Below are 57114 nucleotides of genomic sequence, written 5' to 3'. Positions count from 1 at the left end.
GGAGCCGCTCAACCAGATGCAGGTGGAGCTGCTGCGCCGCCTGCGCGCCGGGGACGACTCGGAATTGGTCAAGCGTGGCATTCTGCTGACCATGAACGGTCTGGCCACCGCCCTGCGCAACTCGGGCTGAGCGGCTCGTGTCGATGCGCAGGACAGAGGTGCACCGAAAGACACCGGTTCGGACGGCTCGGGGCGAGGTGTCGATCGATGGAGCGGCTGTCGCGGCCCATGGGATCGCGCGATTGCCCCTCGCGCGAGGGCGTACCGACGTCCCGGGTGCACCGGCGCGAATTCAGTGGGCACCGCTTCGACGCTCGAGCTGTTGCAGAGGCTCGAGCTGTTGCAGAGGAACGCCGCCGGGCGTGGGCCGAGAAGGTCCGTGCCTCTCGACCGAGCAGCGTGGCGCCATTCGGGGGATCACCCGGCCGGTCCCGAGAGCCGATGCGTTGGTGACGGCGCGATCCCACGACGCGGCGGCATGCCGTTCCGCGTGGGGAGTTGAAGAAGAGATGCTCCGGCCGGGAAGGAGCGCTGTGTCGATCGACGAAGCGGCAGTGGCGGCACTCAGGGATCGCGTGATAGGCCCCGAACACAAGGGCATGCCGCCGACTTCCTGGGGCCGCACCGTGCGAGAATTCCTTGCCACCGTGCCGACTCTCGATCAGCTGGAGACACCGGTGCTGACCGTCGACCGCGCGGCAGTCGCGACGAACATCGTGGTGATGGCCGACTGGGTGCGCGCGGCGGGAGTGCGGCTGGCTCCACATGGCAAGACCACGATGGCCCCGCAGCTGTGGGCCGATCAGCTGGCCGCGGGCTCATGGGGGATCACCTTGGCCACCATCTGGCAGACGCAGGTGGCGCGAGCGTTCGGCGTCGCGCGCGTGCTGCTGGCCAACGCACTGGTCGATCCGGTCGGTTTGCACTGGCTGGCAAGGGAATTGGCGACCGACCCGAGTTTCGAATTCGTCTGCTGGGCCGACAGCGTCGAGACGGTCGCGCTGATGGACGAGCACCTGCGCACCGCGCCGGGATCGGAGTGCGTCCGGGTACTCGTCGAACTCGGCGGCCCGCGCGGCCGGACCGGAGCACGCACGGTCGAGCAGGCGCATGCCGTCGCGCGGGCGATCGACCGGGCGTCACGGCTCACCCTGGCCGGGGTCGGCGGTTACGAGGGCGCGTTCGCACACGACCGCACCCCGGACGGCATCCGCGCGGTGCGCGACTATCTCGCGGAACTCGCCCGCCTGCATCACGAACTCGCTAGTGCCGGGCTGTATCGGACTCCGGCGATCGTCACCGCGGGCGGCAGTGCCTATCCGGAGCTGGCGGTCGAATACCTCGCCCCGCTCGCCGACGAGCAGGGCACGCGTGGTGTCGCGACCACGGTCGTCGTGCGCTCCGGGGCGTACGTCATCCATGACGACGGCTTCTACGCGGCCATGTCGCCGTTGGCGGCGCCGCACAGCGAGCGGCCGCTGCGCCCTGCGATGCACGGCTGGGCACGCACGCTCTCGCGCCCGGAGCCCGGGCTTGCCCTGCTGGACGCGGGAAAGCGCGATATGCCGTTCGACGAGGGATTCCCGATCCCGCAGCGCATTGCCGGACCGAATAGCGCTCCACTGGACCCCAACGCCACGGTGTCGGCGCTCAACGACCAGCACACCTTCTTGCGCCTACCGGGCGGCGCCGCAACGGAGTTGCCGATCGGCGCGGTCGTGCGTCTAGGCCTCTCCCATCCGTGCACTGCCTTCGACAAGTGGCGGCTCATCCCGGTGATCGATGACGCCGACGCCCCGGCCCCGCGTGTGGTCGACCTCCTGCACACCTTCTTCTGACGGCGCGACCGCCGCCGCGGACCTGTCGCCGCAGCTCCGGAATGAGCTGTGCGCAGCGGCGAGGCGGCAACTCTCATGACCGCAAAACTCTCAGCCGCGGACATGGTGTGTGATCGTGGGCTGCGGGATCGGGCATCTCGATGGCGGCGTCGAGCAGGACTGGCCAGAAGACGACCTGCCGCTCGTGATTCGCAGGCCAAATGCGCTGTTCTTCGTAACGGTCTCCAACTGAGCCAGCCGAATCGTCCCGTCGAGCACGGCAGCGGGCATCGGGCTGTCGCCGCCCTGGCCAGGGCCGATGAGGACCGACATGGCGCGGCCGTGACCATCGCATGCCAGATGCGCCGTGGTGGTCAACCCGCCGCGGGAACGACCCACTGCGTGGTCGGGCGGCTGATCGAGGAGGCGAGTCGACGTTCACCGCATGTGTGGTGTTCGTCGATCGTACTTACGGGAATCGCTTCGCGATCGCCGTCGCGATCGCGTCCGGTGCGTGTTCCTGAATGAAGTGCCGCGCGTGTGGCAGCTCGACGATGTCGAGATCGGTGAAGGCGGCACGCATTCGCGGGATACAGGCGTTCGGACGGAACACCATGTCCCGCATTCCCCACACCAGCAGGGTTGGCTTATCGCCGAGCAGGGCGGGCACGTCTCGGGCGAGTCGGTCCAGCAGCGGGCGCGCGGCGCGAATTTCTTTGGGCATCATGGCGAGTCCGCGCCGGGCTTCCGCGGTGGGCTGTACCGCGCGGTAGTGGTCGGCCTCGGTAGCGGTTAGCTTGCGTCCCAGTTCTGCGAGCAGGACGCGCTCGACGAGGAAGTTCTGTTCGAGTATCCGCCGCTGCATCGGACGGCTGCTCATGATCACGCTGAAAGCCCGATTCGCCATCGCTTCGATCGGCCAGAACACGGTGTTGCCCAGCACGATCCCCCGCGCCCGATCAGGGCGCGCGGTGACCGCGCCCAGACCGATGGGGCCACCCCAATCGTGTCCCATCAGAACGAAGCCGTCGAGCTGCAGGTGATCGATCAGCTCGCCGAGGACCGCGGTGTGCTCGGCGATGGTGTAGCCGAAACCCGCAGGACGTTCGGACAATCCGAAACCCAGGTAGTCGACGGCGATACACCGGTACCGGTCGCGCAGGTCCTTCACGATGTCACGGTAGAGAAAACTCCACGCCGGAGCGCCGTGACAGAACAGGATCGTTGGTCCGGTCCCCTCGTCGATGTAGTGAACCCGGCCGACGGACGAGTCGAACCAGCGTGACTCGAATGGGTACAGACTTCCGTCGGGAACGAAGTCGATCAGCATTGGGCCCCCTCCCTCCGATGCCAGACTATATGTGGTGCCCCCGAGCGCGCGGTAGCATCCACCGAAATGGCCGTCTCCGGATCGGAGCCCCGCCGTGCTGCCGCATGGTCGAGGTACTCAATGGGAGACACGCCCTAGGCGGCAGTGTTGCCGGGTTGCGGGGGTTGCCCCAGTCGTCGGCGGCGGTGTTCGTGTTGTCGCCGGTCGTTTTCGTGGATGCGGGCGAGGGTGTCGGCGAGTAGTTCACCGCTGTGGTGGCGGTGGTTGACGCGCGGGATCTGGTCGGGGTCGATGTGGCGTGGCGCGATCCACCCTGTTCGTCCTGGAAACTGTGAATCCTCGCCGAGAGCAACGGTTTTCCATCCGCCGGGGCCGTCGTGGACGAGTGAGTGGCAGTGATCGCAGGCTAGGGTTTCGTTGCCGATGTCCGTGGCGCCGCCCTTGCCGTAGTCGGTGATGTGGTGGACGGCGGAGAGGGTGGCGGGCGCGTCGCAGCCGGGGCGGGAACAGCCGCGCAGGGCGGCGATCAACGCCAGCCGCTGCGCCGGGGTGGCCAGCCGCTTGGCCCGGCCCATATGCAAAGGCAGCCCGCGGTGGTCGAACACCGCCAAGAACAGGTGCGCTTGTTCGGCCAGCTTCAGTGCTTCGCCGATGGGGACGCTGCCGCCGGAGGCGGTGGTGGCCACCCCTGCCCGCTTTTCGACATCGGCGAGGCTCATGGTCAGGATCGCCGACACCGGCAAACCCCGGTGATTGCCCAACCGATCCAAGGCGAGCCCGGGTTGCAGCACCGCCACCAGAGCGTCGTGGTTGCGCTGGGCGGTCGAGCGGTGGTCACGTTCGGCGGCTTCGGCCAAGGCGTGACGGTCGATCGCCCCGTCGAGGCCAGTGGGGCTGTCCGGATCCTCCGGATTGTTGATGCCGGGGCGGGCGAACTTGGCCAGGATCGGATCCAGCAGTGCCCGCAACAGCGGGGTGATCTCCCCGTGGATCGGGGTCATGCCATCCGCGCGCTGACGCCCAAGGGTGATGCCACGCATCCTTTTCCGATCCACGTCGTCGGTCAGTCTCCCGTCGGGGTCGAGGTGGGCGAGGATGCGGTCGCCGACCTTGCTGATGTCGTCCGGAGAACCGGAGCGGGCGAATTCGGCCAGGATCTGTTCGGCCGCTTGCCGTTCGGCGTCTTCGATCCCGCGCGGTACCCGCTTCATCACCGCCGCGATCCCTCGCGCATGATCGGCGGAAATCTCGCCCGCAGCCTGGGCGGCGGCGGTATGCGGCAGGATTGGTGCGGTGTCGGCGCCGTCCATGGTGTGCCAGACCCCGAGATCCCGCACCGCCGCGACCCGGCTGCCGGCGTCGGCGGCCGACAATCGCAGGGTTTCCATCAGGAACCGCTTGCTGGTGCGTGCCCCGGCACGGGCCGGGATCGACCGCTCGTCCACCTCCACCAGCAGCCGATGCGACACCGCCGCCAACCGGCGGGCGCAGGTCTCGAGACCGCGCAGCAGATCGACAACCTCGTCATCGGACAACGGCGTCAGCGGCAGCTCGAGCAGACCCGCGACCGCGTCCGCCAGCGGCACCACCGCTGGCGACAACGATTTCTCCCCACCCGAACCCATGTTCGAAGCCTAGCCGCTCCGAGTGACCACGGGCAACCGAAAACCTTGTTTGATCTGCTCTTTTCCTCTTGCTTCACAAGAGAATTCGCCTCAGCGGCGCGCCTGGCCAGGATGCGATTCAGGGCTACCGTTCGCAGCTGGTGGACCATCTGACCGATGTCCGGCGCGGGCACTCCGCGCTTGGATCAGCAGGCCGACTCATGCGACCCGCGCCATTCGTCAACCGCGAGGCAGCCAACGACTGGATACCGAAGGGTTCTCGGAGTTCGACGGCGAACCTGGCCAACGCGGGCCGCTGGCGTTGATGTTCGCGCTGCCCGTCAGTCGGTTCGGTGGATGGCGAACGAAGAAGGTCCTGCACTGGGAGCGATTGCCAGTGCAGGGCCGTCCGAGAAACAGAAGTGGTCAGGCAGTGGGGCGGTTGAACTCGCCAACCATCACGCCTGCGGTGAAGACATCCCACTCGCCAGGGGCGAAGGCTAATGCGGGGCCAGCCGGGTTCTTGGAGTCACGGACTCCAACGTGCCCTCCTTCAAGGAAAGCGACCTCGACGCAATCTTGCCCTCCGGAACTGTGGCTCGACTTGAACCACCGTGCCCCCGTTGGATCAGCGTTCATGATCGAAACTCGCCAGCGTCGGCACCGGCAACGAAGGTATCCCACTCGCTCGGGGTGAACACCAGTACGGGGCCGGTGGGGTTCTTACTGTCACGGACGCCGACCGCACCGCCTTCGAGGAAAGCGACTTCTACGCAGTCAGCTCCCCCTCCGCTGTGGCTCGACTTGAACCACCGCGCCCCGGTTAGATCAGCGATCACGATCAAACTCCCTTGCTATCTCTCGTAACAGGTCCCGGCTGGAACGGGGGTCCAGGCTTGCTTGCTGAAGTGTTCCGAAAGCCTGGCGAAATCTCACCACGTCCGTCCGTCCTTCAAGGTAGGCGCTCCCGGTGAAGCTCTCGCAGTAGACCAGTGGCGGTTCTCCCAGTTTGCCCCGCCCGTCGCGAGCGAAGTCGAGGATGGTGAACGGCGGCAGGGCTATACCCAGCGGAAGCCCGACATGGAAGGGCAATATTCGGACCTCCACGTTGGCGAGAGTGCCAGCGTCCGCTACATGCCGCAACTGCGCGGCCATCACACGCGGGTTGCCGACAACGGTTCGTAGCACGGACTCGTGAAGTACGAACGACGCCGTCGTCGGCTGGCGCGACCGAGTCAGGATGTGTTGTCGCTGGCGTCGAAGTTGCACACGGCGCTCCAGTTCTTCCTCGGTATCTTCGGGGAAGTAGCGTCGGTCGATCGCCAGTGCGTAATCGGCGGATTGCAGTAGTCCGGGTATCAGCAATGGCTGGAATATCGCCAATTCCTTTGCAGCGGCTTCCAAACCGACGTACAGATTGAACCAAGCCGGGATCAGATCGCCATAGGCATGCCACCACGACTTCGCTGGCGTCTGCTCGGCGAGGCCCCTGGCGACGGCCGTTTGGTCTTCATCGAGCCCGTATATCTCGCACAGCGCCAGAACGTCACGGACTCTGACCTTTTCGGTCAGCCCACGTTCCAGGCGGCTGACGGTGGACTTGTGCCACTCCATAAGCTTGGCGACGGTCTCGGTGGTGAGGCCTGCCGCCTCGCGCGCTTCTCTCAAGAACCGGCCGAGTTGCCTGCGTGGCAGGGTGCTGCCCGAGTCCTCCGGTTCGCCATCATCGGTCACATGCTCCCCCTATCGTTGCTTTCCGCGTTTGCTACTTGGTGCAGAACGCGCCGATCATAGGCCGCATTGCCCAACTCCATCAGGCGATTCCGGCGAGTTTTCCCAGGTCGTCGTATTCCCGCGATCCGGCATCGGCACTTGCCGCATCTTCTCCGCATGGCTAAGAACATTCGACTCAGCAGGGCTCAGGCCGCGGTGCTGTCGGCACTGGCGCCTGGCGGAATCCTTTCTGTCGCTTCACTCATGAAGACGACCGGGCTGACCGGTTGGCAGGTTCGCCAGGCGGTGATGCGTCTTCGGTTGCGAGGTCTGATCGTCGCGGGCGGCTGGATCGGTCCCAGCGGCTACCAGATCACCATGCGAGGCCGGGACACACTCTCGGCCCATGGCCGGTACTCGTAGAGAGTCGGCGAAACATGTTGCACATCACTTCGACCCAGAACGGCGAGGCCAGGTGGCGGCGGCTGACCGGCGGACGCATCGAGATGGAGTCGTTCACCGATTACCGCCGTCCGGGCCCGGCCTACCGGATGCGCCTGGATGGAACGACGGTGGATATTCCCAACGGTGCGCCCGGAGTCGTGTACTTCGGTGAAGACGGCGCACGCCCTGACCTCGCTCTTGTGCGTGAGTGGTTCCCCAAGCATTGGCGGCTGTGGGACGCGGTGAAGGCCGCGTACTGGGATGTTGTTCTGCCCGTTGCCCACCCGCGCCACGAACCGCGGACCCGGACCGCCCACGACTATGTGCCGGGCAACCGCACTTCCCCGACGCCTACCGACACATGAGGCATCTGGCCCTGGCCCCTCGCAACAAGTCCGGTCGACACCGCTCTCGTGCTGCGGACGGATTCTCCAGGTGCGCAACGCAAGTGTCGGTTAGGTTGGATAGGTGACCAAGGTCGTCTGGGAGGCATATCCGCAACGGGCCGGACTCGCTGAGCACGTACCCGGTTACCTACTATCGGATGATCCGTTTCAGATTGCCGAGCGGCTCTCCGACGTAGGTTTCGAGACGGTCCATCTCACGGGCGCGCGCTGGACTCGGTCCGACGAGAACTACACCTACACGGCGACCGTCACCGAATCCGACGGATCCCACGCCGACGCCGCCGCCGAAATCAATCTGTACCTGAAAGCGACCGAGCTCCAGCATGACGTCCGGCGCATCCTGTACGCCTTCGTGATCCGCCAGGAGTGCGGCGACGGGCCGGTCAGCCGTGACGAGGCTTTACGTGTCGCCGGTAGTCATGCTGCCCTGGACGCGTTGATCTACCTGCGCCCGCGGGCCGATGACGTTGGTGTGGACGAGATTCTGCACCGCGGGATCGACGCGCTGGCCCTGCTGCACGCCGAACGAGAGCTGGGACTGCTGAACGACGACTAGCTGTACTGACCACGGACGTTGGTGACGGCGTGGCGGGCTGACATGGCGAAAGCCACCCGCGTTCGCAACCTCTCAGGTCAGTACAACTCGCAGGTCAGTACAACTAGCCCGGTGGTCAGCCGGTCGCGCCGCCGATCAGCGCACGCACCAACCGGTCCAGCGCGGGGCGTGGATCGAAGTCCGGCGCCGGGTTCACCAGCTGGTGCAGGATGATTCCGTCGAACTGGGCGACGAGGATCCGCGTGGCCGCCTCGTCGCCGCCGACTCCGGCCAGCAGGGTGGTGGCCCAGTCGGTCAGCCGACGGTGTCCGCGCCGCACGCTCTCGCGCAGCGCGGGCACGGTCTGGGCTTCCAGGAACAGGGCGTAGCGGGCCAGCGTTCGTACCCGGTCGGTGCGCGCCGCATGCACGACGAATGCGGCCATGCCGTCGACGAGTTCATCGATCGTGCGCGGTATGGGCTGGCGGTTGAGCGCTTCCCAGTCCGCGTAGTCGCGTGCTTCGAGCCGCTCGGCGATGCCGATCAGCAGCGCCTCGCGGGTGCGGAAGTAGTTGGAGGCCGACCCGGCGGGCATACCGGCGACCTCGTCGACCGCGCGGTGGGTGAGCGCGCGGGTGCCGCGGGACCCCAGCAGCTCGATCGCCGCGTCCAAGACGAGTTCGCGCTTGGTGGACACACTGTAAGACTACATCGGTAGTGATGCCTGTTACAGCCGTCGTGGCTGGCACTACATTAGTAGTAGCGTCGAGGTGGCAGCCCGCGGCGGCGCGGGCAGGAGAAAGGGGAAGCCATGTCGCAGGCGGTCGTCGTGGGTGGTGGCATCGGCGGTCTGGCGTCCGCTGTGGCCTTCCTCCGGCAGGGGTGGGAGGTCGAAGTGCTCGAACGGGCCACCGAGATCACCGCCGTCGGCGCTGGATTGTCCTTGTGGCCCAACGCTCTTCGCGCCCTGGACGCGCTCGGTCTCGGTGATCGGGTCCGCGCACGTGCCGTCGAGGGCGGGACGGCGGGCATCCGGGACCGCACGGGCCGCTGGTTGACGCGGATGGACGCCGAGGCGATCCGGGCGCGCTACGGCAGCCCGATCATGATGCACCGCGCCGATCTGGTGCACATCCTGCGCTCGGCGATCCCCGCGGACGTGCTGCACACCGGCGTCACGGTGACCGAAGCCGGGGCCGATGGCACGGTGGTGCACTCGGCCGGAACGTCCAGCGGCGATGTCATCGTCGGCGCCGACGGCATCCGCAGCGTTGTGCGTCGCGCGGTCTGCGGGGAGGTGCGGCCGCGCTACGGCGGCTACACCGCGTGGCGGGTGGTCGTCACGCCGCACGAGCCGATCATCGGCATGGGCGAAACCTGGGGCCGCGGCGAGCGTTTCGGCTACGGCGCGCTCGCGGACGGGCGGGTCTACTGCTTCGCGACGGCGAACATGCCCGCGGGTACCCCGGGCGGTGGGCTGGCCGAGTTGCGTGACCGATTCGGCGGCTGGCATGAGCCGATCCCCGCGCTGCTCGCCGCGGCCAGGGAGTCCGACCTGCTGAAGCACGACCTTTACGATCTGCCCGCGCTGAAATCCTCTGTGGCCGGGCGTATCGCGCTGGTCGGCGACGCGGCGCACGCGATGATGCCCACCCTCGGCCAGGGCGCCTGCCAGGCGCTGGAGGACGCGGTGGTGCTGGCCAGAGCGGCCGCCGACGGAGACCTGACCCGCTATGACCGGGAGCGCAGGCCGCGCACGCGGATGATCGCGAGCCGTTCCCGGCAGCTCGGCGCGGCGGCGCAACTCTCGTTCGCGCCCGTCGTCGCGATCCGCGATGCTCTGGTGCGCGTACTTCCCTCCTCGGTGCAGCTCAGATCCCTTGCCCCAGTGTTGGATTGGAGCTGCTAGCGGTGCTGACTCGAGAGGTTGGGCTCCAGTGACCGGGCTCCGCCAGCCGACCTACGGCACCGAAAAGCCGCGCAGGGCATGGTCGCAGCGGGCGGCTTGGGCGCGGAGGGCGTCGACGAGTTCCCGCGGCCCGGTGAGCAAGGTGAAGTCGAGATCGACCGAGGTGATCATCCACACCAGTTGCTCCGGTGACTCGGCGCCGACATGCAGGCGGCAGCTGTGGTCGTCGACGGCTTCCACGGCGCCCATCCCGGGCCACACGCGATCGGCGGCGTCCTCGGCGGATCGGTGCAGGAGCACGGTGGCCTGATACGGCCACGAATGGAGGGACAGTCGCACCGAAAGATACGCCGCGACATCGCCTTCCGGCGGCTCCCGCGGTGTGAAGCGGGGGCCGGGCGGAATCCGTGGGGTGATCCGGTCGACCCGGAAGGTGCGCCAGTCGGCGCGGTCCACGTCCCAGGCGACCAGGTACCAGTGCCTGCTGAAGTGCACGAGCGTGTGCGGCTCGACGGTGCGCAGGCTGGGCGTGCCGTCGTGCGCGCGGTAGTCGAATCGCAGGCGTTCGTGTCGCTGACAGGTCTCGGCTATGGCCATGAGGGTGTCGGGGTGGACCTGGGTGGTGGGCGCGGCGACGCGCAGCGTGGCGCCGCGCAGCGTGCGGACGCGATGCCGCAACCGGGGCGGCAGCACCTGCTCCAGCTTGGTCAAGGCGCGCAGCGCCGCTTCCTCCAGACCGGCCACGGTGCCGGAAGCGCTGCGCAGGCCGACCGCCACCGCGACCGCTTCGTCGTCGTCGAGCAGCAAGGGAGGTAGCGCGGCCCCCGCGCCGAGCCGGTAACCGGCGGCGCCCTGGGTCGCGTGGACCGGGTAGCCGAGTTCGCGCAGCCGGTCGATGTCGCGGCGCACGGTTCGTCCGGTGACGCCGAGCCGTTCGGCCAGTGCGGCGCCGGTCCAGTCGCGGTGGGTCTGCAGCAGGGCCAGCAGTTTGAGCAGGCGGGCCGAGGTTTCCAGCATGGTTCTCAGAATGCCGGAAACTTAGGAACGAATTCGTCCTAAGCGGCTCCTACCGTGGCCAGCATGACTACCGAACAGGACATCCGCCCCTTCCGTATCGAAATCCCCCAGGAACAGATCGATGATCTGCACCGCCGCCTCGCGAACACGCTGTGGCCGCAGGACCTGCCCGGCGTCGGATGGGGCAAGGGCATGCGCGTGTCCTACCTGAGGCCGCTGGCCGAGTACTGGCGCACGGAATTCGACTGGCGCGCCGTGGAAGCGAAGCTGAACGAGCTGCCGCAGTTCGTCACCGAGATCGACGGGCGGCAGGTGCATTTCCTGCATGTGCGCTCGCCGGAGCCGGATGCCCTGCCGCTGGTGCTCAACCACGGCTGGCCCGCGTCGTTCGTCGAGTTCCTGCCGGTGATCGGGCCGCTGAGTGATCCGCGTGCGCATGGCGGCGACCCCGCCGACGCGTTCCACCTGGTGATTCCCTCGCTGCCGGGGTTCGCGTTCTCCGAGGTCGCCCCGGACGACGGCGCGGGTTCGACCGACCGTTTCGCGGAGGTGGTCGCCGCACTCATGGCGCGGCTCGGCTACGACCGCTACGGCGTGCAGGGCGGCGACGCCGGGTACTTCGTCGCAGCCCAGCTGGGGCACATCGCGCGTGCACATCTCGCGGGCATCCACGTGAACGGTCCGATCACCATCCCCGCGTGGGACAGCGACGAATCCTGGGGCGGCGCGGACGAATCGGTGTCCGCGGGGGAGTGGTCCCAGGGCGGTGCGGACGAATCCGCGTCCGCGGGGAAGTGGCCTCAGGGCGGTGCGGAGTCCGAGTACAGCCAGGAAGACCAGGCGAAACTGGCCGTGCTGACCGGTCCGGAGGGCTATTCCCGCTACGACTACGCGACGCTGCAAGCCAACCGCCCGCAGACGCTGGCGATCGGCGTGCACGACTCGCCCGCGGGGCTGTTGTCCTGGATCACCGACCTGTTCCGGCAGTACACCAATCCGGGGATCGAACTGCCCGAGGACGCGGTCGGCCGTGACGCGCTGCTGACCAACATCAGCCTGTACTGGTTCACCGGCACCTTCGCCTCGTCGCTTCGGCTCTACAGTGAATCCGCGGCCTGGGGTGCGCCGGTGAAGCAGTCCGACGTGCCGACCGCGGCGGCGCTCTTCCCCGGCGACATGTCCATCCGCAAGCTCGCCGAGGACGCGCACAACATCGTGCGGTGGACCGAGTTCGACCGCGGCGGGCATTTCGCCGCGATGGAGGCGCCGGATCTGCTGACCGCGGACGTGCGGGAATTCTTCCGGTCGCTGCGCTGACCATCAGCCGTCGCCCCCCGATGGACGAGGTGCTGATCGGCCGCGAGCTGGACCAACACGGTCCGGCTCAGCGGCCGGTCGCCTTCTCGCCCGGCCGGGCGAACGGTACGACACTCGGGGCGTCCCTTCGACCGCCGTGCGGGCTGCCGAAGGTGACGATGTTGCTGATCGTTTACTGGGCGGAGTAGCGCGCGTGCATGGCGGCGGCTGTCGCCGCGAGTTGTGCGCGCAGCTGCGGCGGTTCCAGCACTTCGACGAACTCGCCGAGCGGAAGAAGGCCCGTCGCGAGCACCTCGTAGGACTCGGAGGGCACCACCACTTCCACCCACCCTTCGGGGTCGGGCGGACCGGCGGAGGCCAGTGCCTCCGCGACCGCCGCCGGATCGTTCATCAGCCGCAGCATTCGTAGGTGGCTTGCCGCGATCCGGCAGCGCGCCCGCACGCGCAGTATCGAGCGCGCGAAATCGTCGGCGGCGTCGGCCCAGTGTGCCCGCAAGTCGAATTCCGCGGGACGAGTGAAGGTTTCGGCGGTGGGTTCGGCGGCGAGGATGCGGCTCACCCGATAGGAACGCAGCGCCGACCCGTCGCGGGCCACCAGGTACCAGATGCCCGCTTTGAGCACCAGGCCCAGCGGGTCGAGCCGGCGTTCGACCACATTGTCCTTGCGTCCGTACCGCACGCGCAGCGTCCGGTCGTGCCACAGCGCGTCGGCGACGGTCGCGAGCGTCGGCGTCTCGTCCGGCCGGTGGAACCAGCCCGGCACGTCCACGTACACGCGCTCGGCGATGCGCGTCGCGCGTCCACGCAGTTCGGGCGGCAGCGCGGCGAGCACCTTCAGCTGCGCGGTGGCCAGCACCGTGCCGAGCCCGAGATCGGCGGCGGCGCCGGGCAATCCGGTCAGCAGTACCGCGTCGGCCTCCTCGGTGGTGAGTCCGGTCAGCCGGGTCCGGTAGCCGTCGACCAGCCGCACGCCGCCCGCCCGGCCCGGCTCGCTGTACACCGGGACGCCTGCCGCCGAGAGCGCGTCGATATCGCGGTACACCGTGCGCACCGACACCTCCAGCTCCCTGGCCAGTTCCGGCGCCGTCAACCGGCCGCGCGTCTGCAGCAGCAACAGCAGCTGCACCAGTCGACTCGCCCGCATGCCCGCGAGACTAGCCGGAAAACCTTGACAGAAGATGGCAAGTATTCGCCGTACCGTCGTCCCCATGACCACTTGGAGCCGATTCACCGAAGAAGCGCCGCATGTCGCCGAGATCTTCCTGCGCAGGCACCGTGCCGCGGGCAACCTCTGCATGCTCGGCACCCTCCGTTCCGACGGATACCCGCGGATCAGCCCGGTCGAGCCGCGCATCTTCGAGGACTTCCTCGTCATCGCGGGCATGCCGGGGACGACCAAGTTCCGCGACCTGGCCCGGGATCCGCGCTTCTGCCTGCACACCGCCACCGTCGACACCAACGTCTCCGACGGCGACGCCAAACTCTTCGGCACCGTCGTCGACCTGCCCGACCGGGATGTGCACGCCCGCTTCGCCCAGCAGCTGTTCGATGAAACCGGTTTCGACATCCGCGGCCAGGAATTCGACCATTTCTACGTCGCCGATCTCACCGGCGCCTCGACCGTGGAGGTCGTCGGCGATCGCCTCGACATCACCATCTGGAAGCCCGGTGCGGGCGAGCGCGTGGTCCAGAAGCACTGAGCAGCGTTTTCTGGCACGACAGCCCGCGGTAGGCCGGTGTCGGCCGCGCGACCGTCATCACATCGGCTGTCCCCGCCGAACGCCGGGCACCGGGGCCGCAGTTGCCATGAACCCCCCGATTGCCCGGCAATCCAGTTCACGGTGTCCGCGCTCGAGCGATCGGCCTCCGGGCCGGGGCGGGTAGGCACCGGCCGCGAAATTCTCCACCCCACGGACGGTCTCGCGGGGCGGGAGGAAATAGCTGGTCAGGCCCGTTCATTGAGTCGGCAGCAGGCGCTGGATGTCGGGATAGGTCACGATGCCGGACGGCAGGGGTGCGTCCTGCCGCAAAGCTCGCGCGACGTCCACGGCGGCCGACAGCGCCGCACGGTAGAGCAGCGAGCCGGTGCTGACCCGGCGTACGCCGAGTTCGGCCAGCGTCGCGATAGTGGGGCCGGTCGCCGAATACAGGATGTTGACCGGCAGATCGGTCGCCGCGACGATCCGCTCGATCCGCGCGGGGTCGCTCAGGCCGGGAACGAAGACGCCGTCGGCTCCCGCCGCGGCGTAGCGCCGCACGCGGTCGTGCGTGGAGCCGTGATCGAGGTTCAGCCAGTGGGTATCGACGCGGGCGTTGACGAACATCTCCGGCGTGCGGCCCTTGATCGCGGCGATCAGATCGGCCTGGTGGCCGGGTGCGGCCAGGGCGGATCCCGCGCGGCCGTCTTCGAGGTTCACGCCCGCGATTCCGCACGCCGCGAGTTGCTCGACGAAATCGGCCACAGCGCTGGGGTTTTCGTCGAATCCAGCCTCGATGTCGACGGTCACCGGCACCGGCAGCCGTGCCAGCCGCCGGGCCATGGCGAGCGTCTCCGTCTTGGTGACGCCCGCGCCGTCGGCGAGCCCGGCAGCGGCGGCCACCCCGAGACTGGTGGTGCCGATCGCCGGGAAACCCTCGGTCGCCAGCAGGGCGGCCGAGGCGAAATCCCAGGCATTCGGCAGCACCAGGGGCTGGTCCCGGTAGTGCAGACTGCGAAAGATCTCGAACGTTGTCATCGGGGTAGTGGCGGAACTGCCCGGTAGCGCGGAAGGCGAAGTCATGTGGTGACGGTAGCCATGGGACGTTTCGGTACCCGCCGAAATGACGGCGCGCGATCATGGTGTGGTGCCGACCAGAGGAGCCGAACTGGCGGGCTTGGCCGCCCTGCTCGCCGACCGTACCCGCGCCGACATCTGCCTCGCGCTGTTGGACGGGCGGGCCTTGACCGCGGGGGAGATCGCACGCCGGACCGGTGTCGCGCCGTCCACGGCCACCGAGCATCTCAACCGCCTGTTGAGCGGTGGGCTGCTGGTCGAACACCGCCAAGGCCGCCACCGCTACGTCCAGTTGGCGGGACCCCAGGTGGCGGAGCTGCTCGAAGGCCTGGTCGCTCACCTCGATCTCCCCCGCCCCGCCGTGACCGGACTGCGGGCCGCCACGGTCGCCGCGGCGCTCGTCCGTGGCCGCACCTGCTACGACCATCTCGCGGGTCGACTCGGCGTGGCGGTGACCCAGGGCATGATCGCGCGCGGCCTGCTCGACAGCGAGGGTGGTTTCGCGCTCACGGCGCCGGGCCGGGCCTGGCTGGCCGATCCGATGGGCATCGAACCCGCCGCGCTGGTGACTACGCGACGGCCCATCGCACGCCCCTGCCTGGACTGGACCGAACGGCGCATCCATCTCGGCGGCTCGGCGGGCGCGCAGCTGTGCCGGAGGCTGCGGGAGTTGGCGTGGATCGAGCGGGTCGGCACCGGACGCGCCGTGCGCGTCACGCCACGGGGTGAAGCCGGGCTGGCGGAAGCGCTCGGCATCGAACCGGTGGCGCTGCGCTGAATGGTCGGCGCCGCAAACAGGTGGTCCCCGCGATCCGATGCCCGCCGTGTTGCGACGATTCGCACCGCTTTGCTCGACGCCGAGGAAAGGCTCCTCGCCGAGCGCGGCGTCGACGTGCCGCTGTTCGGTGATCAGCGCGTGGTTGACACGGCCTCCACCAACGACGCGGCGGTGAAAGTCCCGAGGACCTGCGCAGCGCGGGGCGGCAGCGCCGCGCGTACGGTTGCTGGTGCGGTTTGCGTGATTCCACGCCGGGTATCACCCTGCCCGTGACCGAGCCGGGCAACCCAGGCTGTGAATGAGATTGCACAATCATGCATAATCATCACATGGTTGATTCCTCGGGCGGACCCGTCATCCGGGTCGCGGTAGCCGGTGCCAGCGGGTACGCGGGCGGTGAAGTGTTGCGTCTGCTGCTGGGTCATCCGGCCTACCGAACCGGGCGCCTCGTCATCGGGGCGCTGACCGCGGGCTCGAACGCCGGAACCGCGCTGGGGGAGTTGCAGCCGCATCTGCTGCCGCTGGCCGATCGGGTGCTGGCGCCGACCACGGCCGCCGAACTGGCCGGACACGATGTGGTCTTCCTCGGCCTGCCCCATGGGCAGTCGGCCGCCATCGCCGCCGAGCTGCCCGAGTCCACGGTGATCATCGACTGTGGTGCCGACTTCCGGCTCACCGACCCGAAGACATGGGAGAAATACTACGGCAGCCCGCACGCGGGCAGCTGGCCCTATGGTCTGCCCGAACTGCCCGGCGGCCGGGAGAAGCTGCGTGGCGCGACGCGGATCGCGGTTCCGGGGTGCTACCCGACCGTGGCCAGCCTCGCGTTGGCCCCCGCGGTCGCCGCGGGCATCGTGGAGCCCGCGGTGCACGTGGTCGCGGTGAGCGGCACGTCGGGGGCGGGCCGCAAGCTGGACGTGGCGCTGCTCGGGTCCGAGGTGATGGGCTCGGCACGGGCCTACGGCATCGCGGGCGCGCACCGGCACACACCGGAGATCGCGCAGAACCTGACGGCGGCGGGCGGTGCGGACGTCGCGGTGTCGTTCACCCCGGTGCTCGCGCCGATGCCCCGCGGCATCCTCGCCACCTGCACCGCGCCGACCCGCGTCGACTCCGCACAGGCGCGCGCCGTCTACGAGAAAGCCTACGCCGACGAGCCTTTCGTGCACCTGCTGCCGGAAGGCGTGCTCCCGCAGACCGGTTCGGTGCTGGGTTCCAACGCCGTCACCCTGCAGGTGGCCGTGGACGCCGACGCCGGGCTGCTCGTGGTGATCGGCGCGATCGACAACTTGACCAAGGGCACCGCGGGCGCGGCGGTGCAATCGATGAACCTCGCACTCGGATGGGACGAGACCGCCGGACTTTCCACCGTAGGAGTGGCACCGTGACGACAACCGACACCGCAAGCGGCAAGCTGGTCCGGACCCAGGGCGTCACGGCGCCGCTCGGCTTCCGCGCGGCGGGCATCGCCGCGGGCATCAAGGCCAGCGGCAAGCCGGACCTCGCGCTGGTGTTCAACGAAGGGCCGGAATACCCGGCCGCGGGCGTGTTCACCCGCAACAAGGTGAAGGCCGCACCGGTGCTGTGGTCGCAGCAGGTGCTGACCGGCAAGCGGCTGCGCGCGGTGATCCTGAATTCCGGCGGCGCCAACGCGTGCACCGGCCCGGGCGGATTCCAGGACACGCACAAGACCGCCGAGGAACTCGCGGCCGCCCTGAGCAACTGGGGCACCGAGACCGGCGCGGGGGAGATCGCGGTCTGCTCGACCGGGCTGATCGGCGACCGGCTCCCGATGGACAAGCTGATCCCCGCCGTCACGGAGATCGTGCACGAGATGGGCGGCGGCCTGTCCGGCGGCTCGGACGCCGCCTGGGCCATCATGACCACCGACACCGTGCCCAAGGAAGCGGCGTTCCATCACCGCGACAAGTGGAACGTCGGCGGCATGGCCAAGGGCGCGGGCATGCTGGCCCCGTCGCTGGCGACCATGCTGGTGGTGCTCACCACCGACGCCGCGGTCACCGCCGACCAGCTCGACCACGCCCTGCGCAACGCCACCGCGCGCACCTTCGACCGGCTCGACGTCGACGGCTCCTGCTCCACCAACGACACCGTGCTGCTGCTCGCCAACGGCGCCAGCGAGGTGACCCCCAGCCAGGAGGAACTCGACGCCGCCGTGCTCGCGGTGTGCGACGACCTGGCCGCCCAGCTGATGGCCGACGCCGAGGGCGTCACCAAGCGGGTGCTGGTCACCGTCACCGGAGCGGCGACCGAGGACGAAGCGGTGGCCGCCGCCCGCACCGTGGCCCGCGACAGCCTGGTCAAGACGGCGCTGTTCGGCTCCGACCCGAACTGGGGCCGGGTGCTGGCCGCGGTCGGCATGGCGCCGGTGACGCTCGATCCGAACCGTATCTCGGTGTCGTTCAACGGAAGTCCGGTATGCGTGGACGGCGTCGGCGCGCCGGGCGCCCGCGAGGTGGACCTGTCCGGCGCCGACGTTCAGGTGCTGATCGAGCTGAACGTCGGCTCCGCCGCCGCGAGCATCCGCACCACCGACCTTTCGCACGGTTACGTCGAAGAGAACTCGGCCTACAGCTCATGAGCCAGGTGTTGCACACGCTCTCCGCGCTGGACAAAGCGCACGTTCTGGCCGACGCCCTGCCGTGGTTGCAGAAGTTCCGGGACAAGATCGTCGTCGTCAAATACGGCGGCAACGCCATGATCGACGAGAACCTCAAACAGGCCTTCGCCGCCGACATGGCGTTCCTGCGCACGGTGGGCGTGCACCCGGTGGTGGTGCACGGTGGCGGCCCGCAGATCAGCGCGATGCTGAAGAAGCTGGGTCTGCACGGCGAATTCCGCGGCGGCTTCCGGGTGACCACGCCCGAGGTGATGGACGTGGTGCGGATGGTGCTGTTCGGTCAGGTCGGCCGCGAGCTGGTCGGCCTGATCAACGCGCACGGCCCGTACGCGGTCGGCACCTCCGGCGAGGACGCCGGGCTGTTCACCGCCACTCGCCGCACCGTCGAGGTGGACGGCGAGCCGACCGACATCGGCCTGGTCGGCGACGTCACCGAGGTGAACCCGGACGCCGTGCTCGACCTCATCGGCGCCGGCCGCATCCCGGTCGTGTCGACCATCGCGCCGGACGCCGACGGCGTGGTGCACAACATCAACGCCGACACCGCCGCCGCGGCACTCGCCGAGGGCATCGGCGCCGAGAAATTGGTGGTGCTCACCGACGTCGAGGGCCTGTACACGAACTGGCCGGATCGGTCGTCGCTCACCACGCGCATCGACACGGCCGCGCTGGCCGAGTTGCTCCCGAGACTCGATACGGGCATGGTGCCCAAGATGGAAGCCTGCCTGCGCGCCGTGCGAGCGGGGGTGCCGTCCGCGCATGTGATCGACGGCCGGGTCCCGCACGCGGTGTTGCTGGAACTGTTCACCGGAGAAGGAATCGGAACGATGGTGACGCCCGCCCCGGACGGGCCGGGCTCGCTGGACGGAACGAAACAATGAGCACAGCTGAACTGCAGAAGCGGTGGTCTGCCGCGCTGATGAACAACTACGGCACGCCCAACGTCGCGCTGGTGCGCGGGGCCGGCGCCGTGGTCTACGACGCGGACGGCAATCGCTACGTCGACTTCCTCGGCGGTATCGCGGTCAACAGCCTCGGCCACGCGCACCCGGCGATCCTGGAGGCGGTCACCCAGCAGCTCGGCACGCTGGGACACGTCTCGAATCTGTACGCCAGCGAGCCGGTCGTCGAGTTGGCCGAGCGGTTGCTCGCGCACTTCGGCGACGGGGAGGGCCGGGCGTTCTTCTGCAACTCCGGCACCGAGGCGGTCGAGGCGGCGTTCAAGATCGCGCGGTTGACCGGGCGGCACAAGATCGTCGCGTGCGAGGAGGCCTTCCACGGCCGCACCATGGGCGCGCTCGCACTCACCGGCCAGCCGTCCAAGCGGACGCCGTTCGAGCCGATGCCGCCCGGCGTCGTGCACGTGCCCTACGGCGACGCCGCGGCGCTGGACGCCGTGGTCGACGAGGACACCGCCGCGGTGTTCCTGGAGCCGATCATGGGAGAGAGCGGCGTGGTGGTACCGCCGTTCGACTACTTGGCCAAAGCGCGGGAGATCACCGCGCGCAACGGGGCGCTGCTGGTGCTGGACGAGGTGCAGACCGGCATCGGCCGCACCGGAAAGTTCTACGCACACCAAGCCGTCGGCATCGTGCCGGACGTGATCACCCTGGCCAAGGGGCTCGGCGGCGGATTGCCCATCGGCGCGGTGCTGGCCAACGGACGCGCGGCCGAGTTGCTGACGCCCGGCCTGCACGGCACCACCTTCGGCGGCAATCCGGTATGCGCCGCGGCCGCACTCGCGGTGCTGCGCACGATCGATGAAACCGACTTGCTCTCGCACGTGGAATCGGTGGGCAAGCGGCTCAGCGACGGCATCGAGCTGCTGGAGCATCCCCTGGTCGACCAGGTGCGCGGCGCGGGCCTGCTGCTGGGCATCGTGCTCACCCACAACGTATCGGCGCTGGTCGAGGCGCGTGCGCGGGCGGCGGGGTATCTCGTCAACCCGGCCAAGCCCGACGTGATCCGCCTCGCGCCGCCGCTGGTGCTCACCGAGACACAGGCGGACAATTTCGTCGCCGATCTGCCGGAGATCCTCGACGGCGCCCTCGACGACGCGAAAGGGGCTGCGGCGCAATGACCTCCGTGCGGCACTTCCTGCGCGACGACGACGTCAGTCCGGCCGAGCAGGCCGAAATCCTCGCCCTCGCGGCCGAACTCAAGAAGGAGCCGTTCGCGCGGCAACCGCTGGCCGGCCCGCGCGGCGTCGGCGTGATCTTCGAGAAGAACTCCACCCGCACCAGGTTCTCCTTCGAGATGGGCATCGCCCAGCTCGGCGGGCACGCGGTGGTCGTCGACGGCCGGGACACCCAGCTGGGCCGGGAGGAGACGCTCGGTGACACCGGCCGGGTCCTCTCGCGCTACGTGGACGCGATCGTGTGGCGCACCTTCGCGCAGTCCCGGCTCGACGAGATGGCCGCCACCGCGACGGTTCCGGTGGTCAACGCGCTGTCCAACGAGTTCCATCCCTGCCAGGTGCTCGCGGACCTACAGACGCTGGCCGAGCGCAAGGGCGACCTGACCGGGCGCGAGCTCGCCTACTTCGGCGACGGCGCCAACAACATGGCGCACTCGCTGCTGCTCGGCGGCGTCACGGCAGGCCTGAACGTGACCATCGCCGCGCCGGCCGGATTCGAGCCGCTGCCCTGGATCGTGGAGGCCGCGCGCAAGCGCGCCGCCGAGACCGGAGCCACCATCACGCTGACCGGTGACCCGATCGCCGCCGCGTGGGGCGCCGACGCGCTGGTCACCGACACCTGGACCTCCATGGGACAGGAAAACGACGGTCTGGACCGGGTCGGCCCGTTCCGGCCGTTCCAGCTCAACGCCGACCTGCTGGCCCACGCCAAGCCGGATGCCGTCGTGCTGCATTGCCTTCCCGCGCATCGCGGCGAAGAGGTCACCGACGAGGTGCTGGACGGGCCGCACAGCGCCGTCTGGGACGAGGCGGAGAACCGGCTGCACGCGCAGAAGGCGCTGCTGGTCTGGTTGCTGGAGCGACGATACGGGAGTACGGCGTGACCGAGGTCAGAAGCGGCCCGGCCATCGCGCGCACCCGGGCCGGACGGCAGTCACGCATCGTGGAGCTGCTGTCCGCGCATGCGGTGCGCAGCCAGACCGAGCTGGCGGCGCTGCTCGCGGCCGAAGGCATCGAGACCACCCAGGCGACGTTGTCCCGGGACCTGGACGAACTGGGCGCGGTGAAGCTGCGCGCCGCCGACGGCGGGGCGGGCGTCTACGTGGTGCCCGAGGACGGTAGCCCGGTCCGCGGCGTCACCGGCGGCACCGACCGGCTGTCCAAGCTGCTCGGCGACCTGCTGGTCTCCACCGACGCCAGCGGCAACATCGCGGTGCTGCGGACTCCACCCGGCGCGGCGCATTTCCTGGCCAGCGCACTGGACCGCGCCGCCCTGCCCTACATCGTCGGCACCATCGCGGGGGACGACACCATCGCCGTCATCGCTCGCGAGCCGCTGACCGGCGCGGAAGTGGCTGCGAAAATCGAACAACTGGCCTGAGCGCTCGCGCTTCGCCACGGCTTCGGACTGCGTTGGCGCGTTGGCGCGTTGGTGCGGCGACGATGCCGGCCGGGGCGCGTAGTGCCGATGTTTTCGGTCGGCGCTGAGCCGATCTCGCCCGAGGAAGTCGTGCTTGCGGGGTTTCAGCAGCCGGTATCCGCCTGCGGTTCGCTATTCGTGCGCCGACCGGACCGGCTTCGGGGGAGCTCGTGAGGCGGTACCGACCCGTCCAGCTGGTCGCGGCATAGGCGCGGCTAGCCTGCCGCGAGCGCGGAGGGCCGGGGCTGTGCCAGGGTGTAGGCATGGCTGTTGCCCCAGCACAGGGGCGACACCACCCGATTATGAATGAGCTTGCATCGTCATGCATAATAATTTGCAGGACGGTGCGGGCCGCTGTCGCGGGAAGCCGGTCCGTACACCCAAACCAGCACCGAACATCGAGGAGCACACAGACATGTCCGAGCGCGTCGTACTCGCCTACTCCGGTGGGCTGGATACCTCCGTCGCGATCAGCTGGATCGGCAAGGAGACCGGCGCCGAGGTGGTGGCCGTCGCCATCGACCTCGGCCAGGGTGGCGAGGACATGAACGTGGTGCGCCAGCGCGCGCTGGACTGCGGCGCCGTCGAGGCGATCGTGGTCGACGCCCGCGACGAGTTCGCCGACGAGTACTGCCTGCCCACCATCCAGGCCAACGCGCTGTACATGGGCCAGTACCCGCTGGTGTCCGCGATCAGCCGCCCGCTCATCGTCAAGCACCTGGTCGAGGCCGCCAAGTTCCACGGAGCCAGCACCGTGGCGCACGGCTGCACCGGCAAGGGCAACGACCAGGTTCGCTTCGAGGTCGGCATCGGCGCGCTCGCGCCCGACCTGAACGTGATCGCCCCGGTCCGCGACTACGCGTGGACCAGGGAGAAGGCCATCGCGTTCGCCGAGGAGAACGCGCTGCCGATCAACGTCACCAAGAAGTCGCCGTTCTCCATCGACCAGAACGTGTGGGGCCGCGCCGTGGAGACCGGCTTCCTCGAGGACCTGTGGAACGCCCCGACCAAGGACGTCTACGACTACACCTCCGACCCGACGGTCAACTTCGAGGCGCCGGACGAACTGATCATCCGGTTCGAGCGCGGCGTGCCGGTGGCCATCGACGGCCGCCAGGTCAGCGTGCTGGAGGCGATCGTCGAGCTGAACCACCGCGCGGGCCGCCAGGGCGTCGGCCGGCTGGACATGGTCGAGGACCGCCTGGTCGGCATCAAGAGCCGCGAGATCTACGAGGCGCCCGGCGCCATCGCCCTGATCACCGCGCACCAGGCCCTGGAGCACGTCACCGTCGAACGCGAGCTGGGCCGCTACAAGCGGCAGGTCGAGCAGCGCTGGGGCGAGCTGGCCTACGACGGCCTGTGGTTCTCCCCGCTCAAGCGGGCCCTGGACGCTTTCATCGGTGACACCCAGCAGCACGTCTCCGGCGACATCCGGATGGTCCTGCACGGCGGCTCCGCCGTGGTCAACGGCCGCCGCTCGGACCAGTCGCTCTACGACTTCAACCTGGCCACCTACGACGAAGGCGACACCTTCGACCAGTCGCTGGCCAAAGGCTTCGTCCAGATCCACGGCCTGTCCTCCAAGGTCGCCGCCCGCCGCGACCTGAACCAGAAGTAGTCCCGCGCGCGCGGGTGTACGGACCGCGCTGTCCGCTGGCCCCGGTCGCAATCTGGGAGTCGGACAACTCGGTGTACGTTCGTACGGGCCGCGAGGACCCCACTCTGAATAGGTACTACGCACTGACACGGCGCAAGCACACTGTGTTCCGGGCGCGAGCACGCTGTTTCCGACAGCCGAAAGAGTCGGTGACTACCCGCAGGGCTCGTCACCGTGGCCCCGGACGCAACAACTGAATCTCGCAACAACACGGGTAACTCACCGGGTACCGCCAGAACTCCATCGGCACCCAACGCAGGACCTGTACGCAGGTCTTGTGCCACCCGACTTGTACGGCCTGAAGGCCCGGAGGGTGCGGGGGAGCGCCCGACGCAGGACCTGCACGCACGTCTTGTGCCAACTGACTGGTACGGCCAGAAGGCCCGGACAGGCAGGGGACAACCCAAGGCAGGACCTGAACCCCTGACTGATAAGGCCGAATATCCGGAGAGGCGGAGGAGCACACACAATGACGCAGAGTGGCGGCACGAATCAGGGTGCACTCTGGGGCGGGCGTTTCGCCTCCGGACCAGCCGACGCGATGGCTGCACTGAGCAAGTCGACACACTTCGACTGGGCGCTGGCCCCGTACGACATCCGCGCGTCGAAGGCGCATGCGCGGGTGCTGCACAAGGCGGGCCTGCTGTCCGGCACCGACCTGTCGGGCATGCTGGCCGGACTGGATCAGCTTGCGGCCGACGTGGATTCGGGCGCGTTCGGCCCCGCCGACTCGGACGAGGACGTGCACGGCGCGCTGGAACGCGGCCTGATCGAGCGGGTCGGCGCCGAGCTCGGCGGCAGGCTGCGCGCCGGGCGATCGCGCAACGACCAGGTGGCCACCCTGTTCCGGATGTGGTTGCGTGACGCCGTGCGCCGGGTGGCCGCCGGTGTGCTCGCGGTGGTGGACGCGCTGGTGGACCAAGCCGCCGCGCACCCGGACGCGGTCATGCCGGGTAAGACCCACCTGCAGGCCGCCCAGCCGGTGCTGCTGGCCCACCATCTGCTCGCGCACGCTCATCCGCTGCTGCGCGACCTCGATCGGCTGCGCGATTTCGACAAGCGTGCGGCCGTGTCGCCCTACGGTTCCGGCGCGCTGGCCGGTTCCTCGCTCGGACTCGACCCGGAGGCGATCGCCGCGGAACTGCACTTCGACGCGGCCGCCGCCAACTCGATCGACGCCACCTCGGCGCGGGATTTCGCTGCCGAGGCCGCGTTCGTGCTGGCCATGATCGGCGTCGACCTGAGCCGGATGGCCGAAGAGGTGATCATCTGGAGCACACCGGAATTCGGCTATGTCACGCTCGCCGACGCGTGGTCGACCGGGTCCTCGATCATGCCGCAGAAGAAGAATCCGGATGTTTCGGAGCTGACCCGCGGTAAGGCGGGAAGGCTGATCGGCAATCTCACCGGACTGCTGGCCACCCTCAAAGCGCAACCGCTCGCCTACAACCGTGACCTCCAAGAGGACAAGGAACCCCTGTTCGACTCGGTCGCACAGCTCGAGCTGCTGCTGCCGGCCATCGCCGGCCTGGTATCGACGCTGACCTTCCACACCGACCGCATGGCCGAACTCGCGCCGGCGGGTTTCACGCTGGCCACCGACATCGCCGAATGGCTGGTCCGCCAGGGTGTTCCGTTCCGCGTCGCGCACGAGGCGGCGGGCGCATGCGTGCGCGCCGCGGAATCCCGCGGCGTCGGTCTCGACGACCTCACCGACGAGGAGTTCGCCGCCATCGATCCGGCGCTGACCGGAAAGGTGCGCGAGGTCCTCACCGTGCAGGGCTCCATCGCGTCCCGCAACGCGCGGGGCGGAACGGCGGGCGTCCAAGTCGCGGCACAGCTGGACGAGGTGCGCCAGGCGGCGTCCGCTGCCCGCGCCTGGCTGGGCTGATCCCGCGTCGACCTGAGGCTGCTCGCCGATGGTTTCGGGCACCGCGCGAGGCTACGACGATGGTGATATTCGGCGCTGCTGACGGCAGGTCGCTGTGCGCGGGCCGGGTCTGGACCATCCCGGCATCGGCTCGGAGGATGCCTGTCTGGAGGACATCGTCCCCGCGTCGCCCGGCTCGGGTAGGCGGTGCCCTTCTTCAGGCGCAGTTCGACGAGGTGTGTCGAGTGTCCAGTACCGCGGCTGGGGCTGATCCTGCGTTCCGCGCGGCTAGGGCCGACAAGTGGGTCCGCGAACCGGTTCGAGCGCGGCGCGTTGGTCTACGCGACGATGGTGATGTCGGCCCCGCTGAACAACAGGTCGCGGGGACGAGGGGCGCTGCGCCCGGCGTGCGGCACCAGTTCGGCCTCCGGCGCCAGCTCGTGTAGCTGCCGGAGGAACACTTCGACGGCCAGCGTGGCCATGCTCTTGCCCGGACAGACATGCCTGCCGAACCCGAAGGTCAACGGCAGTTTGCCGGTTCCGTGCAGGTCCAGGCAGTCCGGGAACGCCTCCGGATCGCGGTTGGCGGCGGCGAACAGCACCAGCACTCCTCCTGCGGGCAGCCGGGTGCCGCTGGCCAGCACGACCGGCGTCCTGGCTCGGCGCTTCCACGCCACCAGGCCGGGATCGAGCTGGAGGATTTTCGCGGCGACCCGTCCGCAGGTCCCTGGATCGGCGAGCATGTTCCACCACGTCCGGTCCGGATCATCGAGCAAACGCTGCAGACCTTGCTGGATGCTGCCGCTCACCGTGTGCACGCCGGCGGCGAGCGAATTCGCCATGGCCGACACCGCGATCCGATGGGAGAGCCCGGCGTCGCGGAGCCTGCGCGCGAAACCGGTTGCCTCGCTGCCGCGACCCGCTCGCACGGCCTTGCCGCTGACGGTGAACAACCAGCCGAGCGCGCCCACCGCGTCGGCCAGTTCGCGTCCGCGCAGCATGCGGCCCAGCAGTCCCGATTGCGCGCCGCTCCAAGCGGCTACGTGCGGCCAGTCGGATGCGGGCAGGCCGACGGCCGCGCCGACCGTCCGCGCGGCGTACGCGATCGACAACGCCGTGATGTCGAGCGGCGATCCGGACCGATAGCCCGCGTCGCGCAGCGCGTCGTGAAAATGCTCGGCCATGGCCGCCGCCCGGCGTGGCCGGTCTGCTGCGGAAATCGTGAAGTGTCCGGACGGACCGGCCATGGTGTTCCACACGCGCTTGTGCAGCCGGTCGTCGGTCAGGTTGGCCGTCGCCTTGGCGGGAGGCGGAACCAGGTGCCGCACGAAATGCGGGATGGCTCGCGGCGTCGTCGCGATGCGCGGGTAACCGACCAGTGGGTCCAGCGAATTCGCGTTGGATACGCCGGGAGTCGTCGCGTCGAGCACCTCGCGCACGTCGGCGTACTTCCAGATCATGTGCAGTCCGGACGGGTGCCGGTAGGTCGGCTCCGGCCATTCGTGCAATCGGCGATATCGTTCGTCGCGTTCGGCGTACGACATCTCATTGCAGGTCAGCTTGTCGAACGGGAATTCCGTCGCCGCGACGATCGGCTCGAGCACGACGTGAGCGTAGGGATGCGCGACAAAAAATGCCGACCGGTCTTTCTCGAGCGTGGGAAGCGTCACTCCGGTGACCTCGCGATCGAACCCGCGCCAGCCACTCGCCGCTGGCTACGCTGCGGCAATGACCTTGCTGCTGCTTGCCCTTGCCATCGCCTCCGAAGTGACCGCGACCGTCTCGCTGAAGCTTTCCGACGGATTCAGCAAGCTCATTCCATCGATCGTTGTCGTCGTCGGTTACTGCGCGGCGTTCTACTTCCTGGCCCAGGCGTTGAAACGCGGCATGCCGATCGGAGTGGCCTACGGCATCTGGTCGGCGGTAGGCGTCGCCGCGATCGCGGTGATCGGCGTGCTGTTCCTGGACGAACGGCTCAGCCTGGTGCAGGTCGGCGGCATCGCGTTGGTGATCCTCGGCGTGCTGGCGTTGGAACTCGGTGGCGCGCAGTGATATTCGGCTCGGCCGGGTCGGTGTGTGACCTGCCCGGTCTCGCCGAGATAGTCCATCGTGTTCCGCGAATGTCTGATCGCGCCACCGAGAGTCTGCGAGTGTCGATCGGTGTGCCGCGTCGGCGCCGGTCTGGTCAATCTGCCACGCGTACAACGTATCCCGCGTTGGACAGTGCCGTGAGCACGTCGTCGCGATGGGCGGAACCCCTCGTTTCCAGCGTCAGCGACACCTCCACTTCGTCGACCGCCAACCAGGTGCCGGTCCGGGAATGTGCTACGTCGACGACGCTCGCGCCTGTCTTTCCGATGACGGCGAGCAACGCACCGAGCGCACCCGGACGATCGGAAATCGTCACGCGCACCGCGAGATAGCGGCCCGCCGCGCTCAGACCGTGTCCGATCACGCGGGTCAGTAGGAGCGGGTCGATATTGCCTCCGGACAAGATCGCGCAGACCGGACCGCGCAGATCGAGCTCTTCCGGCGCGCGACTCATCAGCGCGGCGACGGCCGCGGCCCCGGCGGGTTCCACGATCAGCTTCGCGCGTTCCAAGCACAGCAGCAGCGCCTGCGACAGCGCTTCCTCGTCCACCGTCACAATCGCCGAAACATGGTCGGCCACATGGGCGAACGGCACCGCGCCGGGCTGCCCGACCGCGATGCCGTCGGCCATGGTCGACATGCGATCGACCCGGACCGGACGGCCCGCCGCCAGCGACTCCGGCCAGGCGGCCGCCTCCGCGGCCTGGACGCCGATCACGCGCACCCGCGGCGCCAAGTGCTTACACGCGATCGCGACACCCGCCAAGAGCCCGCCACCGCCGGTCGGCACGAGCACCGTGCCGACCTCGGGCAGTTGCTCCAGGATCTCCACGCCGACGGTCGCCTGTCCGGCCACGATGTCGGGATGGTCGAACGGGTGGATCAGCGTCGCCCCCGTGCGGTCGGCGAAATCCAGCGCGGCGTCCAGTGACTCGTCGATGGTCTCGCCGACCTGGCGCACCTGCGCGCCGTACGCCTTGGTCGCCATGAGTTTGGGCAGTGACGCGCCGATCGGCATGAAGACCGTCGACTCGATGCCGAGCGAAGCCGCCGACCACGCGACCCCTTGCGCATGATTGCCCGCGCTCGCGGCGACGACACCGCGCGACCGCGCCTCCTCTGGCAGGTTCGCGATCCGGTGGTAAGCGCCGCGAGGCTTGAACGACCCGGTCCGCTGCAAGTTCTCGCACTTCAGCCACACCTCGGCGCCCGCTCGCTCGGACAACACCCGCGACGCCACCAGCGGAGTCCGGCGGATCACCGGAGCGAGCAACCGCACGGCCGCCTCGATCCGCGCCATGTCGACCAATTCCATGCCGCCATGCTGCCACTGTGCCGATCCGGCGGACGAAGATCAGACGGCGGTCGCAGCCATCAATGCGACCGGTCGGTACTGTGAGATTTTCCTGACCGTCACACGGGTGACTTGGAACGCAACACGGTTCCCCTAGCGTGTTGCCATGCCCCCGAGACGACGTTCGGCGCTGCTCGCGAGGTTGGTCGCAGACGAGCCCGGTCGCCCGCAGATCATCCTCGGCGAACTGCGCCGGGTGATTCTGGACGGAGCGGTGCCGCCGCGCACCCTCATCCCGCTGCGCGAGGTGGCGGAGTTGTTCGGGGTGAGCCACATTCCGGTGCGCGAGGCGCTCGCGACGCTGATCGGGGAGGGGCTGGTCACGCACGAGCCGCACGCCGGGTACGCGGTGGCTCAGCTGACCGCCGCGGAACTGCGCGAGATGTACGTCGTGCGGGAGACGTTGGAGACCGCTTCGCTGGCCGCGGCGGCCCTGAATCACTCCGCCTCCGATCGTGCCGAGCTGCTCGAGGTGAACGCGAGTCTGGAACAGGCCATCCGCGACGACGATCCGGCCGCCTACCATCGCAGGTCGCGCACGTTCCATGTGGCGCTGACCCGCCCCTCCCGCATGCTCCGGCTGCTGCACATGCTCGAGACGGCGTGGAACGTCACCGAGCCGGTGCAACCGATGGTGCACATCGGCCGGGCCGATCGGGTGCGTCTGCACACCGACCACGCCCTGATGCTCGACGCGTTTCTCGCCAGGGACGTCGATCGCCTGCTGCTCGTCGCCGAACAGCACCACCGCCGGCTGGAGGCCGTGATCGCGACGTTGCCCACCGACACCGGCTTGCTTGCTCCGGAAGATATGTCCGCGGCGCGATAGCCGCGCGATCCTGGCCACCTGGTTGGCGGTGCCGGAAGAGTGGGCTGATACGCATACGCGTAGTCGGTCCGGACACCACCAGGTCGATGACCGACACGATGGCGCTCGAGACCGATCCGGACGCGCGCGAGGTCATCACAGGGATGTGTGTCGCGAGGCGGCCGATGCGGGCAGGTCCGGCGCGATCGTTCTCGGCCGCGCGGGCATCGCCGATTTTGTGCGCACATCCGCGCCGAGGCGGGCGTGCCAGTGGTGGACGGCGTGGCGGCGGGGGCACTGACCGTGCGATCGCTGCTTACGCTCGGTCTGCGGGAATCGGCAGGAATTCGCCCCGACGCCACGCCGTACACCGGCCCCCCTTGTCTCCTCCGACCCCGAATCCGGTCAGGCAGCCGCGGCGGTGACGAGCCTGCGTAATTCGGCGTTCGGGTCGGCGACGTCGACGATGAGCCGGGTAACTTCCGCGCCCGCCAGGTCGATACGGATGGCGTGTCCGTCGAACCGGGTGTCCCAGAATTCTTTGCGTCCTTTGCCGCGGAACGTGCCCGCCGCGATCACGCCGGGGAAGAACGTGCCGGGTGCACGCACCCACGGTGGGCGGCGGTCGACACCGGCCAGGCCGAGCGCGGTGATATCGGCCAGATCGAAGGTCAGCCGATCACGCAGCGCGAGCAGTTGATGCGCACCGAGCACGTGAACTGTGACCGTCGTCCCCGTGACCTCGAATTCGACCATCGCGCACCTCATTCCACCGAGAACTCGTACAACATCAGGATGAAGAACGGTCCTGGTCATAGCCTGTGCCGTTCCTATGATTTCTCTCAGTTTCAGGCCATGGTGTTACAGGGATATGCGCATCTATCCATGTGTCGGGGTCGTCGAGGCTCTGAGCAGCACGGACAGCATGGGATCGAGGCAGCCGGGTCGGCACCATCGTTACGTGCGCGGTCGATGGTGCGCGGTGGCCGCCCCGAACCAAACGATCAGCGCACCGGCGTTCCCGTGACGTGCGCGTGCTGGGCGATATCGAGGACCCCGGCCAGCCAGGGCGTGTAGGTTGCCGGATTGTCGGTCAGCGCGTCGCGTAGTGCATCGGGTCGGATCCACACCCAGTCGGCGACCTCGGCCGGATCCGGCCGAGGTGTGCTGTCCAGTCGGCCGATCAGCACGTGATCCCACTCGGATTCGACACGGCCGGTGCGCCGGTCCGCGGCGTGATAGCGGTAGATCCCCGCCTCGGTCAGCGCCGTCGTCAAACCCATCTCCTGGGACAACCGCAGCGCCGCCGCGGTGGCGACCGATTCGCCGGGAGCGGGGTGGCCGCAGCAGGTGTTGGCCCAGAGTGAAGGGAACCTGGTCTTCACCGCCGCGCGCTGCTGCAACAGCACCCGCCCGTCCGAGTCGAAGAGCAGCACGGAGAACGCGCGGTGCAGCAGGCCAGGCGCCATATGGGCTTCGGCGACCGAACACGCGCCGACCGCGCGCCCCGCGTCGTCGACGAGCTCGACGGGCAGGGCCTCGCGGTCGGTGATCGGCTGGGCGAGGGTGTCGGTCACCTGCTCACCTTATCGGCGGCAATCAGCAGGTAGTGGAAGCTGCCCTCCCGGTAGGCGGTCAGGAACGGTTTCTCGACACCCGTCGCGAGCTCGGATTTGGTGCGCAGCTCCCAGTACGGGATGGTCGCCGCCGTGAGGTCGGTCACGGCGATGGGCACCAAGTGATTTTCGGCCATGGCGCGGAAGTACTCGCCGCGCGGATGGATCATGCAGCCGTAGTGCGCGTCGATCCAGCTGACCGAGGAGGAGCGTCCTCCGGTCACGTCGTTGGAGCAGCCGGTGATGCACACGTAGCGGCCACCGGGCTCCAGCAGCCGGGAGAACTCGCGGAACAGCTCGAACAGGTCCACGTACATCGTGGTCTCGTTGGTCCAGATACCGCGCATGGACCCGGCTTCGAATCCGGTGTCCAGCATGTTGCGGAAGTGGAACCGCACCTTGTCGGCGACGCCGCGATGGACGGCCTGGTCATTGGCGAAGCCGACCTGGTATTCGGAGATGGTCACCCCGTCGACCTGGCAGCCGAAGCGCTGATTGGCCATGAAGCTGGTGCCGCCGCGGCCGGAACCGCCGTCCAGCAGCCGGTCGCCGGGGCGGATGTCGCCGAGGTGGTCGAGCAGGAACTCCGCCTGCGCGGTTTCCAGGCGGTGCAGCTCGGTGACGATGCGCTCCTCGCGGGTGTCCTCCGGTCCGGTCAGCACGGACAGGTCGGGCTCGCCGATGCCGTAGTGGTGGTGATAGAGACCGTCGACCTCGCCGAGTTTGGTGTTGACCCGGTCGTCGTTCGGGTTGTTGTTCCAGTACGCGGCGACGGACTTCTGGTAACTCGTACGCAGAACGGTGCCGGTCTCCGGGTTGAGCATGGTCATGCGCGATCATCCTCTCTCGGTGCTGGTACTGCCTTATTGCGGGTCGCGATAGCGCTTGCTGTCGGCGTGCCAGGCGCGGTTGCCGCCCATCCAGGCCCACAGACCGGCGAGGAAGCGGCCCAGCTCCGGCGATCCCGCCGTGGCCAACGGCGCCGCTTCGCGTTCGAATCGGTGCACCAGCTCGTCGTGCACCTCGGCGGTGCGCAGCACGGCATCCCGGCGCGAGCAGCGTTCCTCGGCGGCCAGGACGGTCGGCAGGTTGAATTCCCTGCCGCCCGAAAGGTCCTCGCGAGCCATGGAATACAGGTCGTTCACCATCTGGCTGGCGAGCGCGGCGGTGGTGACCACCCGGCGCACCGCGGGATCGGTGTACTCCGCCGCCGGTAGCTCATAGCCGCCGACCACGTCGGTCGGCGCCATGCACGGCAGGAAGCTGTGCGGCTGCCGGTTGGTGAGGTACTCCCATACCGGCGGCATCCGTCCCGCTGCCCGCCATCCCGCCTCCGCGCCGAGTGCGATGAACCAGCCCGCGATCTCGGTGCGCAGCCGGGCCAGCTGCGCCGGACCGGCGTAGCGGGCCAGATGGGCGAAGGAGGTGCGGAACGCACGCAGGATCGGATCGGCGTCGAGGGCCGCCTCGAGCTGGGCTTGGTAGCGCGCCGGCAGATGGACCGGATCGATGGCGGCGGCGGCCAATTCGAGGCGCGGCCCCAATTCCGCCTCGGCGCTGGACGGTGTGCCGTCCGGCGCGCGGTCGTCGGCGTCCTCCTCGCAATAGTAATCGTCCACCGACCATTCCGAGACCGCGCATTTCGCCACCGCCAGCAGCCGGTCGGGGTCGTCGCAGTCGGGATGCGCGAGCATGATCAGCCGCCCGAAGTCGGCGTCGTGCAGCATGTCCAGACGGCCTTCGTACAGCCCGATATCCCTGGCCCAGTCCACGATTCCGTCATTGACGGCCGCGGCGAGCGCGGGATCGTCGCGCAGGGGCGGCGGACAGTACAGCGGGGGAATCGGATCTTCGCGATCGCGGGATGCCTTGGCCGTGCCCGGCCCGGTCGGCCCTCGTGGAACGCTCCCAGAGTTGCCTACCGGTTCCGGTTCGTCCCTTCCGGCTCGCGCGACGGACAGCGTTCGGGCGGTTGTGCGCAGCGGTGTGGTGGTGCGGTGTCCGTCGAGCAACGCCGCCGCCGTACCCAGCCCGGTCGGCCCGGTGGGAATGCGGGGCGGTGGCGGGCCCGCCGAGGACGGTAGCGGCCCCGCCGAGGACCTGTCCGGGGCGCATGAGCCGCTGGCATCGACGGCCGAGGAGAAGCAGCCCGACATGGGCTGGTGGTCGTCGGACGGTGCGGTTCGGCCCGGCGGGAATTCTTGCGGCCCCGCCGGAGGGGCCATCGTCACCGCCGCGGTGTCGGCAGCCCCCGCGGCGTGGTTGTTCCCGCGGAGTGGCAGCAGCGAGGCGGCGGCACCGAGCCCGCTCGGGCCGAGCAACGCGCGTGGCGCGACATTCGCGCAGTCTATCTGTGGCGAACTACCTTGCGGCACAGCGGTTTCCGTGTGCGACGTGGCCATCGCGTCCGAGGACTCTCGAGCAGCTGCCGACCGGCGCGGACCAACCGCGTCTACATTCCGCTTCGCTGCGCGAAGAAGCTCGCGCGGCGCGGTCGCCCGGGTATCGGCGAGCAGCGCGACGACGGTGGCGGCCACCTCGTCGGTCGCCCGGGCCGCCGCGGCGCGGGAGAGCACCGACATGCTCATCACCCCGGTCAGTCCGCTTGCCGGGCGACCAGGACATTGTCCAGCAGGCCCAGCGCGTCGGGCACCAGCACGGCCGCCGAGTAGTAGCAGCTGACCAGGTAGGAGATGATCGACTGGTCGTCGATGCCCTTGAAGCGGACGTTCAGGCTCGGCTCGTATTCGTCCGGGATGCCGGTCTGGTGCAGGCCGATCACGCCCTGGTCCTTCTCGCCGGTGCGCATGGCCAGGATCGACGTGGTCTGGGTGTCGCTCACCGGGATTTTGCCGCACGGGAAGATCGGCACGCCGCGCCACGCCGGCACCCGGTGTCCGTCGATCTCGACCGGGTCGGGGTAGAGGCCACGCTTGCTGCACTCGCGCCCGAACGCGGCAATCGCCTTGGGATGGGCGAGAAAGAGTTTCGTGCTGCGGCGCATGCTGAGCAGCTCGTCCATGTCGTCCGGGGTGGGCGGGCCGGACTCGGTGTAGATGCGCTGCTTGAGATCGCAGTTGTGCAGCAGGCCGAAATCGGGATTGTTGACCAGGTCGTTCTCGCGTCGTTCGTAGAGCGCCTCGATGGTCAGCCGCAGCTGCTGCTCGACCTGGTTCATCGGGTCGTTGAACAGATCGGCGACTCTGGTGTGCACCCGCAGCACGCTCTGGGCGAGGCTGAGCTCGTACTGGCGTGGGGAGGCGTCGTAGTCGACGAAGGTGCCCGCCAGCAGCGGCTCGCCCGAGTGACCCGAGGCGACCTCGATATCCGCCTCGCCCTTGGTGTTCTGCGGGCGGCTTGGCGCGGCGGCGACGCTGGCAAGTTGCTCACGCAGCGCTGGGGCGCTGTCGAGCAGCTCGGCGAGTGATTGCCGGGGGAGAACCAGCAGGGTCGTCCTGGTGACGGTCTTGACCGTGACCGGCCAGATCGCCGACGGGTCGGTGAGCATGGCCTCGCCGAAGAAATCACCCCCGGCCAGCATGCCGAGTTTGGTCTGCTCGCCGTATTCGCCCGATCCGATCTTGCTCAGTTTGCCGTGCACGATCAGCAGGACCTGATCCATCGGATTTCCGAATTCCGCTATCACAGTGCCCGGTTCGAGATCGCGCTGTTCGAAATGCCGTGCGAGGGAAGCCAGAACCGCATCGTCATCGAAGTTCCGCAGCGGCGGGAGCTCGCGCAGTTCCTGGGGTATGACTCGCGCGGTGGAGCCATCGATGACGAATTCCACCTCGCCGTTGCCCACGGTGTGGGTCAGGCGGCGGTTCACGCGGTACACACCGCCGCTGACCTGCGTCCATGGCAGCACGCGGGTGAGCCAGCGCGAGCTGATGCCCTGCATCTGTGGTTCGGATTTGGTGGTGTGCGCGAGCAGCCCAGCCGTGCTGGTACTGAGGCTCTTGCGCGCGTTGTTTTCCGTTTGGACCGGCATTTCTATGGTCATGCGTGAGTCCTCACCTCGAGACGGCCACCGAGACAATCGATGGTGACGGGTTTGGGGGGTCGATAGTTCAGAGTCGCTGGGTATTCACAACAAATCAGCAGACACGGAGTCTGCGAAGCTCTTCGAACGAAATCGCCTACGCACCAGGGCGTTCCAGACGTCGTCAATGGTAGACCGCGAAACCGCCTGTGCACAGAGAAATTTCGAAGATGCCTCCCGGGTCCGCCGGATGGTCACGACACGCGGTCGATTCCGGTAACGGTGGGTTGCGTCCTGGGATGTATCGCCGAATTGCCTTCTGGTCGCTGGTGATTAGCTCTCTTCGGCGGCTGTGTCCACGTGGATCCACCGGCTGCCTATCTGGCCGGGCTTCAGGTTCATCGCCGGTTCGGCGATCGCACTGGCGCTGGTGTTTCCCGCCGGGCCGTACGCGCCGCGGACGTTCGGGCCGGAGCAGGGCCGCGACGACATGGTCACCGCGCTGCCTACCATCGGCGGCGTCTGCCGCGGCCTGCTCGCCGCCGCACCTGCTGCTCGGAGCGCTGTTCGCGTTGTTCCTCGGCTCGATGACCGCTCTGATCGCCGCGCTGGACCATCCGTTCCGCGATGAGCTCGGCAGGAACGCGTTCGCGAGCAGGTACGTGGATGTCACGGCAGGCTGATCGTGGCGCCGGTCATGTGACGTGTCACAGCGGACACATAATGGACATGAGGTATGGGAAGCTCGTCTGAACACCTCGGGGTGTGTGATGCGGGTCACGTTCAAGCGTAGGGCCAGGAGCGATGGTGAAGTTGAGTGCGAAGGATGTGGTGGGTTCGGTGCAGCGGTTGATGGCAACCGCGCAGAACGGCCTCGAGGTCATCCGCTTCGGCGGGTTGACCCATGACGTCGACGCGTCTCCGTTCGAGGTCGTGGAGCGCAGACGCATGTACCGGTTGCGCCACTACTTCCCCGACGACACCACCCCCGGCCGTCCCGTTGCCCTGCTGGTTCCCCCGCTCATGGTGAACGCCGACATCTGGGACGTGAACGCCGAAGGCGGCGCCGTCGGCATCCTGCATCAGGGCGGAGTCGATTGCTGGGTGGTCGATTTCGGCTCACCCGCCAGCGAGGAGGGCGGCTGGCAGCGTGACCTCGCCGACCACGTACTGGCGATCAGCAGCGCGATCGACACCGTCACCGAGGCCACCGGCAGCGGCGTGCACCTGATGGGCTACTCCCAGGGCGGCATGTTCGCCTACCAGACCGCCGCCTACCGGTACGGCAAAGGCGTGGACAGCATCGTCACCTTCGGCGCCCCGGTCGACATCGTCGCGGGCATCCCGTTCGGGCTGCCCTACGGCATGGTCTCCGATGTCGCCGACTTCCTGGCCGACCACGTGGTCACCCGGTTGCCGATCACCGACTCCATGGTGCGGATCGGCTTCCAGCTGCTCGATCCGGTGAAGACCGCCAAGTCGAGGATCGATTTCCTGCGTCAGTTGCACGACCGGGAGGCCCTGCTGCCGAAGGAGCGCCAGCGGCGCTTCCTCAACAGCGAAGGCTGGGTCGGTTACGCGGGGCCGGCCGCGGCGGATCTGCTCAAGCAGTTCGTCGCGCACAACCGGCTGATGCTCGGTGGTTTCGTGATCCGCGATCAGCCGGTCTCACTGGCCGAGCTGAAATGCCCGATCCTGGCGTTCGTCGGCGAGGTCGACGACATCGGCCAACCGGCCGCGGTGCGCGGTATCGTCCGTGCCGCGCCGAACGCGGAGGTCTACGAGGCGACGCTGGTCGCGGGGCACTTCGGCTTGGTGGCCGGGAGCATGGCCACCAACCACACCTGGCCGCTGGTGCGGGAGTGGGTCCAGTGGATGAACGGCGGCAAGCCGCTGCCGCCGGAGATCGTGCCGATGGCCGAGCACGTGCCGAACAACCGCCCGCGCTCGGCGGCCACCCGCGTGATCCACACCGCCGCGACGCTGGCGGAGGCGGGCACCGGGGTGGGGAAGGCGCTGGAGGGCATCGCGAACAACACCGTGCGCGGCTCGATCGAGCTGGCCGGCGAGGCGGCGCGGGCGCTGCCCAGGCTGACCCGCCTCGGCATGATCCAGCCGCACACCAGGATCTCGCTCGGCCGCCTGGTCGCCGAACAGGCGCGGCGCGCTCCGCAGCGGGATTTGTTCCTGTTCGACGACCGGGTGCACAGCAACGCCGCGGTCAACACGCGTATCGACAACGTCGTGCGCGGCCTGATCCAGGTCGGCGTGCGTCCTGCGATGCGTGTCGGCGTGGTGATGGAGACCCGGCCCAGCGCACTGGCCGCCGTGGCGGCGCTGTCCCGGCTCGGCGCGGTGGCGGTGCTGCTGGCTCCGAGCAGCGAACTGAGTCACGCGATCGAGCTGACCGGCGTGGAAACCCTGATCTCCGATCCGGAGAACCTGCGGCAAGCCGCCGCGACCGGCGCCAGGGTGCTGGTGCTCGGCGGCGGCGTCGCGCGCGAGCTGGCGATTCCCGCCAGTGACCGGATGATCGACCTCGAGCAGATCGATCCCACCCAGGTGCCGCTGCCCGCGTGGTACCGGCCGGATCCCGGCCTGGCCCGCGAGCTGGCGTTCGTGCTCGTCACCGGCACCGGCAACCGGCTGGAGACGAAGTACATCACCAATCATCGGTGGGCGCTGTCGGCGTTCGGCACCGCAACCACAGCCGACCTGAACCGTAGGGATACGGTGTATTGCCTTGCGCCACTGCATCATTCGTCCGGACTGCTGGTCAGCCTCGGCGGGGCGGTCGCGGGCGGCAGCCGGATCGCGCTGGCGCGTTCACTCGATCCGGAGCGCTTCGCGGAGGAGGTACACCGCTACGGCGTCACCGTGGTGACCTACACCTGGACCATGCTGCGCGACATTCTCGACGCCGAGGTGTTCCCGGCCGGCCATCGCCACCCGATCCGGCTGTTCATCGGCTCCGGCATGCCCGCGGGGCTGTGGCGGCGCACCGTGGAGCAGTTCGAGCCAGCCCGCGTGCTGGAGTTCTATGCCTCCATCGAAGGCGACGTGGTGCTGGCCAACGTGACCGGCGCGAAGCGCGGCTGCAAGGGCAGGCCGGTGCCCGGCACCGCCAAGGTGGAACTGGTGGCCTACGACCCGATCACCGAAAGAATCCTCCTCGACGCGTCCGGTTTCGCCCGGCGTTGCGCGGACAACGAGGTCGGACTGCTGATCGGCAAGGCGTCCGAGGGCGTGGACATCTCCGCGGGCGGTCTACGCGGGGTGTTCACCGCCGGCGACTCGTGGATGCCGACGGAGAACCTGTTCCGCCGCGACAGCGACGGCGACTACTGGCTGATCGACCGCACGGACACGGTGATCCGCACCCGCCGCGGCCCGGTCTTCGGCCAGCCGATCGTCGACGTGCTCAACGACATCACCGCCGTCGACATGGAGGTCGCCTACGGCCTCGACGTCGGCGACCACTGCGTCGCGGTCGCGGCGGTGAGCGTGCGCGAGGGCTTCCGACTCGAACCCAAGGACATCACCGAGGCGGTGCGCGCACTGGAACCGGACCAGCGTCCCGACCTGGTGTACCTGGTGGACGACATCCCGCGCAGCACGTCCTACCGCCCCTCGACCCGTGCGGTGCAGGAGGCCGGGCGACCGACGCCAGGGCCGGACACCTGGTGGTACAACCGCGCGTCGGACGCCTACGAGGTCCTCACCGAGAGCCGGGCGCGCACGCTGTTCGGCGATTAACCGGGCATAGAGCTCCCGTCGGCCGAGTATTACCAGTCACATTGCCGAAGTACGCGATTCACCGGCCAATGGCATAGTGATTCCTTGTGAGAACGAGCCTCATTTACCGCAACGGGACCGTCTACGAGGTGCTGATGCGCGGGTTGTACGGCAGGCATTACACGGCTCGGTATCGCGCCATCGCGGAACTCGTCCCCGCGGGGGCGAGTGTGGTCGACCTGTGCTGCGGCCCCGCGACGCTCTACACCCGCTATCTGCGCCGCAAGTCGGTGGACTACACGGGCCTCGACCTGAACGAGCGTTTCGTCGCGCGGGTGACCGAGGCGGGCGGGCACGGCACAGTGTGGAACCTGCGTTCCGACGAGCCGCTCCCCGCCGCCGACTACGTGATCATGCAGGCCAGCCTCTACCATTTCCTTCCCGAGCCGGGGCCGGTGATCGATCGGATGCTCGCGGCGGCCACCGAGCAGGTGATCGTCGCCGAACCGGTCCGCAACCTGGCGACCAGCGACAATCCGGTCCTCGCCACCATCGGCAAGCGGTTCACCGACGCGGGTGACGGCGAACAGGCCCACCGCTTCACCGAGCGGACACTGGACGAGTTCTTCACCGGGTACGGTCAACGGGTGGTGCGGCAATCCCTGATCGCGGGTGGCAGGGAGAAGCTCTACGTGCTCAGCGCCTGAGGCGGAACCTGAATTCATCGCTGCGGATCGGACACCCCACCCGGACCACGTCCACGACTGGTCGTTTGTCGCTTCCGAGCACTCCGTACCAGTGTGGGCCGCAGGCGGTGCGTCGTCACGGGCAGACAGGGGGAAGCTCTACGTCCTGCTGCGTGAGGCCGGAATCCGATCCGGAGCACTCCGTACCCCGGGTGTAGGGCGCAGGTGGTGCAGCATCCCTCATCGCAGGTGGTGGGAAGAGCTCGACGTGCTCCGGGTTTGTCGCGGAGCGACCCGGGCTCACACCGTGAACGCCGTGACCGCGTCCACGACGCGGGCGACCTGCGCGTCGGTCAGGCCCGGCCACAGCGGCAGACGTACGACGGTCGCGGAGAACTCCGCGCTGTGCAGGCACGGCCGCGGCGTGCGGCCGAGTTTGAAGCCCGCCGGGCTGGAATCCAGCGGGATGTAGTGGAACGGCGCCGAGATGCCCTGCGCCGCGAGGTGGGCGATGAGGTCGTCGCGGCGGCGTTCGGTCGGGGTGCGCAGGTAGTACAGGTGCGCGGTGTGCCCGCGGTCGGCGGGCACCGACATGAGGCGCACGTCGTTGCGCCGGGCCCAGTCCGGGAGGGCGGCGGCGTAGGTGTCCCACACGCGGTGGCGCCCGGTCTGGATGGTGTCGAACTCGTCCAGCTGCGCGTCCAGCACGGCCGCGTTCAGCTCGCTGGGCAGGTAGCTGGAGCCGATGTCCTGCCAGGAGTACTTGTCCACCGCGCCGCGCAGGAATCGGGCCCGGTCGGTGCCCTTCTCCCGGATGATCTCGGCCCTGGCCATCAGGATCTCGTCGGTGAGCAGCAGTGCGCCGCCCTCGCCGCAGTGCACGTTCTTGGTGTCGTGGAAGCTGAGCGTGCCCATCGTGCCGATGGTGCCCAGCTGCCGGCCGCGCCAGGTGCCGCCGAGACCGTGCGCGTTGTCCTCCACGACGGCGAAGCCGTGCGCGTTCGCCAGCTCCAGCAACCCGGCCATGTCGGCGGCGACGCCGCCGTAGTGGATGACCACAACGGCCTTGGTCCGCTCGCTGATGAGGGCGGCGACCGAAGCGGGGTCCAGATTCCCGGTGGCCGGGTCGATATCGGCGAAGACGCAGGTGGCGCCGCGCAACGCCATGGCGGTGGCGGTGGAGGTGAACGCGAAGCTGGGCACGATCACTTCGTCGTCGGGGCCCAGTTCCAGCAGCAGGCCGGACATCTCCAGCGCGGAGGTGCAGGAGGTGGTCAGCAGGGCGTGCGGCGCGCCGGTGATGGTCTTCAGCTTCGCGGTGGCCGAAGCGGTGAACTGCCCGTCGCCGTGGCTGTGGTCGGAGGCCAGCACCGCCTCCAGATTGGCTAGTTCCCTGCGCGCCCGGAACGGGCGGCTGAAAATGACGCGGTCAGTGTTCAACCCGGTCGGTCCCCCTGCTGGCGGTGGTCGCGGTCAGTTCCGAAGCATCGGCCGGACGCGGCGTCGGCGTCTCGACGGTGAGATAGAGCGGTTTGCCCACCAGGATGTGCAGGGCGACGCCGAGATACTCGGCGATGAGTCCGAGCGAGAACAGCACGGCGCCGGAACACAGCAGCAGCACGACGATGGTCGAGGCCCAGCCCTCGGGCGCCCAGCCATCGGTGGTCAGCGCCTCGAACACGACCACGGCGGCCATCACGACGCCGGCCAGGGCGAGCGTGACGCCGAGCAGGCTGACCAGCCGCAGGCCCCGCGTCCCGCTGCACAGCACCATTTTCCAGAACAGTGAGAACAGGCGGCGGTAGTTGTAGCCGGACTCCTCGCGCCCCTCGGCGCGCAGCACCACCGGCGCCTGGGCGACGGCGCCGACCACCCAGGTCAGCGCGACGTCGAGGTAGACGCCGTTGGAGGCGACCTCGGCGAGCTGCCTGCCGATGTCACCGCGGATCAGCCGGTAGCTCTCGAACCGGGTGGAATCCGGGAACGCGAACAGCGTCGCGAGCACCAGTTTGGCCCCGCGTGAGGTCAGATTCCGCAGGAAGCCGTGCGGCCGGGTGTTGCTCGGTTTGGAGTACACGAGGTCGGCTCGCTCGGCCAGCGCCGTGTCCAGGAACGCGCCGATGAAGCGAGGGTCGTGCTGACCGTCCTCGTCCATGGTGACGATCCAGTCGCCGGCCGCGGCCGACATCCCGGCGATCGTGGCCGCGTCCTGCCCGAAGTTGCGGCTGAGCCAGACCGGGCGCACCTCGGCGTAGGTCTGCTCCAGTTCCTGCAGCACCACGTCGGAACGGTCGGGACCGTGGTCGTGCACGAGGATGATCTCGCTGACGGTGAACGTGATACCGCCGGGAGTTTCGGTGGGGCGGGTCAAACCGTGCAATTCGGCGACCAGTCCGGCGATGGTGTCCTCGCCCCGGTACACCGGCACGACCACCGATACCGTGTGCGGCCGGTCCGGGCCGGGCCGAGCCGGATCACCGTTCGTCGCGGGGGCGCCGGAACGGAGTGCACGGGCAGGGGGAATCGGCATCAGCTGGATCGACTTTCGATGACGGTGCGTGCCGGTACTCGTTGCAGGACTGCAGAGCCCGAACCGGTGTGGACTCTAGCACGGTGCGGTTTCCGGCTACCGGAGCAGCTGATCATGCCCTCATCATGGTGGCGTCGCTCGACCGATGCCAAGCCGAGAGCGGCCCTGTAGGGTTTGGAACTCGTGACGGACAGTGCAGTGCTCGGCTCGCGGCAGGATGTCTATTCGCGGCGAGATGTCTACCGGTGGGGGGCCATCACCGCGCTCGGAGTGGTCGCGGGTTACGTCGCTGTCCTGCTCGCCAACGTCCGGCATTTCTTCACCGACGACACCGAATCCCAGTACACCTCGCTGTGGGTCGGTCTGGGCCGCGCGCTGCGCGAGGGCACCTTCCCGGTGATGGTGCCGGAGCAGTGGATGTCGGGCAACAACACGATGGACGACGCGGGCCTGTTCAATCCGCCGCAGCTGCTGATCGATCTGATCGCGCCCTCGGTGGACAACGTCGCCCTGTACGCCACCGTCGTGAAGCTGATCTTCTCGATCATCGCCGCGCTCGGCGTCTACCGGGTGTGCCTGGTCTACGGCGGGCGTCCGTCCTGGTCGGCGGCGGCGGGCATCGCGCTGCCGCTGTCGGGCTTCTTCCTGTTCTTCGACGAAGCCAGCTGGATGACCGCCCTCACCGGCACCGCGTGGCTGGTGCACGCGTGGGCGGCGTCGGTGCGATACACGCGCGGTATCGGCGGGCCGATCCCGGTTTTCGTCTATCTGTATCTGACCATCTCGACGCAGTACATTTTCCCTGCGGTCGAGGCGGTGCTGATGCTCTTGGCAGTGGCCGTCGGCGAGCGGGTGTACCAGCGCAAGTGGCAGCCCGTGCTGCGGCTGACCGTCGCGGCGGGCTGTGCCGGGCTCGCCGGTCTGCTGACCTTCCTGCCCTCCATGCTCTCGGCGAAGGTGACTTGGCGCGGCACCGCGCAGATCAACAACGACCAGTTCCTCACGGTGCCGTGGTCGGAGTCGCTGAACGCCAGCCTGCCCAGCTCGCTGCCCGCGTTCAGCTCGTGGTGGGGTTACGTGCAGCCGCTTCCGGTCACCTACATCGCCTGGTTCCTGATTCCGGCGCTGGCGTTCGTCGACTGGGGCCGCGCCCGGGAGGCGTGGCGGGAACTCAGCGCGGTGGCGATCTTCGCGATCATGATGCTGATGTGGACCGCGGGTCCCGGTTCGGTCGGGCCGCTGCGCTGGCCCGCTCGCGTGCTGCCGATGCTGGCCATCGGTCTGCTCGTGCTGGTGTGCGTGCTGCTCGGTCGCTACGGCACGGTGCGGGACGCGAAGAATCGGGGGATCGCGGCGGGCGTGCTGATCCTGGCGCTGTGGGTGCGGTCCTTCTCCGCCGACCCGCACGACTGGGTGTGGCACGTGGTCGCGGCGGTCGCGCTCGCCGCGCTGGTGGCCGCGGCGGTGTGGCTGGGGCGCACCAAGGGCGCCGCGGCGGCCTGCGCACTGACCATCCTCGCGATGTTCCCGATCGCCTACTTCCAGGTCAGCGCCGCGCAACCCACGCCGATGTCCTGGAACCTGCCGGCCAAGCGGTCGGAGGCGAAGGCGGCGTTCCCGGATTTCGCGGGCACCACCATCCAGCTGGGCGACCGTGGTCTGTTGCAACCGCAGGACAAGAGCGTCGACGGCGCCTACGGCTCGCTCGTCTTCGGCAACTATGCCCGAGGGGTCGAACTCACCTACGTCAACGGCTATACGCCGAGCGGGCACTTCTATTTCGGCGAGATGCTGTGCATGCGCTGGGACGGCAGCGTCTGCCCGGATGCCTACCGGCGGATGTTCGCGCCGGAATCGGCCACGGGGCGGCCGCTCGTCGACCTGATGAAGCTGGACCGGGTGGTGCTGCAACGCGCGCTGTTCCCGGACGCGCCGAATCAACCCGCGCCGGAGGGCTGGAAATGGGTCGACTACCCCGGTCATGAGCGCTACATCGCGGTGCTGGAACGAGTGGGCGGTCCGATCTCGACGACCAACGGCCGCGTCGCCGACGCCACGGGCGTGACCGCGACCTCGATCTCCGAAACCGATACCACCAGCAGGGTGCGGGTGTCGTCCGCCGACGGCGGCCGGATCGTATTCTCCCGGCTCGGCTGGCCGGGCTACCGGGTCACCGTGAACGGCCAGTCGCTTCCCATGACGACGGTCGCCAAATCGTTCGTCGCCGTCGAAGTTCCGGCGGGCACGCAGAACGCCGAGCTGGTGCTGACCTGGCGTCCGCCCGGCTGGAAGATCGGCATCGCCGCCGCGCTGGCGGGCATGCTCGGCATCGGCGTGCTGCAGTGGCTGCACGTACGCACGCGGCGGCGCGAGGCGCCGGAGCCGACCGATGATTCGACTCCCACCGAGCCGGACCGCGAGTTGGCGGACGTCGTTTCGTGAGGGCGAACGCACGCCCTGCCGCCACCGCGAACCCGAGCGCGGCGGCGGCCGATGGGCCTCCGGCGGGACTGCTGGTGCGCGTCGTGCGCAGGCAGGAGGTTGCCTTCGCCCTGGTCGGCGTGTGCAACACCCTGCTCGGTATCGGCCTCACCGTGGCGTGGCTGGCTGTGCTGGGTGACGCGTGGCCACCGGCCGTCTCGGTCGTGCTGGCCTATTGCATGGGCATCGTCGTCGCTTTCGTCCTGCATCGGACCCTGGTGTTCCGGGTACGTGGCCGGGTGCTGCGCGATTTCGCCGGGTTCGTCGTGGTGAATTCCGGCGGGTTGCTGATGAATACGGTGCTGCTCTCGCTGGCGGTCGCGGTACTGCATCTGCCGCGAATTCCGTCCGCGGTGGTGGTGATGGGCCTGGTCGCGGTCGCCAGCTTCTTCGGCCATCGCTACATCTCGTTCCGCCGTCGCCCCGAGGTCCGGTCCGCCGGCGCGACGGGGTAGGGCTGAGGAATCGTTCGGCGGCTGAGCCAGAGTCGTCGTGGAGTCCAATGCGCGGCATATGTCCGGTGCAGCGGGGCAACCAACGTCCCGGACCAAAGGGCAGCAGGCCATCGCGTCGCGTTCCCGGCACGGGCTGGCCGGGATAGCGCAGCGTTGCCTGTAGGGTCTGTGACTCGTGGCCGAACGTAGAACCTTCGCTTCGCGGGAAGTATTCACCTGGGGCATCGTCACCGCGCTCGGTGTGGTCGCGGGATACGCAGCGGTTCTCCTTGCGAACGTTCGCCATTTCTATACCGACGACACCGAGTCGCAGTACGCGCCGCTATGGGTGATGCTGGGTCGGTACCTGCGCGAGGGACGGTTTCCCGCGCTCGTTCCCGAGCATTGGATGGCGGGCAACTACACCATCGAAGAGGCGGGCCTGCTCAATCCGCCGCAACTGCTGATCGACCTGATCGCGCCTTCGGTGGACAATCTCGCCCTGTACGCCACCGTGGTGAAGTTGATCTTCGCGATCATCCTCGGGCTCGGCGTCTATCGGATCTGCCTGGCCTACGCGGCGAAGGCGCCCTGGGCGGCCGTCGCGGGCGTCGCCATCCCGTTCACCGGATGGCTGCTGTTCTTCGACGAATCCAGCTGGATGACCGCGTTCACCGGCACGGCCTGGCTGGCCCACGCGTGGGTTTCCGGCGTGCGTTACGCCCGCGGGAACAGCGGGCCGATCCCGACGTTCGTCTTCCTGTATCTGGCCATCTCGGTGCAGTACATCTTCCCCGCGGTCGAGGCCGGTCTGATGATCGGCGCCGTCGCGATCGGCGAACTCGTCCACCAGAAGGCGTGGCGGCCGTCGCTGCGCTTGCTCACGGTGGCAGCCTGCGCCGCACTGGCCGGTTCGGCGACCTATCTGCCGAGCATGCTGTCGGCGAAGGTGACCTGGCGCGGCACCGCACAGATCAACAACGACCAGTTCTTCACCGTGCCGTGGTCGGAGTCGCTGAACGCGAGCCTGCCCAGCACGTTGCCCGCGTTCAACTCCTGGTGGGGCTACGTGCAGCCGATGCCGATGGTCTACATCGCGTGGTTCCTGATCCCGGCGCTGGCCTTCGTGGACTGGCGCAAAGCGCTCGACGCGGCGCGCGAGCTGGTCGCGCCCGCCCTGTTCGCGGCGATGGCGCTGATGTGGACCGCGGGTCCCGGCGCGATCGGTCCGCTGCGCTGGCCCGCCCGCGTGCTGCCGATGGTCGCCCTGGGTCTGCTGGTGCTGGTGTGCGTGCTGCTGGGTCGTTTCGCGACGTTCGACGACTGGCGGCGGCGTGGTGTCGCGGCGGCGGCGCTCATCGGTCTGTTGTGGGCGCGATCGGTCTCCGCGGCTCCGCAGGAGGTGATCTGGCACGTCGTCGCGGCGCTGGGCATTGCCGCGCTCGGGGCGGCGGTGGTCCGGCTGGCCCGCGGTCGCGGCGTGGTCGCCGCGTGCGCGCTGGTGATCGTGTCGGTGTTCCCGATCGCCTATGTGCAGGTGTGGGCGGCTCAGCCGACGCCGATGGGCTGGAATCTGCCGGAGAACCGGTCGGAGATGAAGGCGGCGTTCCCCGATTTCCCCGGGACGACGCTGCAACTCGGCGACCGCATGCTCATCCCGCCGGACGATCGGAGCCTGCGTGGCGCCTACGGGTCGCTGGTGTTCGGCAATTACGCCAAGGACCTCGAGCTGACGTATGTCAGCGGATACACCCCGAACGGGCATTACTGGTTCGGCGAGACGCTGTGCATGCGCTGGGACACCAGCGTCTGCCCCGACGCCTACCGGCGCGCTTTCGCGACCGAACCGACCACTGGCAAAACCATCGTCGACCTGATGAAGATCGACCGGGTCGTGCTGCATCGCGCCCTGTACCCGGACGCGCGCGAGCAGCCCGCGCCATCGGGTTGGACATGGGCCGACTACCCGGGACACGAAAAGTACATCTCGGTGCTGGAACGCAGCGACGGCCTGATCTCTACCCAGAACGGCCGAATCGCGGCAGTCCAGGGCGGGACCGCGAGCTCGATCGCCGAATCGGATACCACCAGCCGGGTGCGAGTGAGTTCCCCGGATGGCGGACGGGTCGTGTTCGCCCGGCTCGGCTGGCCGGGCTACCGCGTGACGCTCGACGGTCGCGAAATCCCCGCCACACTCATGGCGAAAACATTTGTCGCCGTGGATATCCCGGCTGGCACGACGGGTGGTGAGCTGGTGCTGACCTGGCGGCCGCCCGGCTGGCAGCTCGGCGTGGCCGCGGCACTGCTGGGCATGGTCGGCGTCGGTGTCTTGGCATGGGCGTACCTGCGCGGCAAGCGGCGGACGGACCGTCCGGCCGACGCGACCGATGAGCCCTCGCTACCTGATTCGACTGCCACTCCGGAGTCCGATCTGGCGGACGCTGTCCGATGAGCGCGGGCGCAGCGGCGCGGGCGCGAATCATGCGGCGTCTCGACGCCACGAACGCGATGGCGCCTCTGGCCGCGTTCGCGACGAACGCCGGGCCCGGCGGGGATCCGGACCAGGGGCCCTTGTTGCGATTGGTGCGGCGCCAGGAGATCGCGTTCGCGTTCGTGGGCATGGTGAACACCGGGCTCGGCATGGCACTGACGGTGATGTGGCTGGTAGTGCTCGGCAACCGGGTACCCGCCGCCGTCGCACCCGCGGCGGCCTACGGCGTCAGCGTGGTCGTGGCGTTCGTCCTGCACCGGACCCTGGTATTCCGCGTGCGGGGTCGGCTGGTCCGGGACTTCGTCGCCTTCGTCGCGGTGAACTCCGGCGGACTGCTGATGAACATGGCGCTGCTCCAAATGGGGGTCTCGGTCCTGCATCTGCCGAGCATCCCGTCAGCGATCGGGGTAATGGCGCTGGTGGCTGTCGCGAGTTTCTTCGGGCACCGCCACATCTCGTTTCGCCGCGCGCCCGCATCCGCCACGGACGGTTCCCCATCCGATTCGGCCGGAAGGTAGGTTTCCAGTTATGTCTGAGCACACCACCCTGGATGCCACACTGCTGAGCCTGCTGGCCTGCCCGCAAGACAAAGGACCGCTGCGGCTGGTTCGTTCCGCCGACGGCAGCGCGCTGCTCTACAACTCGCGCCTGCGCCGGGCATACCCCGTCGAGAACGGCATTCCGGTCCTGCTCATCGACGAGGCCAGGGACGTCACCGACGCCGAGCACGAAGCGTTCACCGCGCCGCAGGCCGACATCTGATCCTGCGCACGTTCCGCTGAACCCCGCTCTGCCCGCTCCCAGGCGCGCGAGGTGGACACTCGGCAACGGATGAGTCACGTTCGTTTAGGACCGTTGACCCTCCGAAGCCGGGTCCGCCATGATCATTTACACCTCGCGAAGGTCCGCACGCTCCGGCGTCGGGCGCTCGAACCAGCCTGCTGAGCAACACAGGGGGCGTAAGGGGAGAGAGGTCGGGAACGTATGGGCAGCTTGCGTTTACGTAACTGGACAGCTCGATGTGCGATTGCCTGTGGTGTGGTGTCGGCGGGGTTGGTCGTGGCCGCGCCCGCATCGGCCGAACCGCTCTGGCCGGGTGGCCCGGACATTCCGGGTCTGCCCGCACTGATTCCGCCGCCACCGCCGCCACCGCCCGTGGCGCCCTGCTCCACCGCCGCCCGCGCGTGTATGCGGCTGTCGACCGACGAAGCCTGGCTGATGGACGCCGGCCGGGTGGTCTACGGTCCGACGCCGATTTCGCACGGAATGCCGGGATACGAGACGCCGGCCGGTGTCTTTCGCGTGTCGTTCAAGAAGGAGTTCCACTGGAGCACGATGCACAACGCTCCGATGCCGTACGCGGTCTTCTTCAACGGCGACATCGCCTTCCACGTCGGTCCGATCGAGAAGAAGTCGCACGGTTGCGTCCGGATGACGCATGAAGGCGCCAAAGCGTTCTACGAGTATCTGTGGCCCGGTGACATCGTCGAAGTCGTCGATTGACCGGCCGCGGTGATCGCCGAGGTCACCCGGACGCCAGTTCTTCTCCGATGTCCCCGGTCAGGTAGCGCTGCAGCGTTGGGCCCACCGCCGCGACCAGGTCGGGCGCGGGCATGGACGCGAGCGGTTCGACGCCGATGATCTTGCGACCCACCAGCACGCCGATCATCTGTGAGGCGACGAGTGCGACCCGCCTGTGTCCGTCGTCGTCCGGGGTGGCGATGCGCTTGCGGACACGTTCCAGCACGACTTCCAACAGGAACGTCCTGGCCAGGGCCGGATCGTCGCTTCCGGCCAGGATGCTGCGCACCGCCGCGACGATACCCGGTCCCGCTGGGGAGTCCCACACCGCGACGACGGCGCGAAGAATGGTCTCTCCCAACTGATTCAGCGGCGCCGACTCGATGATCCGCAGTGTTGCCTCCGGATCCACCGGCAGCTGCACCACCGCGGCGAAGAGCTCTTGTTTGGTGCCGAAGTAGTGGTGCACCAAGGCCGGATCGACTCCGGCGTCGGTGGCGACCGCGCGAATCGAGGTCTTGTCGAAGCCGACGTCGGCGAACCGCGCGCGGGCGGCCGCGAGGATGGCCTCGCGGGCACCCGACTGTCCCGGCCTGCGGCCGGTGCGGATGGGCCGCTCGGCGCCGCCGGAACCGTTGCCTGCCGTCACGCGGTCCGCCGTCGTAGCGTCGCCGCGCCCAGGATCAGGGCGACGATCGCGAATCCGGCGACGATGGCCAAGTCGCGCCACATCTGTCCGGTGACCTCCGGATGCGTCGAAACCTGTTGCAGCGCATCGACCGCGTAGCTCAACGGCATCACGTTGCTGATCACCTCCAGCCAGTCCGGCAGCTGGTCGCGGGGAACGAGCAAGCCGCACAAGAAGATCTGCGGCGCCACCACAACCGGCATGAACTGTACGGCCTGGAACTCCGTGCGCGCGAACGCGCTTGCCAGCAATCCCAGAGCCACCCCGCAGATCGCGTCGACCACCGCGATCAGCACGATCCAGCCCGGACTACCCGCCGCGTCGAGCCCGAGCAGACCGAAGGAGACCAGGCAGGCGACGGTGGCCTGACCGGCCGCGGCCAGCGAGAAGGCGGTGCCGTATCCGGCGAGCAGGTCGAGTTTCGACAGCGGTGTGGACAGTAATCGCTCCAGCGTGCCCGAGGTGCGTTCGCGCTGCATGGCGATCGCGGTGATCAGGAACATCACGATGAACGGCAGGATGCCGAGCATGCTGATGCCGACCCGGTCGAACAGCGCGACCGGGTTCATGGGGTTGGTCGGGGCGTCCTTGTAGATGAAGTACAGCAGCGCCATCAGTAGGGCCGGAACCACAAGGATCATGGCGACGGTGCGGTGGTCGTTGCGCAGCTGCCGCAGGATGCGGCCGGTGGTGGCGGCATAGGGGCGCAGTGTGGGCGTCCGCCGCGGCGCGGCTTCGAGGGTGGCGGTCATGCGTTCGGTCCCATCGTGATCAGGGTGAGGAAGGCGGTCTCCAGATTCTGTTCGCCGGTCCGTGCGCGCAGTTCGTCCGGACTGAGCTGGGCGAGCAGCCGCCCTTCGCGCATCAGCAGCAGCCGGTCGCAGTGCTCGGCCTCGTCCATGACGTGGCTGGACACCAGCAGTGTCGTCCCGTTCGCCGCCAATTCGCGGAACTGCTTCCAGAGCTCGACGCGCAGCACGGGGTCGAGCCCGACGGTCGGTTCGTCCAGCACCAGCAGATCGGGCTGGGCGACCAGCGAGCACGCGAGCGAGGCCCGGGTCAGCTGGCCGCCGGACAGCTCGTCGCCGCGCTGGTGGGCGTTCTCGGTGAGGCCGACCGCCGTGATCGCGTCGTCGACGTCGGCGCGATCACGGCCGTAGAGCGCGGCGAAGTACGCGACGTTGTCGCGGACGCTGATGTCGGAGTAGATGCTCGGCGCCTGGGTGACATAGCCGATGCGGTGGCGCAACGCCGCCGAGCCCGCCGGTATCCCCAGCGCGGAGATGTCCCCAGATTCGACGATCTGGGTGCCGACGACGCAGCGCATCAGCGTGGTCTTGCCGCAACCTGACGGGCCGAGTAGCCCGGTGATCGAGCCGCGCGGGATGGTCAGCGAGACATCGTGCAGTACTTCGCGGCCGCCGCGGCGGACCCGCAGGCCCCGGACTTCGACGGCGGGGGAAGAGGTGGATTGCGACACGGTCGCCTCAATTCATCGAGTGTTGAATTCACTGTGTGATGAATTTAGCGCGCAGGCGGCCGACCTGCAAGGGTGTCGCCGTGGAAAAGTCAGTGGCCGTGCTGGCGCGGCGGGGTCCCGGCGGTCTCGCCCGGGTTCACGACCACGAACTGGCCCATCATTCCGAGGTCCTCATGCCAGAGCAGGTGGCAGTGATACATGTAGGGCGAGTCCGGATCGGCCGGGCCGTCGAACCGCATGGCCAGCCGCACCGTGACGTTCGGCGGCAGGAAAACGGTGTCCTTGGCGCCGGTCAGCGCGGCGGGCGGTGGGCCGTCGTCGAGCGTGAGCACCCGGAATTGCACGTCGTGGATGTGGAAGTTGTGCGGCATACCGTCGTTGTTGCGCACCACCCACGTCTCGGCGGTGCCGCGGGTGACCGCGAAATCGATGCGGTCCATCGCCATCGGTGTGCCGTTGATCCCGGCGAGATTCAGGTCGAAACGCCGTTCCAGCGTCGAATCGGCGCCGTCCGGCGCGGTGGTGAGCGCCAGCGTCGCGGGGAGTTCCGGTGACGGCCGCAGCGTCTCGGCCGCGCGCAGTTCGAGGATGTCGAAGGTGTCGTCGCCGCCGGAGAACCGCTGGGTCCAGAAATCCAGTCCGGCATCGAGTTTGCCGCTGCGCAGCACCGTTCGCTCGCCGGGCCGCATCCGCACGACGATCTCACCGCGCTCGCCCGGCGACAATCGCAGCCGATCGAGGGTGATCGGCCGTTCCACGAGGCCGCCGTCGGTGGCGATGAGCGCGAACGGTCGCTGGTCGGAGAGTTCGAACGTATAGGTGCGCGCGGTCGAGGCGTTGAGCAGACGCAGGCGGACGAGTTCGTCGCCGACGTTCCGGTACGGCGTCAGCGTCCCGTTGACCATGGTCCGATCGCCGAGGAACCCGACATCACGGAATATCGCGTGGGCGGAATCGAACGCCGCGCCATTGAATTTCACATCCTGGACGATCACGGGCAGGTCGTCCACGCCGTAGGTCGCCGGAAGGGGCAAGGAGGTGGAGACGTCGTCGTCGAGCAGGAACATGCCCGCGAGACCACGCCGGACGTGGTCTTCGGTCGCGCCGTGCGGATGCGGGTGGTACCACAGGGTGGCCGCGGGTTGATCGACGCTCCAGTTCGGCGTCCAGTCGGCGCCCGGCGCCACCATTTGGTGCGGACCTCCGTCCATGGCCGCGGGCAAATGCATCCCGTGCCAGTGCACCGTCGAGGCCTCTGTCAGATTGTTGCGGACGGTGACCGCCACCTTCTCCCCGCGCCGTGCCCGCAGCGTGGGGCCGAGATAGTCGCCGTTGAATCCCCAGGTCTCCGTGCTGTGTCCGGGCAGGAATTCCTTTCGCCCCGAACGCATATCGAGCTCGAAGGTCCGGGTTCCGTCGGGGTCGATCCGCGACGGTGCCAGCGGAGGGATGGCGAGTTCGTCGCGGAATTCCGCACTGCCGACGGTGGATACGGTCGCCTCGAGGTACACCCAGATGAGGCCACCGGCGATCACGAGAGCCAGCGACATCACGACCGAGACGAGAACCAGGAGCAACCGCCGCCCTCTGCGCGGCCGGGAATCCGAAGACATGGCCTGACGGTAGAAATCGGCAGTGCCACTACACATCCGGGAGCGTCCCCATTTCCTCCCCGGCCTGCCCCTGATGCCCGCGCCGCAGCGGTCAGGGTGCGGAGCGGCCCACCTTGCTCGATATGTGACCCAAGACACAACTGTGGGCAGTCACGTCCTGGGCTGGTCATTTGTCCCATGGTCGTCACCATCCGCGAACCGGTCGCGGGTTTCGTGCTCCATCCGCCTTTCAACGGCGACCTCGTCCGCGCGCGGCATGGCCGCCCGCGCTCTAGGCTCCTGCCGTGACCGATCAGAGCGCGGAACTGTCCGCCGACGGCGGGCAGCTGCGGGCTTCGACACTCGAGCTGTTCTTCGATCTCGTCTTCGTCTTCACCATCACCCAGCTTTCGCACGTCTACACCCATCACCCGGGCTGGCAGGCGCTCGCCCAGGTGGCGCTGCTTGGCCGCCGCCCTCTCCGGCGGTGTCGCCCTGTACTTCCTCGGCCAGTTCTTCTTCCGCCGGACGCTGCGCCTGCCGCGCCCATGGGCCCGGCTCAGCGCGGCAGCCGCGGTCGCGGCGACCACACCGATCGGCGTCTACTGGGTGTCCTGGGCCCAGCTGGCCGCGATCGTCGTGGTCGGCTACGCGGCGGTGATCGCCGACGACCTGGTCACGCTGCGCTCAGGCCGGCACGGCACGTACTTCTGAGTGTGCGGCGCGGATCGAACTCGATCTCTGCTCCGTTCTGTCGCTGAGCTCACCGGGCGCGGCGCAGCGATACGGGCACATGCTCGGTGACCGAGAAATCGCAGCCGTCAGGTGCCAGGCAGGTCTCCAGCGGCACCACCGTGAGAACCCTGCGGTCCGGCGTTCGAGCGGCTGCGCGCCGGTCGCGCCCATCGAGGAGAATGGCGGTCGTGTCCGCTGAAGAACTCGCTGTCGAACCGCCCGCCGCCGCCCGTCGCCTGCTCGGGGCAACCATGAGTTCGGGGCCGGTCGCGGTACGGATCGTCGAGGTCGAGGCGTACGGGGGAGACCCAGCCGGGCCGTGGCCCGACCCGGCCTCGCACTCCGGGCGCGGGCGTACCAAGCGCAACGGCGTGATGTTCGGTCCCGCCGGAATGCTGTACGTGTACCTCAGCTATGGCATGCACACCTGCGTGAACGTGACGAGCGGACCGGACGGCACCGCCAGCGCCGTGCTGATCCGCTCCGGCGAAGTGATCGAGGGACTCGAGACGGTGCGATCCCGGCGTCCCGGCGCCCGTTCCGATCTCGATTTGGCCCGTGGCCCAGGCAATTTCGGTACCGCACTGGGAATCGCGTTGAGCGACTATGGAACCGCGCTGTTCGATCCGTCCTCCCCGATCCGGCTGGAGTTGAACGGCCAGGTCGATGCCACCGAGATCGCCAGCGGTCCCCGAGTGGGTGTGAGCACCGCGGCGGACGTGCCGTGGCGGTTCTGGCTCTCCGGCTCCCGCGCGGTGTCGGTCTACCGGCGCAGTCCGCGTGCGCCCCTGCCGACGACGAAGGTGGTATGACCACCAGGCGAAGGATTTTCGCCGCGGCGCGATGAATTCCCTCGCGGCGCGCCGTCCTGTCAGGCGAACGCGCTACCACTCGGCGCGACCGACCTGGAGGAAGAATCATGACCACCATCGCCGCTCCCACGGTCGCCGCCCGCCCCGGCAAAGCCCTCAACCGCACCCTGTGGACGCTGCAGATCCTGCTCGGTCTGTTCCTCATCATCGCGTCGGGGCTGCCGAAGGTGGTGGGCCAGTCCGGCGCGGTGCGGATCTTCGACGAGATCGGACTCGGCGATTGGTTCCGTTACCTCACCGGCGTCGTCGAGATCGCGGGCGGAATCGGCCTGCTGGTGCCCCGGATGAGCGGGCTCGCCGCGGCGGGACTTTCGGTCACCATGGTGCTCGCCGCGGCCACCCAGGCATTCATCCTGAACGCACCGGCCCTGGCGCCGTTCCCGCTGGTGCTGGCCGTGGTGTTCGCCTGGATCGCCTACCAGCGCCGCGACACCCTCGCCGCCCTGCGGGAAACGCTCACCCGCTGAGCGCCCACCGGTGACGACGGTCGGCGGACTCCGGTCCGGCGACCGTCCCGTCGTGTTAGCGGGGAGGTTCCCGTATCCGGTCCGTCGGCGCCACGACTCCAGCTGATGCGAACCGCTGGCGAGCCGACGTGACAACCGGACCCTCGGCAACCAGCAATGTCACGCGAGCGAGGGGACTGCGCGAGTGGCAGCAGTTACCCGCACCAGCTCTCCGGCGGGCAGCGGCAGCGGGTGCTGATCGCAGCCGTGCCGGTGTGCGTGCCGGGCTTGGTCATCGCCACCGATCAGCGCGCTCGACGCCGGCGGTCTCGTGCCGACTACTCGATCGCTGTGGAGCGGAGCATCCGGAAAATCGTTCGACCTGCGCCGCGTGGCGTGACGACACTGAGGCGCAGACCGGACCCGAGACCTCATGCGGAAAGATAGGACGGCGTGAGCGGCGACATCATCGACGAACTGACCTGGCGCGGGTTGATCGCGCAGTCCACCGACCTGGATGCCTTGCGCGCGGCGGTGGCCGCCGGGCCGCTGACCCTGTATGCCGGCTTCGATCCCACCGCCGCCAGCCTGCACGCGGGCCATCTGGTGCCGTTGCTCGCGCTGAAGCGGTTCCAGCGCGCGGGGCATCGCCCCATCGTGCTGGCCGGCGGCGCCACCGGTCTGATCGGCGACCCTCGCGACGTCGGCGAGCGGACCATGAACTCGACCGACACGGTGGCGGAGTGGGCCGGGCGGATCCGCTCCCAGCTGGAGCGCTTCGTGGACCTGGACGATTCGCCGACCGGCGCGGTGATCGTCGACAACATGGACTGGACCGGCCCGCTGACCGCCGTCGACTTCCTGCGTGACATCGGCAAGCACTTCTCGGTGAACGTCATGCTGGCCCGCGACACCATCAAGCGGCGCCTGGACGGTGAGGGTATTTCCTACACCGAGTTCAGCTACATGCTCCTGCAGGCCAACGACTACCTCCAGCTGCGCCGCAACTACGGCTGCACGCTGCAGGTGGGCGGCTCCGACCAGTGGGGCAACATCATCGCGGGCGTCGAACTCAACCGCCGCGTCGACGGCGCGTCCGTGCACGCGCTGACCGTCCCGCTGGTGACTTCCGCCGACGGCAAGAAGTTCGGCAAGTCCACCGGCGGCGGCAGCCTGTGGCTCGACCCGGAGATGACCAGTCCCTACGCCTGGTACCAGTACTTCGTGAACACGGCCGACGCCGACGTGGTGCGCTACCTGCGCTGGTTCACCTTCCTGTCCCGGGAGGAACTCGACGAGCTGGAGCAGGCGACCGCCGAGCGCCCGCACGCCAGGGAGGCGCAGCGCAGGCTGGCCGCGGAGATGACGACCCTGGTGCACGGCGAGGCGAACACCCGCGCGGTACAGCTGGCCAGTCAGGCGCTGTTCGGTCGCGGCGAACTGCGCGACCTCGATGACGCCACCCTCGGTGCCGCGCTGCGCGAGGCCGCGATCGACGGCGAGGTCGCGCGCCTGGAGCCCGGCGAGCAGGCCACCATCGTGGATCTGCTCGTCGCGACCGGTCTGTGCGAGAGCCGGGGCGCCGCGCGGCGCGCGGTGAACGAAGGCGGGGCTTCGGTGAACAACACCAAGATCTCCGACCTCGAGTGGACTCCCGCCGACGCCGACTACCTGCACGGGCGATGGCTCGTGCTGCGGCGCGGCAAGAAGAACCTCGGCGGGGTCTTGCGGGCAGGTGCATGAAGATGGCGGTGGCTTGAATCACATCGGTGTGATTCAAGCTCCCGCCCGCCTCAGGCGCGTGCCTCTGACCTGCGTAAACACCTCGTTGTTCAGGCGATTTGACGTAGCGTTATCCGCCGCGTAACTTATTCCAGGTCAGAGCGACACGGACACCGACCCGGAGCCGGGAAGCAAGGCGCGAGCCGAGCGGACGGACCGGGAAACGAGGTCGTACGAGGAGCGCCTGACACACCAGCACAACCGGATAGGCCGGTCGGACTTGATTTCGCTCGGTTCCTTGGTTAGACTGGGAAAGTTGCCCCAGAGAAGGTTCGGCTAGTCCGGATCGGACCTGTGTGCGTGTGTTCTTTGAGAACTCAATAGTGTGTCGATGAATGTCAGTGCCAATTATTTTTGGTTCCGGCTCTTCACCCCCCGTGTGGAGGGTCGGGTATTTAAGTCAGCTATTTTTCCGGCTGG

General features: G+C 68.5%; 53 protein-coding genes and 1 pseudogene (1 of these 54 only partly in view). 32 read left to right on the top strand and 22 right to left on the bottom strand.

The genetic code is table 11. The annotated features are described in order from the left end of the window. Positions 1-130, top strand: partial view of a phosphoenolpyruvate carboxylase gene (ppc, locus tag ACWPXK_RS26965; RefSeq protein ID WP_454198972.1) — the 3' end only. The gene continues 2642 nt to the left of window position 1, outside the view; 130 of the gene's 2772 nt are visible here — the last part of the coding sequence; its start codon lies off the left edge, out of view; the stop codon is at positions 128-130. A gap of 379 nt (positions 131-509) precedes the next feature. After that, positions 510-1838 carry an amino acid deaminase gene (locus ACWPXK_RS26960; protein WP_454198971.1) on the top strand — a complete coding sequence of 443 codons (1329 nt, stop codon included), beginning with the start codon at positions 510-512 and terminating at the stop codon, positions 1836-1838. Between the two features lie 448 nt (positions 1839-2286). Here ACWPXK_RS26960 and ACWPXK_RS26955 read toward each other — a convergent pair whose 3' ends face one another. The 5 genes from ACWPXK_RS26955 to ACWPXK_RS26935 all read right to left on the bottom strand — a co-directional run bounded on the left by ACWPXK_RS26955 (position 2287) and on the right by ACWPXK_RS26935 (position 6485). Next, positions 2287-3147 (bottom strand): haloalkane dehalogenase, encoded by an 861-nt coding sequence (locus tag ACWPXK_RS26955; RefSeq protein ID WP_454198970.1) that lies wholly within the window; start codon positions 3145-3147, stop codon positions 2287-2289. Between the two features lie 134 nt (positions 3148-3281). Then, on the bottom strand, positions 3282-4772 hold the full coding sequence (locus tag ACWPXK_RS26950) for a DUF222 domain-containing protein (RefSeq protein ID WP_454198969.1): 1491 nt from the start codon (positions 4770-4772) through the stop codon (positions 3282-3284). A 405-nt stretch (positions 4773-5177) separates the two neighbouring features. Beyond that, entirely contained in the window at positions 5178-5390 is a 213-nt protein-coding gene (locus ACWPXK_RS26945) for a DUF397 domain-containing protein (protein WP_454198968.1), read from the bottom strand. Beyond that, positions 5387-5590, bottom strand: a complete 204-nt coding sequence (locus tag ACWPXK_RS26940; protein ID WP_454198967.1) for a DUF397 domain-containing protein — start codon at positions 5588-5590, stop codon at positions 5387-5389. Before ACWPXK_RS26940 ends, ACWPXK_RS26945 begins: the two co-directional genes overlap by 4 nt. Further along, positions 5580-6485, bottom strand: a complete 906-nt coding sequence (locus ACWPXK_RS26935) for a helix-turn-helix domain-containing protein (RefSeq protein ID WP_454198966.1) — start codon at positions 6483-6485, stop codon at positions 5580-5582. The genes ACWPXK_RS26940 and ACWPXK_RS26935 overlap by 11 nt, the downstream gene beginning before the upstream one ends. Positions 6486-6641: 156 nt before the next feature. On the opposite strand from ACWPXK_RS26935, the gene ACWPXK_RS26930 reads away from it, so the two are divergent. From ACWPXK_RS26930 to ACWPXK_RS26920, 3 genes are all read left to right on the top strand, one after another. Next, entirely contained in the window at positions 6642-6887 is a 246-nt protein-coding gene (locus tag ACWPXK_RS26930; RefSeq protein ID WP_454198965.1) for a hypothetical protein, read from the top strand. 14 nt (positions 6888-6901) lie between these two features. Further along, positions 6902-7273 carry a hypothetical protein gene (locus ACWPXK_RS26925; RefSeq protein WP_454198964.1) on the top strand — a complete coding sequence of 124 codons (372 nt, stop codon included), beginning with the start codon at positions 6902-6904 and terminating at the stop codon, positions 7271-7273. A 103-nt stretch (positions 7274-7376) separates the two neighbouring features. Beyond that, positions 7377-7871: a hypothetical protein gene (locus ACWPXK_RS26920; protein ID WP_454198963.1), complete on the top strand. Its 495-nt coding sequence runs from the start codon at positions 7377-7379 to the stop codon at positions 7869-7871. A gap of 115 nt (positions 7872-7986) precedes the next feature. Here ACWPXK_RS26920 and ACWPXK_RS26915 read toward each other — a convergent pair whose 3' ends face one another. After that, on the bottom strand, positions 7987-8547 hold the full coding sequence (locus ACWPXK_RS26915; protein ID WP_454198962.1) for a TetR/AcrR family transcriptional regulator: 561 nt from the start codon (positions 8545-8547) through the stop codon (positions 7987-7989). Positions 8548-8661: 114 nt separating this feature from the next. On the opposite strand from ACWPXK_RS26915, the gene ACWPXK_RS26910 reads away from it, so the two are divergent. Next, entirely contained in the window at positions 8662-9759 is a 1098-nt protein-coding gene (locus ACWPXK_RS26910) for an FAD-dependent monooxygenase (protein ID WP_454198961.1), read from the top strand. A 51-nt stretch (positions 9760-9810) separates the two neighbouring features. Here ACWPXK_RS26910 and ACWPXK_RS26905 read toward each other — a convergent pair whose 3' ends face one another. Next, positions 9811-10776: a helix-turn-helix transcriptional regulator gene (locus tag ACWPXK_RS26905; RefSeq protein ID WP_454198960.1), complete on the bottom strand. Its 966-nt coding sequence runs from the start codon at positions 10774-10776 to the stop codon at positions 9811-9813. Between the two features lie 63 nt (positions 10777-10839). Here ACWPXK_RS26905 and ACWPXK_RS26900 point away from each other — a divergent pair, with 63 nt between their 5' ends. Continuing rightward, complete coding sequence (locus tag ACWPXK_RS26900; RefSeq protein WP_454198959.1) at positions 10840-12093, top strand: epoxide hydrolase family protein; 1254 nt, start codon at positions 10840-10842, stop codon at positions 12091-12093. Between the two features lie 172 nt (positions 12094-12265). Here ACWPXK_RS26900 and ACWPXK_RS26895 read toward each other — a convergent pair whose 3' ends face one another. Further along, on the bottom strand, positions 12266-13237 hold the full coding sequence (locus tag ACWPXK_RS26895) for a helix-turn-helix transcriptional regulator (RefSeq protein ID WP_454198958.1): 972 nt from the start codon (positions 13235-13237) through the stop codon (positions 12266-12268). A gap of 64 nt (positions 13238-13301) precedes the next feature. On the opposite strand from ACWPXK_RS26895, the gene ACWPXK_RS26890 reads away from it, so the two are divergent. Further along, positions 13302-13793 carry a pyridoxamine 5'-phosphate oxidase family protein gene (locus tag ACWPXK_RS26890; protein WP_454198957.1) on the top strand — a complete coding sequence of 164 codons (492 nt, stop codon included), beginning with the start codon at positions 13302-13304 and terminating at the stop codon, positions 13791-13793. A gap of 255 nt (positions 13794-14048) precedes the next feature. On the opposite strand, the gene ACWPXK_RS26885 is transcribed toward ACWPXK_RS26890, so the two are convergent. Further along, entirely contained in the window at positions 14049-14873 is an 825-nt protein-coding gene (locus tag ACWPXK_RS26885; RefSeq protein ID WP_454198956.1) for an isocitrate lyase/PEP mutase family protein, read from the bottom strand. A 64-nt stretch (positions 14874-14937) separates the two neighbouring features. On the opposite strand from ACWPXK_RS26885, the gene ACWPXK_RS26880 reads away from it, so the two are divergent. The 9 genes from ACWPXK_RS26880 (at position 14938) to argH (ending at position 25391) form a co-directional block, all read left to right on the top strand. Further along, positions 14938-15645: an ArsR/SmtB family transcription factor gene (locus ACWPXK_RS26880; RefSeq protein ID WP_454198955.1), complete on the top strand. Its 708-nt coding sequence runs from the start codon at positions 14938-14940 to the stop codon at positions 15643-15645. A gap of 329 nt (positions 15646-15974) precedes the next feature. Beyond that, positions 15975-17033 (top strand): N-acetyl-gamma-glutamyl-phosphate reductase, encoded by a 1059-nt coding sequence (gene argC / locus ACWPXK_RS26875; RefSeq protein ID WP_454198954.1) that lies wholly within the window; start codon positions 15975-15977, stop codon positions 17031-17033. Then, positions 17030-18247, top strand: a complete 1218-nt coding sequence (argJ, locus tag ACWPXK_RS26870) for a bifunctional glutamate N-acetyltransferase/amino-acid acetyltransferase ArgJ (RefSeq protein WP_454198953.1) — start codon at positions 17030-17032, stop codon at positions 18245-18247. Before argC ends, argJ begins: the two co-directional genes overlap by 4 nt. Continuing rightward, positions 18244-19167 (top strand): acetylglutamate kinase, encoded by a 924-nt coding sequence (gene argB, locus ACWPXK_RS26865; RefSeq protein ID WP_454198952.1) that lies wholly within the window; start codon positions 18244-18246, stop codon positions 19165-19167. Before argJ ends, argB begins: the two co-directional genes overlap by 4 nt. Continuing rightward, on the top strand, positions 19164-20366 hold the full coding sequence (locus ACWPXK_RS26860; protein ID WP_454198951.1) for an acetylornithine transaminase: 1203 nt from the start codon (positions 19164-19166) through the stop codon (positions 20364-20366). The genes argB and ACWPXK_RS26860 overlap by 4 nt, the downstream gene beginning before the upstream one ends. After that, complete coding sequence (gene argF, locus ACWPXK_RS26855; RefSeq protein WP_454198950.1) at positions 20363-21307, top strand: ornithine carbamoyltransferase; 945 nt, start codon at positions 20363-20365, stop codon at positions 21305-21307. The genes ACWPXK_RS26860 and argF overlap by 4 nt, the downstream gene beginning before the upstream one ends. Beyond that, entirely contained in the window at positions 21304-21804 is a 501-nt protein-coding gene (locus tag ACWPXK_RS26850; protein ID WP_357728554.1) for an arginine repressor, read from the top strand. Before argF ends, ACWPXK_RS26850 begins: the two co-directional genes overlap by 4 nt. Before the next feature lie 454 nt (positions 21805-22258). After that, positions 22259-23461 (top strand): argininosuccinate synthase, encoded by a 1203-nt coding sequence (locus ACWPXK_RS26845; protein WP_454198949.1) that lies wholly within the window; start codon positions 22259-22261, stop codon positions 23459-23461. A gap of 508 nt (positions 23462-23969) precedes the next feature. Then, complete coding sequence (argH, locus tag ACWPXK_RS26840) at positions 23970-25391, top strand: argininosuccinate lyase (RefSeq protein WP_454198948.1); 1422 nt, start codon at positions 23970-23972, stop codon at positions 25389-25391. 317 nt (positions 25392-25708) lie between these two features. On the opposite strand, the gene ACWPXK_RS26835 is transcribed toward argH, so the two are convergent. Continuing rightward, positions 25709-26974, bottom strand: a complete 1266-nt coding sequence (locus tag ACWPXK_RS26835; protein ID WP_454198947.1) for a hypothetical protein — start codon at positions 26972-26974, stop codon at positions 25709-25711. A gap of 124 nt (positions 26975-27098) precedes the next feature. Between ACWPXK_RS26835 and ACWPXK_RS26830 the strand changes: the two genes are divergently transcribed. After that, positions 27099-27422: a DMT family transporter gene (locus tag ACWPXK_RS26830; protein WP_454198946.1), complete on the top strand. Its 324-nt coding sequence runs from the start codon at positions 27099-27101 to the stop codon at positions 27420-27422. 133 nt (positions 27423-27555) lie between these two features. Here the strand turns inward: ACWPXK_RS26830 and ilvA are convergent, their stop codons facing one another. Next, positions 27556-28776: a threonine ammonia-lyase gene (ilvA, locus tag ACWPXK_RS26825; protein WP_454198945.1), complete on the bottom strand. Its 1221-nt coding sequence runs from the start codon at positions 28774-28776 to the stop codon at positions 27556-27558. Positions 28777-28921: 145 nt separating this feature from the next. Between ilvA and ACWPXK_RS26820 the strand changes: the two genes are divergently transcribed. Continuing rightward, entirely contained in the window at positions 28922-29644 is a 723-nt protein-coding gene (locus ACWPXK_RS26820; RefSeq protein ID WP_454198944.1) for a GntR family transcriptional regulator, read from the top strand. A gap of 384 nt (positions 29645-30028) precedes the next feature. On the opposite strand, the gene ACWPXK_RS26815 is transcribed toward ACWPXK_RS26820, so the two are convergent. The 5 genes from ACWPXK_RS26815 to ACWPXK_RS26795 form a co-directional block, all read right to left on the bottom strand. Beyond that, positions 30029-30379: a hypothetical protein gene (locus tag ACWPXK_RS26815; protein WP_454198943.1), complete on the bottom strand. Its 351-nt coding sequence runs from the start codon at positions 30377-30379 to the stop codon at positions 30029-30031. A gap of 248 nt (positions 30380-30627) precedes the next feature. After that, a complete protein-coding gene (idi, locus tag ACWPXK_RS26810; protein ID WP_454198942.1) occupies positions 30628-31200 on the bottom strand; it encodes an isopentenyl-diphosphate Delta-isomerase in 573 nt (190 codons plus the stop codon). Next, positions 31197-32069 (bottom strand): geranyl diphosphate 2-C-methyltransferase, encoded by an 873-nt coding sequence (locus ACWPXK_RS26805; protein ID WP_454198941.1) that lies wholly within the window; start codon positions 32067-32069, stop codon positions 31197-31199. Before ACWPXK_RS26805 ends, idi begins: the two co-directional genes overlap by 4 nt. Before the next feature lie 33 nt (positions 32070-32102). Next, positions 32103-33821 (bottom strand): family 2 encapsulin nanocompartment cargo protein terpene cyclase, encoded by a 1719-nt coding sequence (locus ACWPXK_RS26800; RefSeq protein ID WP_454198940.1) that lies wholly within the window; start codon positions 33819-33821, stop codon positions 32103-32105. 14 nt (positions 33822-33835) lie between these two features. Further along, positions 33836-35242 carry a family 2B encapsulin nanocompartment shell protein gene (locus tag ACWPXK_RS26795; RefSeq protein ID WP_454198939.1) on the bottom strand — a complete coding sequence of 469 codons (1407 nt, stop codon included), beginning with the start codon at positions 35240-35242 and terminating at the stop codon, positions 33836-33838. 783 nt (positions 35243-36025) lie between these two features. On the opposite strand from ACWPXK_RS26795, the gene ACWPXK_RS26790 reads away from it, so the two are divergent. Both ACWPXK_RS26790 and ACWPXK_RS26785 read left to right on the top strand, forming a co-directional pair. Beyond that, on the top strand, positions 36026-38977 hold the full coding sequence (locus tag ACWPXK_RS26790; RefSeq protein ID WP_454198938.1) for an acyl-CoA synthetase: 2952 nt from the start codon (positions 36026-36028) through the stop codon (positions 38975-38977). Between the two features lie 86 nt (positions 38978-39063). Continuing rightward, positions 39064-39663, top strand: coding sequence for a class I SAM-dependent methyltransferase (locus tag ACWPXK_RS26785; RefSeq protein WP_454198937.1), 600 nt, complete (start codon positions 39064-39066; stop codon positions 39661-39663). A gap of 279 nt (positions 39664-39942) precedes the next feature. Here the strand turns inward: ACWPXK_RS26785 and rffA are convergent, their stop codons facing one another. Further along, entirely contained in the window at positions 39943-41082 is a 1140-nt protein-coding gene (gene rffA, locus ACWPXK_RS26780; RefSeq protein ID WP_454198936.1) for a dTDP-4-amino-4,6-dideoxygalactose transaminase, read from the bottom strand. Beyond that, a complete protein-coding gene (locus tag ACWPXK_RS26775; protein WP_454198935.1) occupies positions 41072-42172 on the bottom strand; it encodes a glycosyltransferase in 1101 nt (366 codons plus the stop codon). Before ACWPXK_RS26775 ends, rffA begins: the two co-directional genes overlap by 11 nt. A 270-nt stretch (positions 42173-42442) precedes the next feature. Here ACWPXK_RS26775 and ACWPXK_RS26770 point away from each other — a divergent pair, with 270 nt between their 5' ends. From ACWPXK_RS26770 to ACWPXK_RS26745, 6 genes are all read left to right on the top strand, one after another. Further along, complete coding sequence (locus tag ACWPXK_RS26770; RefSeq protein WP_454199147.1) at positions 42443-44614, top strand: hypothetical protein; 2172 nt, start codon at positions 42443-42445, stop codon at positions 44612-44614. Further along, complete coding sequence (locus tag ACWPXK_RS26765) at positions 44611-45108, top strand: GtrA family protein (protein ID WP_454198934.1); 498 nt, start codon at positions 44611-44613, stop codon at positions 45106-45108. Before ACWPXK_RS26770 ends, ACWPXK_RS26765 begins: the two co-directional genes overlap by 4 nt. A 175-nt stretch (positions 45109-45283) precedes the next feature. Continuing rightward, positions 45284-47539, top strand: a complete 2256-nt coding sequence (locus ACWPXK_RS26760; protein WP_454198933.1) for a hypothetical protein — start codon at positions 45284-45286, stop codon at positions 47537-47539. Then, positions 47536-48096, top strand: a complete 561-nt coding sequence (locus ACWPXK_RS26755) for a GtrA family protein (protein WP_454198932.1) — start codon at positions 47536-47538, stop codon at positions 48094-48096. The genes ACWPXK_RS26760 and ACWPXK_RS26755 overlap by 4 nt, the downstream gene beginning before the upstream one ends. A gap of 10 nt (positions 48097-48106) precedes the next feature. Next, the gene (locus tag ACWPXK_RS26750) at positions 48107-48340 is read left to right on the top strand and encodes a Trm112 family protein (protein ID WP_454198931.1); all 234 of its coding nucleotides are present in this window, start codon (positions 48107-48109) and stop codon (positions 48338-48340) included. A gap of 297 nt (positions 48341-48637) precedes the next feature. Beyond that, on the top strand, positions 48638-49081 hold the full coding sequence (locus ACWPXK_RS26745) for a L,D-transpeptidase (protein ID WP_454198930.1): 444 nt from the start codon (positions 48638-48640) through the stop codon (positions 49079-49081). A gap of 22 nt (positions 49082-49103) precedes the next feature. Here ACWPXK_RS26745 and ACWPXK_RS26740 read toward each other — a convergent pair whose 3' ends face one another. From ACWPXK_RS26740 to ACWPXK_RS26725, 4 genes are all read right to left on the bottom strand, one after another. Next, entirely contained in the window at positions 49104-49748 is a 645-nt protein-coding gene (locus ACWPXK_RS26740) for a TetR/AcrR family transcriptional regulator (protein WP_454198929.1), read from the bottom strand. Further along, entirely contained in the window at positions 49745-50539 is a 795-nt protein-coding gene (locus tag ACWPXK_RS26735) for an ABC transporter permease (protein ID WP_454198928.1), read from the bottom strand. The genes ACWPXK_RS26740 and ACWPXK_RS26735 overlap by 4 nt, the downstream gene beginning before the upstream one ends. Beyond that, positions 50536-51267, bottom strand: coding sequence for an ABC transporter ATP-binding protein (locus ACWPXK_RS26730; RefSeq protein WP_454198927.1), 732 nt, complete (start codon positions 51265-51267; stop codon positions 50536-50538). Before ACWPXK_RS26730 ends, ACWPXK_RS26735 begins: the two co-directional genes overlap by 4 nt. 89 nt (positions 51268-51356) lie before the next feature. After that, on the bottom strand, positions 51357-52880 hold the full coding sequence (locus ACWPXK_RS26725; protein WP_454198926.1) for a multicopper oxidase family protein: 1524 nt from the start codon (positions 52878-52880) through the stop codon (positions 51357-51359). A 284-nt stretch (positions 52881-53164) separates the two neighbouring features. On the opposite strand from ACWPXK_RS26725, the pseudogene ACWPXK_RS26720 reads away from it, so the two are divergent. From ACWPXK_RS26720 to tyrS, 5 genes and pseudogenes are all read left to right on the top strand, one after another. Continuing rightward, a pseudogene (locus ACWPXK_RS26720) lies at positions 53165-53272 on the top strand (hypothetical protein); the annotation flags it as partial. Between the two features lie 52 nt (positions 53273-53324). Continuing rightward, positions 53325-53573, top strand: a complete 249-nt coding sequence (locus ACWPXK_RS26715) for a hypothetical protein (protein WP_454199165.1) — start codon at positions 53325-53327, stop codon at positions 53571-53573. 209 nt (positions 53574-53782) lie between these two features. After that, the gene (locus ACWPXK_RS26710) at positions 53783-54406 is read left to right on the top strand and encodes a DNA-3-methyladenine glycosylase (protein WP_454198925.1); all 624 of its coding nucleotides are present in this window, start codon (positions 53783-53785) and stop codon (positions 54404-54406) included. A 107-nt stretch (positions 54407-54513) separates the two neighbouring features. Continuing rightward, positions 54514-54933 carry a DoxX family protein gene (locus ACWPXK_RS26705; protein ID WP_454198924.1) on the top strand — a complete coding sequence of 140 codons (420 nt, stop codon included), beginning with the start codon at positions 54514-54516 and terminating at the stop codon, positions 54931-54933. A gap of 432 nt (positions 54934-55365) precedes the next feature. Continuing rightward, positions 55366-56655, top strand: a complete 1290-nt coding sequence (gene tyrS / locus ACWPXK_RS26700) for a tyrosine--tRNA ligase (protein ID WP_454198923.1) — start codon at positions 55366-55368, stop codon at positions 56653-56655. The last annotated feature ends 459 nt before the right edge of the window (positions 56656-57114 follow it).

The sequence above is a fragment of the Nocardia sp. Marseille-Q1738 genome (assembly GCF_965283145.1).
The sequence above is the reverse complement of the archived record's forward strand: the minus strand, read 5'-3'. Positions and strand labels throughout refer to the sequence as shown.

Bases quoted from the DNA above. Each gene is read 5' to 3' on its own strand.
- ACWPXK_RS26960 (WP_454198971.1), top strand. From the start codon at position 510: ATGCTCCGGCCGGGAAGGAGCGCTGTGTCGATCGACGAAGCGGCAGTG.
- ACWPXK_RS26955 (WP_454198970.1), bottom strand. From the start codon at position 3,147: ATGCTGATCGACTTCGTTCCCGACGGAAGTCTGTACCCATTCGAGTCA.
- ACWPXK_RS26950 (WP_454198969.1), bottom strand. From the start codon at position 4,772: ATGGGTTCGGGTGGGGAGAAATCGTTGTCGCCAGCGGTGGTGCCGCTG.
- ACWPXK_RS26945 (WP_454198968.1), bottom strand. From the start codon at position 5,390: ATGAACGCTGATCCAACGGGGGCACGGTGGTTCAAGTCGAGCCACAGT.
- ACWPXK_RS26930 (WP_454198965.1), top strand. From the start codon at position 6,642: ATGGCTAAGAACATTCGACTCAGCAGGGCTCAGGCCGCGGTGCTGTCG.
- ACWPXK_RS26925 (WP_454198964.1), top strand. From the start codon at position 6,902: ATGTTGCACATCACTTCGACCCAGAACGGCGAGGCCAGGTGGCGGCGG.
- ACWPXK_RS26910 (WP_454198961.1), top strand. From the start codon at position 8,662: ATGTCGCAGGCGGTCGTCGTGGGTGGTGGCATCGGCGGTCTGGCGTCC.
- ACWPXK_RS26905 (WP_454198960.1), bottom strand. From the start codon at position 10,776: ATGCTGGAAACCTCGGCCCGCCTGCTCAAACTGCTGGCCCTGCTGCAG.
- ACWPXK_RS26900 (WP_454198959.1), top strand. From the start codon at position 10,840: ATGACTACCGAACAGGACATCCGCCCCTTCCGTATCGAAATCCCCCAG.
- ACWPXK_RS26895 (WP_454198958.1), bottom strand. From the start codon at position 13,237: ATGCGGGCGAGTCGACTGGTGCAGCTGCTGTTGCTGCTGCAGACGCGC.
- ACWPXK_RS26890 (WP_454198957.1), top strand. From the start codon at position 13,302: ATGACCACTTGGAGCCGATTCACCGAAGAAGCGCCGCATGTCGCCGAG.
- ACWPXK_RS26885 (WP_454198956.1), bottom strand. From the start codon at position 14,873: ATGACTTCGCCTTCCGCGCTACCGGGCAGTTCCGCCACTACCCCGATG.
- argC (WP_454198954.1), top strand. From the start codon at position 15,975: ATGGTTGATTCCTCGGGCGGACCCGTCATCCGGGTCGCGGTAGCCGGT.
- argB (WP_454198952.1), top strand. From the start codon at position 18,244: ATGAGCCAGGTGTTGCACACGCTCTCCGCGCTGGACAAAGCGCACGTT.
- ACWPXK_RS26860 (WP_454198951.1), top strand. From the start codon at position 19,164: ATGAGCACAGCTGAACTGCAGAAGCGGTGGTCTGCCGCGCTGATGAAC.
- argF (WP_454198950.1), top strand. From the start codon at position 20,363: ATGACCTCCGTGCGGCACTTCCTGCGCGACGACGACGTCAGTCCGGCC.
- ACWPXK_RS26845 (WP_454198949.1), top strand. From the start codon at position 22,259: ATGTCCGAGCGCGTCGTACTCGCCTACTCCGGTGGGCTGGATACCTCC.
- argH (WP_454198948.1), top strand. From the start codon at position 23,970: ATGACGCAGAGTGGCGGCACGAATCAGGGTGCACTCTGGGGCGGGCGT.
- ACWPXK_RS26830 (WP_454198946.1), top strand. From the start codon at position 27,099: ATGACCTTGCTGCTGCTTGCCCTTGCCATCGCCTCCGAAGTGACCGCG.
- ilvA (WP_454198945.1), bottom strand. From the start codon at position 28,776: ATGGAATTGGTCGACATGGCGCGGATCGAGGCGGCCGTGCGGTTGCTC.
- ACWPXK_RS26820 (WP_454198944.1), top strand. From the start codon at position 28,922: ATGCCCCCGAGACGACGTTCGGCGCTGCTCGCGAGGTTGGTCGCAGAC.
- ACWPXK_RS26815 (WP_454198943.1), bottom strand. From the start codon at position 30,379: ATGGTCGAATTCGAGGTCACGGGGACGACGGTCACAGTTCACGTGCTC.
- ACWPXK_RS26805 (WP_454198941.1), bottom strand. From the start codon at position 32,069: ATGACCATGCTCAACCCGGAGACCGGCACCGTTCTGCGTACGAGTTAC.
- ACWPXK_RS26800 (WP_454198940.1), bottom strand. From the start codon at position 33,821: ATGTCGGTGCTCTCCCGCGCCGCGGCGGCCCGGGCGACCGACGAGGTG.
- ACWPXK_RS26795 (WP_454198939.1), bottom strand. From the start codon at position 35,242: ATGACCATAGAAATGCCGGTCCAAACGGAAAACAACGCGCGCAAGAGC.
- ACWPXK_RS26790 (WP_454198938.1), top strand. From the start codon at position 36,026: ATGGTGAAGTTGAGTGCGAAGGATGTGGTGGGTTCGGTGCAGCGGTTG.
- ACWPXK_RS26775 (WP_454198935.1), bottom strand. From the start codon at position 42,172: ATGCCGATTCCCCCTGCCCGTGCACTCCGTTCCGGCGCCCCCGCGACG.
- ACWPXK_RS26755 (WP_454198932.1), top strand. From the start codon at position 47,536: ATGAGCGCGGGCGCAGCGGCGCGGGCGCGAATCATGCGGCGTCTCGAC.
- ACWPXK_RS26750 (WP_454198931.1), top strand. From the start codon at position 48,107: ATGTCTGAGCACACCACCCTGGATGCCACACTGCTGAGCCTGCTGGCC.
- ACWPXK_RS26735 (WP_454198928.1), bottom strand. From the start codon at position 50,539: ATGACCGCCACCCTCGAAGCCGCGCCGCGGCGGACGCCCACACTGCGC.
- ACWPXK_RS26725 (WP_454198926.1), bottom strand. From the start codon at position 52,880: ATGTCTTCGGATTCCCGGCCGCGCAGAGGGCGGCGGTTGCTCCTGGTT.
- ACWPXK_RS26705 (WP_454198924.1), top strand. From the start codon at position 54,514: ATGACCACCATCGCCGCTCCCACGGTCGCCGCCCGCCCCGGCAAAGCC.